The sequence below is a fragment of the Aquabacterium sp. genome (assembly GCF_048860245.1).
Lineage (GTDB): Bacteria > Pseudomonadota > Gammaproteobacteria > Burkholderiales > Burkholderiaceae_C > Aquabacterium.
This window is the reverse complement of the sequence record NZ_JBLIZW010000094.1, coordinates 1-53,813: the sequence shown is the minus strand read 5'-3', so window position 1 is coordinate 53,813 and position 53,813 is coordinate 1. Positions and strand designations below refer to the sequence as shown.

Below are 53,813 nucleotides of genomic sequence, written 5' to 3'. Positions count from 1 at the left end.
ACGGCGCCAGCGCCCTGGCTGACGCTGAACTGCTGGCCCTGCTGCTGCGCACCGGCATGAAAGGGCTGGGCGTGCTGCAATTGGCCGAAAAGGTGCTCACCGACTTGGGCGGCATCGGGGGGCTGTTGTCTGCCCAGCCCGCGCAACTGCGACGGATGAAAGGTCTGGGCCCCGCCAAGCAGGCCGAGTTGCTGGCCGTGATGGAAATGGCGCGCCGCAGCCTATCGGGCGGGCTGCGCACCGAGCCCGTGTTTTCATCCCCCCAACTGGTCAAAGACTATCTGCAGATGCGGCTGGGCGCCTTGCCCCATGAAGTGTTCGCCGTGCTGTTTCTGGACGCCCAACACCGCCTGATCGCCTGCGAAGAGCTGTTTCGGGGCACCTTGACGCAAACCAGCGTCTACCCCCGTGAGGTCCTCAAGCGGGCGCTGGAACTCAATGCCGCCAGCCTCATCCTCGCCCACAACCACCCCTCCGGCTTGCTGGAACCCTCCCGGGCCGATGAGCTGCTGACGCAGACCCTCAAGAGCAGTCTGGCATTGGTAGATATACGGGTGCTGGACCACATGGTCGTAGGGAGATGCGGTGCCCTGTCGTTTGCAGAGCGCGGGCTGCTCTGAAACAAGGCATTTTGTGTTGTAGGCTTGCCGCCGTGAGCCGAGCCAACAAGTCACCCGCCAACACCCCCCTGCGCGACTTCGCCGACCTCAAGCGCGCATTGACCAAAGCTGCCAAGGAAGCGGCTGAACGTGCTGCGCAAGAACGCGCCGAGAAGGCACGCAAGGAAGCCGCCCAAGTCGATGGTGCGCTGTTCAAGCGCATGGTCGGCCAGGTGCATGCGATCCCCGATACCGACCGCATCCACCACACGCCCAACCGCCCGCGCCCCGTGCCAGCACGCCGACAAGCCGATGAGCAGGCCGTACTGCGCGAATCCCTCTCCGACGAGTTCGACGTCGAAAGCCTGCTGGAAACCGACGAATCACTGTCATGGCGACGCCCTGAGCTCGGCATTGACGTGGTGCGCAAGCTGCGGCGCGGTGTCTGGGCGCTGCAAGGTGAGCTCGACCTGCATGGCCTGCGCACCGACGAGGCCCGCGATGCCTTGAGCCAGTTTTTGCGAGACGCGCAAGTGCGCGGGTGGCGCTGCGTGCGCGTCGTGCACGGCAAAGGTCTGGGCTCACCGGGGCGTCAGCCCGTGCTCAAAGACAAAACCAAGCGCTGGCTGGTTCAAAGCGACCGCGTGCTGGCCTTTGTTCAGGCACGCGCGGACGAAGGCGGTGTCGGCGCTTTGGTCGTGTTGCTGAAGCCGGGGAAAACCGGGGGCTAGCCCTCCGTTTGAGGGCTAGCCAAAGGCTGCGGCCGCCTCTACAGTTGGATACACCTTGCATCCAACGCCAGCCATGTTACCCCCCTCCTTCTTCCAACGCCTGACCTGTGCCGCCCTGCTGATGGCAGTGCTGCCTGTGGCGCAGGCGGCCAATGGCATCGTGACCGATGCCTCCGGCACCTATGAGGAAGTTCGGTTTTATACCCCTGGCACCGCCGACATTCCCACCCAGACCGGCACCGTGCTGTACTCCAGCGACCTGTGCTCGGGCACCAATGTCTGCGCCAGCGGTTTGCAGTTCACCTCGCAATACGCGGGCACCTTTGCAGCCTACGGTTTTGATGCAGCCGCCGCCAATAGCCTGACCTCGCAATCGCTGATCACCGCACGCCAGGGTCTGGGCGTATTGGGGCAGTCCAGCACCGGCACTCTCGGCACAGACACGGCTGTGGACGCGCAGGAGTACCTCACCTTTGCGTTTTCATCCAAGGCCACGGTGATCGGATTCCAGTTGTTTGACGTGAATGGCCAGGCCTTGGCCAGCACGCAAGCCGTGCACGTGATCGTGGACGAGATGGATTACACGCTGCCTGGCGGCAGCCTGACCCAAGCCCTGACGGGCAAGTCGTTTACCTTTGTCGGCAGCGATGCGTCTTACTACGTGGGCGCCGTGCGCCTGGCCACAGCCGTCCCGGAAAACAGCACCGCAGCGCTGATGGGCTTGGGGCTGGTCGGCCTGGGTGCAGCGGCACGCCGCCGCCGTGCGCCGCACTGAGGCGGCGTCAGATGTCGTTGCGGTTGCGCATCCAGTCGGCCGTCTGCATGAAGGCCTGATCCAGGCGCACCTTCAGGGTGGCAGGCACGTTCACCTCGATCATGGCCTGCGACATGCAGTTCACCCACTGATCTCGCTCTTTGATACCAATCGAAAACGGCAAATGGCGCGCCCGCAGACGCGGGTGCCCAAACCGTTCGATGTACAGATTGGGACCACCCAGCCAGCCGCTCAGGAACCAGAACAGCTTGTCGCGGGCCTCGTCCAGCGTGGTGCCATGGGCCGCACGCAACTCGGTGTACTCGGGCTCCAGATCCATCAGATCGTAAAAGCGGTCCACCAGTTCGCGCACGCGCGCTTCACCACCCAGCAAAGCATAGGCGGTGACGGCTTGATCGGTTGTGTCTTCGGTCGCTTCGGTCATGGTGCGGCACTGTAGCGCACCCGACAAGACCTTGTCAGCGCACGCTCATCACGCTCTGGAGAGCAGACGGGTGGCAATTTGAACCACGCCTTGTGCTGCGGGACTGCCCGGGTGCAACTCCAGCAGGAGTTGACGCTTGCGAACGGCCTCACGCACGCTGGTGTCCAGAGGGATGTCACCCAGGAAGTTCAAACGTGGTGCCGAGCCGTTGGCCCCCACCACAAAACGCTCCACCACCTGCTGCAGTTGCTGGCAAATGGTACGGCCATCGCCCTGGCGAGCCACTTGATTGACCACCAGATTGAGGCTTTCGCGCGCTTGCTGAGCAGACAGCACCTTGATGGTGGCGTAGGCATCGGTCATCGACGTGGGCTCAGGGGTGGCCACCACGACCACCTCATGGGCCATCGACACGGCGTACAGCACCACATCAGAGATACCGGCCCCGGTGTCGATCAGCACCACGTCAAAACGCGGCTTGACCTGTTCAAAAATCGTGAACAGTTGATCGCGCACTTCCGGCGTCAGACGGGAATACTCCACCAGGCCAGAACCGGCCAGCAGCACAGAAAACCCACCCGGCGCAGGAAGAATGGCTTCTTCCAACTGCGCCTTGCCGGTGAACACATCGTGCAGCGTGATCTTGGGATACAGGTTCAGCACCACATCCAGATTGGCCAGACCCAAATCGGCATCCAGCACCAACACCTTCAGGCCTTGACGACTCAAGGCTGCCGCCAGGTTGGCACTGAAAAACGTCTTGCCCACGCCGCCCTTGCCGCTGGTGATGGCCACCGTGCGCGCAAGACGGGCAGATGCTGGAGAGGTTGTGGAGTCGGAAACAGACATAGGCGCCATCATGGGGTGTTATTCGGCACAAACTCGCCAAAACCTGAGTCCGAATTCTCATCGGATGGACCAACACCCGCGAAAAGCAGGCTTTTTTCTTCCGCGCTCACGACCGTCAGCGGCGGCATGTCCAGACAGGCGCGATTTCGCCCTTCGGACTTGGCACGATACAACTGCTGATCCGCACGCTCGGACCACAAAGCCGGCGACGAGCGCACCCATTGCGGGGCAAAAGCGCCGCCAATGCTGACCGTGACGGTGATTTGCTGCCCACCGATCACGGCCACAGGCGTGGCCGCCACGCGCTGGCGAATCCGCTCCGCCACCGTTTGTCCGAAAACATGGGGGCAGTTGGGTAGGATGATGGCGAATTCCTCGCCACCAACGCGTGCCACCAGATCCATGGGCCGCACGCATTCTTGAAGCACGGACGCCACTGAGCGAATGACCACATCACCGGCGGCATGGCCAAACGAGTCGTTGATGCGCTTGAAGTGATCGATGTCGGCCACCAGCAGCAGCGCCGGCTCGCCGATCCGGGCCACACGGTCCAGTTCGCGGGCAATCGCCGCCTCAAACTGACGTCGATTGGCCAGGCCCGTCAACGCATCGCGGCTGGACAGGTCGCACAACCCGTCCACGATCCATTGCAGCCAGGGCGCGCTGTCCGGCACCAGATCCGTGGGCACCACCCATCCGGCCTGCTCCAACAGACTGAGCGCTTTTTCGAGGCGCAGGCCACAAGGTCCGACCAGGTCGGACGCGTCGCCAGAGAGGGTCAAAGTGGTGGACGAGATGGCAATGCTCCAGGCAAAAGAAGCGAGTTGGTTACAAGTCTAGCAGTGCAATACCAGCCCATCCGTCGATATGCCGGACTTTCCCTAGGCAAATCGCAACATTGGGTTATTACGGTCACAGGCAGGCTCAAGGTCTTCAGACTAACGACCGATAAGCTGAATGTGCCACCCGGTTTTGGGCGGTATCGCTACGGGTTTCCCGCACAGATTGCACCTCGTCATGAATACAGCTGTGGCCGATCGCGAATTTGAATTCCACGCCCGAGACTTTGCTCGTGTGCGTGCGCTCATCTATGAGCGCGCGGGCATCAGTCTTCACGAAGGCAAACAGGCGATGGTCTACAGTCGCCTGTCTCGACGCCTGCGCGAGACCTCGCACCTGTCGTTTGAGAGTTATCTGAAATGGCTGGAAAACGGCTCCGGCCCTCAGGCGCAACAGGAGTGGCAGGAGTTCGTCAACTGCCTGACCACCAACCTGACGTCTTTCTTCCGCGAAGAACACCACTTTCACGCCTTGGCGGATTGGCTCAAGGCGCGCGGGTCGCAGCCCACCCGGATCTGGTGCTGTGCGGCCTCCACCGGCGAAGAGCCCTACTCGTTGGCCATGACCGTGGTCGAGAGTCTGGGCTCGCACGCGCCCGTCAAGATTCTGGCCAGCGACATCGACACCAATGTGCTGGCCACGGCATCCCGTGCGGTCTATGACGCCAGCTCTCGCGGGCTGACGCCCCAGCGCTTGCATCGTTTCTTCCTGCGCGGCAAGGGCGCCAACGAAGGCAGCATCCGCGTGAAGCCGGAACTCACCAAGATGATCGAGTTCCGCCCCTTCAACCTGATGCAGCCCAGTTGGCAGCTCGGCGAACCCTTCGATGTGGTCTTCTGCCGCAATGTGATGATTTATTTCGATGCACCAACACAGCGCAAGGTGCTAGAACATATCCATGCAGTGATGAAGCCCAAGGGTCTGCTGTTTGTAGGCCACTCTGAAAACTTCACCGAGTCACGTGACCTGTTCTTGCTCAAGGGCAAGACGGTCTATGACCGAGTTTGATCGCGGCGCCGCACAAGGATCTACTGATGATAAGCAGCACGTCCCCCATGGGTGCCAAGCCTGGTTCGCCGAACCTGGCGTCGGCCACCGCCGCACTGGCAAGCAGCCCTTCGCCCAAGACAGATCGGTTGATGCGCCTGAAATCGCGCATCGCCAAGCCCGGTGAAGCATCCTTCTTCTTTTACGACGCCCATTTCAAGTCCGAGGCCGTCAAGATCTTGCCGGGCGAGTACTTCGTCTACAACGAAGACCTGCTGATCATGACCACCCTGGGCTCGTGCATTGCCGTGTGCCTGTGGGACCGTCAGGCCAAGGTGGGGGGCATGAATCACTTCATGTTGCCCGACAACGGTGGCGGCAGCAGCGATTCGGGTCGCTACGGCTCGTACGCCATGGAACTGCTGATCAACGAAATGATGAAGATGGGCGCCTCTCGCATGACCATGGAGGCCAAGGTCTTCGGCGGGGGCGCGGTGATCAGCGGCATGAACAGCATCAACGTGGGCGAACGCAACACGGCCTTCGTGATGGACTATCTGAAAACAGAACGCATCCCGGTGGTTTCCAAGGACGTCCTGGAAATCTACCCGCGCAAAGTGTGTTTCCTGCCTTTCAGTGGCAAAGCCATGGTCAAGCGCCTGGCTCCAACCAATCCGGACGCCATCGTTCAGCAGGAACGCATGGCTGCACAAAAAGTGGTCCCCGCAGCAACTGGCGGTGGCTCGATCGACCTGTTCTAACAGGCGGAGAACAATATGCCCAAGATTCGCGTGGTGGTGGTGGACGATTCGGCGCTGGTGCGCAGCATGCTGACCGAAATCATCAATCATCAACCCGACATGGAGTGCATCGGCGCCGCCAGCGACCCGCTCGTGGCGCGGGAGATGATTCGCAACCTCAATCCAGATGTCATCACGCTGGATGTGGAAATGCCCAAGATGGACGGCATCGACTTCTTGTCGAAGCTGATGCGACTGCGCCCCATGCCGGTGGTGGTGGTGTCGACGCTGACCGAGCGCGGCGCCGAGGTCACCCTCAAGGCGCTGGAATTGGGGGCCATTGATTTCGTGGCCAAACCCAAAATTGGCGTGGCGGATGGCTTGCGCCAGTTGTCGGACGACATCACGGACAAGATTCGCGTGGCCTCGAAGGCGCGCATTCATCGCCTGCACGTGCCCGGTGCCCCTGCACCTGCCGCCAGCACGGTCAGCAGCACCCGCACCACAGCCAGTTCGGCAACGTCGGGTACATCCGCTGCGGCAGCCCCCTCCCGCCCCTTGCAGACCGGGGCCTACAGCTTGGGTCGCCTGTCCACCGAAAAGATCATTTTCATTGGCGCGTCCACCGGTGGCACCGAGGCCACCAAGGAAGTGCTGATGACCCTGCCCGCTGACGCCCCGGCCGTGGTCATCACCCAGCATATGCCGCCGGGCTTCACCCGCAATTACGCAGCACGCCTCAACGGCCTGTGCAAGATCAGCGTCAACGAAGCGAGTGACGGTGAGCGGATTCTGCCGGGTCACGCCTACATCGCGCCGGGTGGCATGCACCTGAGCGTGGAGCGCTCAGGTGCCAACTACATTGCCCGGGTGCAGGATGGGGACCCCGTCAACCGTCACAAGCCCAGCGTGGAAGTGCTGTTCAAGTCAGCCGCACGGGTGGTGGGCCCGAACGCCATCGGCATCATGCTGACGGGCATGGGTGCGGACGGTGCCCGGGCCATGCGCGAAATGCACGACGCCGGCGCCTACTGCGTGGCACAAGACGAGGCCACCTGCGTGGTGTTCGGCATGCCGCGTGAGGCCATCGCCGCCGGGGCGGTGGATGAAGTGCTGCCACTGGGCAAGATCAGCCAGCACGTTCTGGATCACCTGCGCGCCACGGTCGGCCAGGCGCTCAGCCGCGTCTGACGCAGGCCACGGGCGGGCTGCCCTTTCAAGGCCGCCCGACAAACAGCATCACCGTCGAGCCGACCTGCGGGCTGTTGACCACAGCCAAGTAAACCGGCCCCAAGGCGGTGTCCGCGCCCAGGTACAAGCTCATCCCGGTCTTCTTGCCACCGTGCATGAGGTCACGGGCACGCTCCCAGGCATTGCCCACTTCACCGCTGGCACCGAGGTACAGGCCACGGGTCAAGGGCATGTCAGCCAGACGAACACGGTAGTCGAGTCGCAGCAGGCCCACTTGCGGCCCACTGATCTGGTACGGCGAATAGCCCGACAATTGCTGGAAGCCGCCCAGGCCAAAGCGTGGCACGCTGGGCTGCGCCCCTTCGGACAAGCCCACACGGCCATACACCTCCAGGGTATGCCGCCCCCACGAGCGCACCCCCTGGGCCTGCATTTCAAAGGTTTTGATGAACCCGAAGGGCGTGTCAGTGCCGCCTCTGGGCTTGCTGTGCCCCACGAAATACTGACCATCCACCCGCCACCCGGAGGTCGGGAAGTAGGCATGGTCCATCTGGTCAAACACGGCGTTGAGGCGCCATCCTCGCTCGTGCCATTTCTCGGTCAGGTTCTCAGCCCCCCGGTACAGCCGATAGTCAGGGGTGGCCAAGGACGGCGCATCACTGCGGCTTTGCTCCTGATAACCCAGGCGCAACTCACCCAGCTCCCGCCAATTGAAGCCCGCATCCAGCATCAAGCCCATTTCGCTGCGCTGGACCCGGGCATCCTCAACCGAGGATGAGTTGCGGTAGTAGTCGAAGGTCTGCACTTTGCTCACAGCCGAGGCGGCCACGAACCCGCTCAAGCCATCCGGCAATTGCCAACTCATCGGTCGGTACAACTCCGTTCCAAACAACGGCGATGAGCCCAAGCGGACGATGTTGCGCCACTCGCTGCCCGCCGCATCCAGCCAATGGCGGTTGTGCACCAATTTCAGGTTGAACGCACTGCGCCCCCGGTTGTCGGCACTGAAGTCCAACCCCATCTGCAGGTAGTTGGGGCCCCAGGGCTTGTCTTCCAGATCAAAAACCAACCCTTGCCCGCCGCCCGGCGTACGGACCAGGCGATAGTCGGTGCGCATGTAGTCACCCGACGCGGCCAACAGATTGATGTCGCGCTCGGCATCGGTCACGCTGAACACCTTGCCCGGCTGGCTTTGCAACATGTCAGCGCGCATTTCAGGGTGCGTGCCGTCCGAGCCCTCAAAGCGCACAAATTCCAAGTTGGGCGGCTCAGGTTGTCGCTGCTGGCGGCGCTTTTTCCAAGCTGCGTACGCGTCAGGACTCAACTTCAGATCCTGCATCCGCAGCACCATGGCTTCGGCCTGCAATTCCCCCAGTGCCATGAACTCGCGGGCGCGGTTGAAATCGGCCGAACTCAAGCCCTCCAGCGTCGGGGCGATCAGCACGTCCTCCGGCTTCAGCGTCTTCAGGCTTTGCTGAACGTTTTGCTCCGTCAGGATGTTGATCATTTGCGCGGTGACGCCGATGAGCGTGGTCAGGGTGTCCCGCTTGCTCAAGGGCGTGCCGATGTTGACCACGATGAGCCGCTCGGCGCCCATGGCACGCGCCACATCGACAGGCGTGTTGTTGACCAAGCCCCCATCACCCAGGATGCGTCCATCGACCTCAATGGGCGCAAAAATGCCCGGCACCGACATGCTGGAACGCAATGCGGTGGCGAGATCCCCATCTTTCAGAATGACAGCCTGCCCACTTTCCATGTCGGTGGCCACGGCTCTGAACGGCGTGGGCAACTGGTCAAAGCTCTGCACCTGATTGGCAGACAGGGTCAGCCGGCGCAAATGCGACTCCAGAATGCGGCTGGACAAAGAGCCCAGCGGCGCCTTGACACCGTCTGCGCCAATCCCCACCTCGATCAGCGGCGAGACCTCGAAATCCTGCTCCTTGCGGCGCTGGGACAGTTCGCGCCGCTCGACCCGGCTGGCAAACACATTGTCCCAATCCAGCTTTTCAACCTCGCGTTCGACCTCTTTGGCCGACAGACCGCTGGCATACAAGCCGCCGACGATGGCGCCCATGGAGGTGCCCGCAATGACGTCCACCGGGATGCGCTCGCGCTCCAACACCTTGAGCACCCCGACGTGGGCCAAGCCGCGGGCGCCGCCGCCCGACAACACCAGCCCGATACGAGGGCGTGGCAAGTCCTGGCCCTGCGCCGGCAGCATGCAGGCAGCCCACAGCACCAGGCCAGCCCACCAACGACAGGTCCAACGGGTGCTGAGACGGCAGCCGCAGCGAGAAAACGGGGCAAGGTCAAGAGGTGACATGGTCAAACATTGTGCCGCGTCAAACTTTCACTCGGGGGCAAATGTGCCCTCGCGCGAATTTGATTCAAATCAGAACCCCAGGGGGTAATCAGGAGTTTCATAGCAGCAGAACGCACTATGGAGATGCAAACATGCACGCACTGATGGATTTCCTGACGACTGACTATGGCCTGATGAGCTTGGGCGTGATCGCCTTCATGTTTGTCATGCTGGCTTACATCTATCGCTTTGTGGCCAAGCACGTGGCCGAAGATACCGCCGCACACGACAAGCTCGTGCGCGAAGGCCGCGCATAAGCACTGCGCACCTTGCGCTAAAGAGGCTGCCATCAGGCAGCCTTTTTTATTGCTTAGCCAGCACGTGCGCATAAAAAAAGGACCGCATCGCTGCGGTCCTTTTTGTTGGGCTTGAGAGGTTCTCAAGCAGCAGGCATTACATGCCCATGCCGCCCATACCACCCATGCCGCCCATGTCAGGCATGCCACCCACGGGGGCGTCATCCTTGGGAGCTTCTGCAACCATGCACTCGGTGGTCAGCATCAGCGAAGCCACGGAAGCGGCGTTTTGCAGCGCTGTACGGGTCACCTTCGTGGGATCCAGGATACCCATTTCGATCATGTCGCCATAGGTGTCGTTGGCAGCGTTGAAGCCGTAGTTGCCCGAACCGTTCAGCACGGCGTTGACGACCACGGAAGGCTCGCCACCGGCGTTGGCCACGATTTCGCGCAGAGGCGCCTCGATGGCCTTCAACACCAGCTTGATGCCGGCGTCTTGGTCAGCGTTGTCGCCCTTGATTTCGCCAGCAGCTTGCTGGGCGCGTAGAAGCGCCACGCCACCACCCGCCACGATGCCTTCTTCCACGGCAGCGCGGGTCGCGTGCAGCGCGTCTTCCACGCGAGCCTTCTTTTCCTTCATTTCGACTTCGGTGGCAGCGCCAACCTTGATCACGGCAACACCGCCGGCCAGCTTGGCCACGCGCTCTTGCATCTTCTCGCGATCGTAGTCGCTGGTCGCTTCTTCGATCTGCACGCGGATTTGCTTGACGCGTGCTTCGATGTCAGCAGCAGCACCGACGCCGTCGATGATGGTGGTGTTTTCCTTGGCCACTTCGACGCGCTTGGCTTGACCCAGGTCTGCCAGCGTGACCTTGTCCAAAGACATGCCCACTTCTTCAGCGATGACCTTGCCACCGGTCAGGATGGCGATGTCTTCCAGCATGGCCTTGCGACGGTCGCCGAAGCCAGGTGCCTTCACAGCCACAACCTTCAGGATGCCGCGGATGGTGTTGACCACCAGGGTCGCCAGCGCTTCGCCATCGACGTCTTCAGCGATGATCAGCAGCGGACGGCCAGCCTTGGCAACTTGCTCCAGGGTAGGCAGCAGGTCGCGGATGTTGCTGATCTTCTTGTCGAACAGCAGCACGAAGGGGTTGTCCAGAATCGCGGCTTGCTTTTCGGGGTTGTTGATGAAGTAGGGCGACAGGTAGCCGCGGTCGAACTGCATGCCTTCGACGACGTCCAGCTCGTTGTTCAGGCTCTTGCCGTCTTCAACGGTGATCACGCCTTCCTTGCCGACCTTGTCCATGGCTTCAGCGATGATGCCGCCGACGTCAGCGTCAGAGTTGGCAGAGATGGTGCCGACCTGAGCGATTTCCTTGGAGGTGGTGGTGGCCTTCGAAGCCTTCTTCAGCTCGATCACCAGGGCTGCAACAGCCTTGTCGATGCCGCGCTTCAGGTCCATCGGGTTCATGCCGGCGGCCACGTACTTCATGCCTTCGCGCACGATGGCTTGTGCCAGCACGGTCGCGGTGGTGGTGCCGTCACCAGCGTTGTCAGAGGTCTTGGAAGCGACTTCCTTGACCATCTGAGCGCCCATGTTCATGAGCTTGTCTTTGAGTTCGATTTCCTTGGCCACGGACACACCGTCCTTGGTCACGGTGGGGGCGCCGAACGAGCGCTCCAGAACCACGTTACGACCCTTGGGGCCCAGGGTGGTCTTGACGGCGTTAGCCAGGATGTTCACGCCTTCAACCATGCGTGCGCGGGCTTCGCCGCCGAACACGACGTCTTTTGCTGCCATGTGTATTCTCCGAAATCAGTAGAAAGGGGTAGTGCCTGAGCGCGGCTCGATTACTTGGTGACCACAGCGAAGAGGTCCTCTTCGCGCATGACCAACAGCTCTTCGCCGTCAACCTTCACGGTTTGGCCGGAGTACTTGCCGAACAGCACACGGTCACCCACAGCCACGTTCAGGGCGACGAATTCACCCTTGTCATTGCGCTTGCCAGGACCGACAGCCAGCACTTCGCCTTGGTCAGGCTTCTCGGTGGCGTTGTCAGGGATGATGATGCCCAGGGCGGTCTTGGTTTCGTTTTCCAGGCGCTTGACGATCACGCGATCGTGCAGAGGACGCAGTTTCATGACTTCTCCTGTCTCTTGAGACATCGGTTGGAACAATGGACTCAACGAGAGTGACAACTCACGTTGAAATAGCTGAATATGGGGCGGATCGAGTCATCGACCCAACCGTTAGCACTCACACTCAGCGAGTGCTAACAGATTATATGGACGGTCCGCGACATTTCAAGAGGGCCCTGCAATGGCCTTTTTCACAAACCTCACCCACATTTCAGGACATGACACAGGTTTGCTACGTCACCACCCCTTGTGATCTGGGTACGGTGCTGGTCGCCAGTCAGGGCGACGCCGTGTGTGCGATCTGGTTGGGCGACGATGCCGAAAGCCTGATCGCCGAACTGGTCACCGCATGGCCAGAGGCCACGCCTGCCTGTGCACAGCACGAAGTGCAGCGCCATCTGACCGTGGTGGCGCAACACCTGGCGCAACCAGCAGGGACGCCACTGCCGAATTTGAAACTGCGCGCACACGGCACGGCCTTTCAGCAGCAGGTCTGGGCGGCCTTGCAGCAGATCCCAGCAGGTCAGGTCATCAGTTATTCGGAGTTGGCGCGCCGGGTCCATCGTCCGCGCGCAGTCCGGGCAGTGGCCGGCGCCTGCGCGGCCAACACCTGCGCCATCCTCATTCCCTGCCACCGCGTGGTTCGGCAGGACGGCAGCCTGTCAGGCTACCGGTGGGGGGAAGCGCGCAAGCGCGCGCTGCTCCACCGAGAAGGTCACGACATCAGAACTTGTAGCTGACGCCCAAGCTGATTTGGGGCAAAACTGTCACCTTGCCCACGCTGTCGCGCAATTCACTGACTTCCTTGTCAACGTCAGCTTGGGTGATCGTCCCGCCCGACTTGGCAATCAGGTTGGTCTGATAGTCCAGGGTGGCCTTGCCAACCGAAACACCCAGATCCGCCACAAAGCCCCAGCCCTTCTCGCTGGCCTGATGCCCCCAACCAATGCCGATGTAGGGCATCACGGCAGGCATCTTCACCTGAACGTTCAGGTATTCGGAGCCATCCGGGGTGTAGGACTGGTCGCCGATGGTCACATTGCGACCATTGACCAAGTTGGAGTTCAACTTCAACTCAGCCTTGTTCAGGGTCACGCCACCGGTCAGTCGGAAACCGCCGCTGAATGGGAAGTAGTCGGCAAACAAACCCACACGGTGCAAATTCAGATCACCCTTGTAGTCGATCCCCTCTTCCATGCCATCCTTGCTGAAGGTGCCACTGGTCCCGAAGTCGGCGCGCAAGCCCAGCTGTTGGTTGACGCTGTGTGCGTAACCCACTTGCACGATGGGAAAGCCCAAGGCCAGATAAGCCTCGCCCGCTTGGGCCAGTGGCGCCCCCATCAACAGCGCAACAGAAGCAGCCAGAACAGAGTGTTTGATCATAGGAATCCTCAAAACATGGAGGCGCCCACTGTATCAATCTCCATTCTCAGGTCAAGCTGACTAACGCGCCCCTCTGATGGGGCGCCTCACGTTTCGGCTTCATTGGCCAAATTGACAGCCTGTTCGACCACCTCGCGTGTCAGCGGCGGCGCAAACGTTTCGATGAAGCCGTAGGCATAGCCTCGCAAGAAGGCCCCTCGTCGGAACGCCAGCCGCGTCATATTGACTGCAAACAGATGCCCCGCATCGATCGCACGCAGATTTCGATCCCGATCGGGATCAAACGCGATCGACGCCACGATCCCCACCCCCATCCCCAACTCCACATAGGTTTTGATCACGTCGGCGTCCATCGCGGACAGCACGATGCTGGGTTTGATGCCCTCTTTGGCAAAGGCCTCGTCGATGTGCGAGCGCCCTGTGAAGCCCCCTTCATACGTGACCATGGGGTAACGCGCCAGTCGTGCCAAAGTCAGCGGCTCACTATCCAGCAAAGGATGATCGGGGGGCACCACGACGCAGTGGGTCCAGCTGTAGCAAGGCAGCGTGACCAGTTGCTCATACTGATCCAGGGCTTCGGTCGCGATGCCGATGTCCGCCTCACCGTTGATGAGCATTTGCGCCACCTGACGCGGTGAGCCTTGATGCAGGCTCAAGGTCACCTGCGGGTAGAGCTGCCGGAAATCCTTCACCGCCCCCGGCAGGGCATAGCGCGCCTGAGATTGGGTGGCAGCCAAAGACAGTGGGCCGACATCGTGTGAAGAACAGTCGCGCGCCGCCTGGCGCAGGTTTTCAGCCTCGCCCAACAGCCGTTCAATGACGGGCAACAACTGCTGCCCGGGTGGCGTCATGCCCGTCAGGCGCTTGCCCACCCGCTGAAACAACTCCACGCCCAGTTCGTCTTCCAGCTCTCGAATCTGGCGACTGACCCCAGGCTGCGAGGTGTGCAAGGCATTGGCCACCTCCGTGAGGTTGAACCCGCGCCGAACGGCCTCACGGACCGATCGCAATTGTTGAAAGTTCATACCGCCCCCTGCTGGGTCACGGGCGCTTCAAAGTGCCGCACTCGACGCGGCTTGAGATGCGCCACCTCTCCAGCACGCAACACACCGCTGTCACGCAATGCGGCGAATTCATCACGCGTCAACTCCACCTCGATCTCGCCCTGCCCATCCCCGCGCTGGAAGGCCAGGCGCGTGTTCGGGCCCACGGTCAGGGTGTCGATCAAGGTCGCCGACAAACTGCCCTCTTCCGCGCGGGCCAGCACCTGAATTTCATGGGGGCGCACATAGCTCACGGCGGGCGTCTCGCCCACCCCACCGGGAGCGTGATCCCGACCATGAAACAGGTTCACATCGCCCAGGAACTGCAACACAAACGGCGTGGCAGGGTGGTCGTACACCTCGTCCGGCGCCCCAACCTGTTCGATGCGACCTTGGTTCATCACCACGATGCGATCGGCCACCTCCATGGCCTCTTCCTGATCGTGTGTCACGAACACGCTGGTGATGTGCATCTCGTCATGCAGACGACGCAACCAGCGACGCAACTCCTTGCGAACCTTGGCATCCAGCGCACCAAAGGGTTCGTCCAGCAACAGCACTTTGGGCTCCACCGCCAAGGCACGTGCCAACGCAATGCGCTGACGCTGGCCACCCGAAAGCTGATGCGGATAGCGATCCGCGATCCAGTCCAGCTGCACCAGCTTGAGCAACTCCGTCACCTTGGTTCGGATGGTTTCCTCGGAGGGACGAGTGGCTTTCGGCCGCACGCGCAGACCAAATGCCACGTTCTCGAAAATGGTCATGTGGCCGAACAGCGCGTAGTGCTGAAACACAAAACCCACATTGCGCTCACGCACCGCCACATGGGTGGTGTCTTCCCCGTTGAACAGCACCACGCCGCTGTCGGGCGTTTCCAGGCCCGCGATGATGCGCAACAAGGAAGTCTTCCCGGAGCCGGAAGGCCCCAGCAAGGCCACCAACTCGCCCGACGGAATGTGCAGATTCAGGTTGTCGCACACCACAGTTTGGCCGAAACGCTTGGCCAGATTCGTGACTTCAATGCTCATGCTGCCGCTCCAGCTGATTTGGCCTGGGTGATTTGTTGATGCACCCGGCGTTCAACGATGTATTTGAGAACCAATGTGACCAGCGCCAGACTCGCCAACAGCGAGGCCACGGCAAACGCCGCCGCAAACTGGTACTCGTTGTAGAGAATTTCAATGTGCAAGGGCAAGGTATTGGTCTGGCCTCGAATGTGCCCCGACACCACGGACACCGCCCCGAACTCGCCCATTGCACGGGCGTTACACAGGATCACGCCGTACAGCAGCCCCCACTTGACGTTGGGCAGCGTCACCTTCCAGAAGGTCTGCCAGCCTGACGCGCCCAACACACGTGCAGCCTCTTCCTGCTCCTGGCCCTGGGCCTGCATCAGCGGGATCAGTTCACGCGCCACAAACGGGAAAGTCACGAAGAGGGTGGCCAACACGATGCCCGGCACGGCAAAGATCACTTTGAGGTCATGCGCCTGCAACCACTCACCGAACCACCCCTGCAAGCCAAACACCAGCACATAGATCAGACCGGCCACCACCGGCGACACCGAAAACGGCAAGTCAATCAAGGTGAGCAGCACGCTCTTGCCACGGAAATCGAATTTCGCGATGGCCCATGCGGCCGACACCCCGAAAACCAGATTCATGGGGACCGCAATCAGTGCTGCGATCAAGGTCAACTTCATGGCATCAATCGCATCAGGTTCGGTCACGGCCGCGACATAGACCTCCCACCCCTTTTTGAAGGCTTCAAAGAAGACCGAGATCAGCGGCACGAACAAAAAGAGCGACAAAAACAGCAAGGCCACTGCAATCAGCACACGCCGCACCCACGCGGGTTCGGTCGTTGCTCCGGCCACAGACACTGCACTCACGGCAACTCCTTCTTACTTGCCCTGGCGCTTGCGCGTCCAGGCCTGCAAGCCATTGATGGCCAGCAGCAAAATGAATGACATCACCAGCATCACCACGGCAATGGCAGTCGCCCCGGCATAGTCGTACTGCTCCAGCTTCGTGATGATCAGCAAAGGTGTGATCTCGGAAATCATCGGCATGTTGCCGGCAATGAAAATGATGGAACCGTATTCACCCAGTGCTCGCGCAAATGCCAGCGCAAACCCGGTCAGCAGCGCGGGCGTCACGATGGGCAACACCACTTTGGTGAAACTTTGCCAACGCGAAGCGCCCAAGGTGGCCGCCGCCTCTTCCAGTTCGGCAGACAAGTCTTCCAAGATGGGCTGCACCGTGCGCACCACAAACGGCAAGCCGATGAAGGTCATGGCCACAAACACCCCGGCAGGCGTGAATGCCACCTTCACCCCCACGGCCTCCAACCACTGGCCGATCCAGCCATTGCTGGCATACAGCCCCGTCAGGGTGATGCCGGCCACCGCAGTCGGCAGGGCAAAGGGCAGATCGACCAAAGCATCCACGAGTCGGCGACCGACAAACTGATACCGAACCAGCACCCACGCCACCAACAGCCCAAAAAAGGCGTTGATCGCGGCAGCCAGCAAGGACGAGCCGAAGGTCAACTTGTAAGACGCGACCACCCGTGGCGAGGTCACCACCTCCACGAACTCCGGCCAGGTCAACGACGTGCTGCGCAAGAACGTCGCACTCAAGGGAATCAACACGATCAAGCACAGGTAGAGCAAGGTCAGCCCCAGCGCCAGATCAAAGCCGGGCAACACCGTGTGCCGCCGCAGCAGGGTTTTCGAAAAAATCATCTCAACTCACTCTTGCATCAAGGGGAGATCACTGACGGCGACCGCTCGCCGTGATCTGGTCGTAAATGCCGCCGTCTTTGAAGTGATCGTTTTGCGCCTTCTTCCAGCCGCCAAACACTTCATCCACCGTGAACGTCGGGACATTGATGAAGGCCGACTTGAACTGCGCCAGCACTTGTGGCGAACGGGGACGCAGGTGGCTCTTGGCCGCGATCAACTGCCCTTCATCCGACCAGAGGTACTTCAAGTAGGCTTCGGCCTGCTTGCGTGAGCCCTTCTTGTCGACCACCTTGTCCACCACACTGACGGGGTTCTCCGCCAGGATGGTCACCTTAGGGTAGACCACCTGATAGTCACCGTTGAACTCGTTTTGGATGAGTGGCACTTCGCTTTCGAAGGTCACCAGGGCATCACCGATGTTGCGCTGAGCAAAGGTGGTGGTGGCTGCACGCCCACCGCCATCAAAAACGGGTACGTTGGCAAACAGCTTTTCAACCAAGCCACGCGCCTGCACGGCATTGCCGCCCGACTTGATGACCGAACCCCAGGCTGCCAGGTAGGTGTAGCGACCGTTGCCAGATGTCTTGGGGTTGGGGATCACAACCGACACACCCGGCTTGGCCAGATCGGTCCAGTCCTTGAGGCCCTTGGGATTGCCCTTGCGCACCAGGATCACGGTGACCGAGGTGGTGGGCGCGCTGTTGTTGGGCAAGCGCTTGGCCCAATCTGCGGGCACCAAACCACCGCGTTCGGCCAGGATGTCGATGTCATTGGCCTGGTTCATGGTGATCACGTCTGCAGCCAGACCGGCGACCACACTGCCCGCTTGCTTGCTGGATCCACCATGAGACTGGTTGATGGTGACCGTCTCGCCGGTTGTCTGCTTCCAGTACTTGGCAAACGCGACGTTGTAGGCTTTGTAGAACTCACGGGTCACGTCATAGCTGACATTGAGCAGGGTGGTATCGGCGTGTGCCAACGAACTCAGGCCCGAGGCCATGACCGCGGCAACGCTCAAGTGACGCAGGGTGTTCTTCCAAGAAATGAGCATGACGGACCTCTTCTCTAATGCAATGAACGCATGTTAGAGAGCGCCCCTCATCTGAAGAACAACTTATTTGTCACTTGTATATGCAGAAAACAAAAAAGGGCGACGCCTCATCGGCCATCGCCCTACTGCACAGCCGCTCACGCGGCCACGGCACACTGCAACTCAGATGTGATCGGTCACAGCGCGCTCATCACCTTGGTCAACTGCCCCTGCGTCTGGACCATGCCGCTGCCAGGAACCACTTCGCCAGCACGGTCTTGAATGGCATCCCACTGCGCAACCACTTGTTCGGCGGCATCAGCCCCCGGCTTGATCACCACGCCATCGGTCAAGGTGACATGGGCGGCACCAAACGCGCCCGCGCCCGCGCACAGGATGGCGCGCGTCGGCGCATCTTCCGCCACAAGTGCCAGCAAACCTGGGGTGACGCTCTCAGGCGTCAGCAGCTTGAGCAAATCGGCTGGCAGGAGGTCTTCGGTCATGCGTGTGGCCGCCGTCGGCGCCAAGCAATTCACGCGGATGTTGTTCTTCTCGCCTTCCAGAGACAGGGTCTGCATCAGCCCCACCACGGCCATCTTCGCGGCACCGTAGTTCGATTGACCAAAGTTGCCATACAGGCCCGATGACGAGGTCGTGAACACAATACGGCCGTAGCCTTGCTCACGCATGATGTCCCACACGGCCTTGGTGGTGTAGACACTGCCCATCAGGTGCACGTCCACCACCAGGCGGAAGTCATCGAGCGACATCTTCGAGAAACTCTTGTCGCGCAAGATCCCGGCGTTGTTGACCAGGATGTCGATGCGCCCCCACTCGGCCATCACCTGCTCGACCATGGCCTGCACGCCAGCCGGATCCGTGACGGAGCAACCATTGGCCATGGCCACGCCACCCGCCGCACGGATTTCCGCCACCACCGCATCTGCGGCCGCACTGCTGCCACCACTGCCGTCACGGCTGCCGCCCAGATCGTTGACCACCACCTTGGCACCACGCGCCGCCAAAGCCAAGGCATGGCTGCGGCCCAAGCCGCCCCCTGCGCCCGTCACGATGGCCACGCGGCCGTCAAATCGCAAGTCACCGTGAGAAGAAGTCGATGCAGTCATGGAATGAATCTCGATACAGCAATTGAAACGAAGGCCACATCATCGCTCATCCACATGGCACCAACGACAGACTCCGTGTGAATCATCACAAGTGCGTCGGGTTAGCCCACTTGCCTACAACTCGGAACGCAGTTCAAGATCTCCAGCAGCAGGAGTCGCATCATGGCCACTTCCGTCTTCGATCTGTTCAAGGTTGGCATTGGCCCTTCGAGTTCGCACACGGTGGGCCCCATGCGGGCCGCCAAGCTCTTTGCCCAGCAACTGCAGGCCAATGGTCAGCTGACGTCATGCGCGCATGTGCAATGTGATCTGCTGGGATCCCTGGGCGCGACCGGACTCGGGCATGGCAGTGGCCGGGCGGTGGTGCTGGGGCTGATGGGGCATGCCCCCGATACGGTCCCGCTGGACCTCATCCCGGGATGGATGGAAGCCGTGGCACGCCGGGGGCGTTTGTCCCTGATGGGGCTGCACGACATCCGGTTTGATCTCCCCCGAGACCTCCGCTTTCGTCCTGCAGAGCGCTTACCCTTTCACCCCAATGCCCTGCGCCTGACGGCTTGTGATGCCCAGGGGCACGACTTGCTACAGCGTACCTATTACTCGGTAGGCGGCGGTTTTGTGATCAGCGATGACGCCGCTTCAGATGTGGGCGCACTGCACAAAATTGCCACGCGCGCCGACGAGTTGCCGTTGAGCTTCCACAGCGCCAAGTCCTTGCTCGCCCTGACAGGTGAACATCAATTGAGCATTGCGGATCTGATGCGTCACAACGAAGCGCACTGGCGAAGCGATGCGGAGGTGCGCGCGGGTCTGCTGGGTATCTGGTCGGCCATGCAGGCCTGCGTCGAACGTGGCCTGCATGCAGAAGGCACCCTGCCAGGCGGGTTGCAGGTCCGGCGGCGCGCCCCCATGCTGTATCAAACGCTGAGCCAGCGTTCACTCCATGACGACCCCTTGCTCGTGATGGACTGGGTCAATCTGTACGCCTTGGCGGTCAATGAAGAAAACGCCGCCGGCAACCGGGTGGTCACTGCGCCCACCAACGGGGCCGCCGGCATCATTCCAGCGGTCTTGCATTACTACCGCCGCTTTGTGCCCGGCGCCTCAGACACCGGCGTGGAAGACTTTTTGTTGACCGCTGCGGCCATCGGCCTGCTCTACAAAGAAAACGCGTCCATTTCTGGCGCCGAAGTGGGTTGCCAGGGCGAGGTGGGCGTGGCCTGCTCCATGGCTGCGGCCGGCTTGTGCGCCGTACTGGGCGGCACCCCAGAGCAGATCGAAAACGCCGCAGAGATTGGCATGGAACACCACCTCGGCCTGACCTGCGACCCCGTGGCAGGACTGGTGCAAATCCCCTGCATTGAGCGCAATGCCCTGGCGGCCGTCAAAGCCATCAATGCGGCACGCCTGGCGCTGCATGGCGATGGCCGCCATCGCGTGAGCCTGGATCAAGTCATTCTGACCATGAAACAAACGGGGGCGGACATGCAGTCACGCTACAAAGAAACCGCGCAAGGCGGCCTGGCATTGACGGTGAACATCGTGGCCTGCTGAGCGGCCGCCGCGCCCCTCAGCGACGCACGATGGCAGCGAGGGTGCGAGCAATCAGCTGAATGTCGAGCCACACCGAGGCGCGGTCCACATAGGCTGCAGCCAGCGCCAGCTTGTGCGGCAGCACTTCGTGGATGTAGGCGTGCTCCGGGTCGGCGGCGCGTCCCAGTACAGTGCTCTCGTCACGGTATTCAATCGACGCGATGTCGGTGATCCCCGGACGAACCGACAAAATCTTGTCGCGCAACGCTGCTGGATAGTGCGCCACATACCGTGGCACCTCCGGGCGTGGTCCGACCAGGCTCATCGTGCCCTGCCAGACATCCAGCAGTTGAGGCAACTCGTCGAGCTTGGAAGCCCGCAAAAAATGCCCCACACGGGTGATGCGACGGTCTGCACCCACCGTGATCTGCAAGCCCTTGTCTGCGGGCTCATGCCGCATGGTGCGGAACTTGTGGATGCGGAACGGTTGACCAAAACGCCCCACGCGTTCTTGTCTGAAAAACACCGGACCGGGGGAGTCGAGCTTCACGGCCAGCGCAATGAGCACCAGGATGGGCCCCAGCGCCAGCAGGCCCAGCGACGACATCACCCAGTCAAACAACCGCTTGCTCATCGACCCAACGCCTTGCGGACCGAGGTGATGACACGCTCGACGTCCTCGTCGGTCATGCGGGTGTACAGCGGCAGTGTGACCATGCGCTCGTAGGCCTTCTGGCTGTGCGGGAACGCCTCGGGTTTCAAGTCGTAGCGTTCTTTCCAGTACGGGTGCAGATGCAGCGGGATGTAGTGCACGCTGACCCCGATGCCATCGGCAAACAGGCTTTCGATGAGCTGATCGCGTTGAATGGGCGCATCGTCGGTCAGACGCACCACATACAGGTGCCACGAGTGCAGATCGCCCGCATGCACGGGACGGGGTGGCACGATCAGCGGCAAGTCGGCCAGGGCCTCGTCGTAGCGTGCGGCGATCTGCTCACGGCGCACCTGGAAGCCGGGCAGACGCTTGAGCTGATGCAGCCCCATGGCGGCGGCAATGTCCGTCAGGTTGTACTTGAAGCCCGGGGCCACGATTTCGTAGTACCAGCTGGGCACCTTGGCGGTAAATCGGTCGAAGGCATCGCGGTTGATGCCGTGCAGGCGCATCACCTTGGCGCGAGCAGCCAGCTGGGCGTCGCGCGTCACCAGCATGCCGCCCTCACCGGTGGTCATGGTCTTGTTGGCATAGAAGCTGAACACCACGGCATCGCTTTGCAGTGTGCCGATGCGCGCGCCACGCCAAGTGGTGGGCAAAGCGTGCGCGGCGTCTTCCACCACCTTCAGGCCATGCTTGCGGGCAATCGCCATGATGGCGTCCATGTCGACCGACAAGCCGGCGTAGTGCACGGGCATCAGCGCCTTGGTGCGCGGGGTTATGGCCGCTTCAATGGCGGCGGGATCGATGTTGAGGGTGGCGGGATCAATGTCGACCAGCTTGACGTCGGCACCGAGGTAGCGCACCACTTCGGCCGTGGCCGTGAAGGTGTGCGTAGTCGTGATGACCTCATCGCCCGGGCCAATGCCCAAGGCTTCCAGCGCCAGATGCAAACCCGCGGTGGCCGAATTGACGGCGATCGCCTGCAAGCTTGCATCACCCAGGTAGTCCACAAACGCCTGCTCGAACTGACGCGCCTTGGGACCGGTGGTCACCCAGCCAGAGCGCAGGGTGTCGACGACTTCGGCGATTTCTTCCTCGCCAATTTCGGGCAAGGCAAACGGCAGGAAGGGTTGAGAAGAAGAACTCATGACAAACTCGATCAGGTTGAGGCTCAGCGTGTGAGCCGACCAAATGCAGGATCAGGGCGACGGCGAACCAGGGCATCCCACCAGCCACGCAAGGAGCCCAGGCCGTAGCCGAAGTGATAAGCCGCGATGACATCGGGCAGGTGCTTGAGCAACTCGCGCCCTTGCGCCTGGGCGATCTGCCAGCTGATGGCATAGACCGCCACACCATAGGCCACCGACAGCAAGACGGCGCCCAGGGCTGTGGCCGTGGTCAGCCAGATCAGGCCCATCAGCCACACCTCATTCAAAGGTGCGCACTTCACCAGCAACGCCCCCGCAAAAGTGGCCATCACCAAGGTGATGAGCGTTGCCACAAACAGTCCCGGAATCAGATGCCGCACCGCGGCCGCCTGACCATGCTTGGTCATGACAAAGGGCTTCCAGTAACCGTACTGACGGTACTGACGGAACACGTCGGCCTTGCTGGCGCGCGGGAAATAGGTCGAACGGATGCTGGACGACTGCCAGATGCGCCCGCCACCTTTGTGGATGCGCAGGTTGTGCTCGTCGTCCTGATTGCGCACCAACTGCTCGTCGAAACCACCGAAACGCTCAAAGGTGGCACGCGGCCAAGCCCCCAGGTACACGGTGTCCACTTCGCCGTTGTGGTTCAGGTCGCGCGACAAAGCCCCCCCGGCCACCAGTCGGGACTGAAAGGCTGCGGCAATCGCTCGTTGCACCACGCCACGCGCGCCTTCGGTGCCTTGCGCACGCCAGGGACCACCCACGTTGTCGGCCCCCGTGGCCTGCCAGGTCGCCAGGCACTGCGCCACGTAATCTTCGGCATAGACCGTGTGCACATCCAGGCGCACGATGAACTCGCCTTGCGACTGCTCGATACACCGGTTCAACCCACAGGACACGATGCGCCCCGGGTTGTCGATCATGTGAAACCGCGCATCCTGCGCGCACCAGTCGGCCAAACGCTCGCGGGTGCCATCGTCGCTCATGCCATCGGCGATCCACACCTCCAGCGTCCAGCCGTCCGGAATGGATTGGGCTGCAACACTGGCACAGAAGTCGGTGATGTAGTCGCGCTCGTTGCGGCACGGCACGATCACAGACACGACGCGGGAAACGGCTTGATCGCTCACGAACGCTCCTGAGGACGGGGACGCGTCAGGCGATATGTGGTCGGATGCAGCAAACGCTGATACAGGCGCCACATGGCATCCATCTGCCCGCGACGCGAGGCATCACGTTCGATGCGTGCGCGGTTGTACTGCCCCATTTGCGTGGTTTGCTGCGGATGGTCATGGGCCTGCAACAGGGCGTCGGCCAACGCATCGACATCCCGAATCGGCACGATCCAGCCCCCCTGCTCGTCAATCCACTGCCGATTGGCGGGCAAGTCCGAACCAATGATGGGCAAGGCACACGACATGGACTCCAGCACCGACACCGAGGTCGCATCGCTGGTGGGCACAGACACCGACACGCGACTGCGCTGGATGGCAGCCACCATCTCGGCATCACCGACGCGTCCGTGAAACTGCACCAGATCCTGCAAGCCCAGCGATTTGACGCGCTGACTCAACTCGTCCTGCAACAAACCGCCACCCAGCAGATGCAAGCGCATCGGGCTGTCGGGGCGCTGCGCCACCACCCGCGCAAACGCTTCGATGATGACGTCGATGTTGTAGTTAGCTTCCCAGGAGCGCAGGCTGATGACCTCGAAGCCTTCGGCCGGCGTGCCCGGCACGAACTTGTCGGTGTCGGCGCCCCACAAAATCTGATGACAAGGGCCGGAGGGATGAAAACGAGCGATCTCCTCGATCATGTCCATCGAGTCGGCCGTCACCAGATCGGCATGGTGCATGGACCACGCCACCACCATGCGCATGAAGCGGCTTTCACGCGGGGTCACGAGCACATCGCTGCCCCAGGCGGTCAGCACACGCGGCACCTTCAAGCCGCACGCCGCTGCCCACAAACCATAGGACGTCACATAGTGGCCATGCACCAGGGTGGGCTGGAAGCGAGCGGCCACTTCCTTGACCACCTTGCGCACACGGGGCAAGGCCGTGAACCAGCTCATCTTGTCACTGCCCGGCGCGATGGCAATCACCTCATCGGCGCCCGGCACCTCGGCAGCCTGGCGCGTGATGACCACAGCCCGCGCCCCACGCTCCACCATCGCTGCCACCCAGCGGCGGGTGTGCACGCTGGCCGCATCGGCAAAAAACAGGATGCGTACACCCTCGGCATCTGGACGATTCATGCTCGTTCCTGTCCTTCCTTTAAACATCTGCAGGCGATGCAGGCGTTCCCTGCAAGGCCCGGCGCAAGTTGTCTTGCCCGGCCCAGTGGGCATACAGGCTGTGCAGTTCTGGGTGACGCTGAAGCAAGGCCCGGTCCACCGAGCGGCTGTCCCCCAGCACCACGGCAGGTTTGCCCGGCGCCTGGGGCCCGACGATGGCGAAGTCAGGCACCTCGCCGGACACAAAGCTGTAGCCCTGCACGATCACCCCCTTGCCGATCTGCGCACCCGGCGCGATCACGCTATGGGGCCCAATGAAGCTGTAAGCGCCGATGCGCGTGGCGCGGCGCACATAACCCACCGGGTCAGCCTCATTCACGTAGCGACGCCCCATCACGCGCACGGCTTTGTGGCTGGAATGGCTGAGCACGGACACAAAATTGGTCACCTGCACGCCCTCTTCGATCAGCAAACCATTCGATCCGTCAATGCGGTTGAAGTGCCCGATGAACACATGGTCCTGCAAGACCAGCTTGCCGTGCCCCTCGATGCTCGCGTGGGTGCTCACACGCGAATGCGGACACCAACTGCCGTCAGCGTTACGCCAGCCGTAAACCACACGCGGGCCGGTGAACACGGCCAGCAAGCGCACGATGGGATGCTTGAGTCGCTGGATCAGGGCCGACATGGGGCAACAATGGGTGAAAGGGCATGCAAAAGGGTGCGCCTATTGTCCCCCATCCGCTGCCCGTCGAGGACCATCAAGGCAGACGGGTCAAGGAAGGCTGCCACAAGGCACGCACCGGGAGCCCCGCATGCTTCAGGAACACACCATAGGCCGCCACGATGGCCACGATGTACCCCAGGCTGGACGACAGCCCGGCCCCCACCGCACCGTAGGCCGGCACCAGGAACCAGCCCAGACCAAAGCTCACCGTGAGAGACAAGCCGGCAATGCTGCCCGACAACTGCGGGCGCCCCAGGTGATTGGTATAGAACGCTGACAAGCTGGACGCCGCCGCATACGCCGCCACCCCTGGCAACAAGGCCGCCAAGGGCAGCAAAGAGGCGGCATAGGCCTCCCCCATCACCCAGGGCAGGCCCCACCAGGCCAGCCCCAGCAACACGGGCGCCGCCGCCAGGGTTGCCAGCACGTTGATGCGAACCGCCTGCACCGTCATGGCGCCCGCCACCCGCACATCCGGGTGACCAATGCGGGCATACGCCGACACCGTCACCGACGACGACAGCAGCCACAACAACTCGGCCACCGTCACAGCCACCGAATACGTGCCCACCACGCTCAAACCGTGGAACCGCTCGACGAGGAACAGTGACGCCCGGTAATTCAACAAGCTCACCACGTTGGTGACACCAATCGTGACCACAAACGGCCACTGCTGCCACCACACTGCCTGCGGCGCCATGAACGAGGTCAGACGTGAACTTTGCAAGGCATCGGCCTGGGCGCCATCACGCTGATCGGCATCCCGCATGGCACGAATGGCCGTGACCACCGCCACCAGCGACTTGCCACTCACCCAGGCAATCAGCACCAGCACCACGGCCGGGGTGCTGCGTGTGCCCCCGTGCATCAACCAGGACGCTCCCATCAAGCCCAGCAGCACCGAAGCCGGGGCCGCCACCTGCGCCACATTGATGGGCCACATGCGGCCTTCCCCCAACCACAGGCCCGTGGCCGTGGGGACCAGGAGCAAGAAGGGCGCCGCCAGCGCCAGCAGCCACAACTGCGAATACGGCATGGCGTCCGCCCACCACGACACGGCCAGCAACACCACCGAGGCCAGCAGCCCCAAGAACACCGCCGCACGCAGCACCCCTTGCAGCATGGGCAAGGTGCGAAGCGCCGAATCGGGCGCCTGCTGTGACACCTGACGCGCCAGCCACAAGCCCAAACCCGAAAACAAAGTCAGCAAGGCCGACTCCACGGCCACAAACAAGGCGAACGCGCCCTGAACCTTGGGCCCCTGACGCGCCACCAGCACCGTGATGGCCAAACCCAGCCCCACGATCAACAGTTTGGCGACCAGATTCCCGAGCGCCGCGCGCGGAATCGCCTGCCAGATCCGCTGCCAAACAGGCACGGAAGCCGACATTTGCGCCGACGACGAAGCAGAAGAAGCGGAATCTTGAGCAGACATGGTGTCATTGTCGCGCACGGTTTCATACAATCGAGGGTTTGGCCGACTTCACTTTTGCCGCCACCATGACCACGCCTCACATTCACCCCACGCACGACACGGCTCCTGAACTCCAGTTCGACACCAACAAACTGGTGGCAGAACGTCGCGAGAAACTGGCCGCCATCCGTGCCCAAGGCGTGGCATTCCCCAACGATTTCAAGCCCGCTGACCGCGCCGGCGCCCTGCACGCGGCCCATGACGGCACGGAAGCCGCCGAACTGGAAGCCCAAGGCATCCAGGTCAGCGTGGGTGGCCGCCTGATGCTCAAGCGCGTCATGGGCAAGGCCTGCTTCGGCACGCTGCAAGACGCCACAGGCCGCATCCAGGTCTATGTGACCCTGGACGCCGTGGGCGCCGACACCCTGGCCGCATTCAAGCACTGGGACTTGGGCGACATCCTGGGCGCCGAAGGCACCCTGTTCAAGACCAAGACGGGCGAGCTGTCGATCAAGGTCAGCATGATCCGCCTGCTGACCAAGGCCCTGCGCCCGCTGCCCGACAAGTTCCACGGCATGACCGATCAGGAACAGAAGTACCGCCAGCGCTACGTCGACCTGATCGTGGACGAAGAGTCGCGCGCACGCTTCATTGCCCGCTCCAAGGCCATCGCCTCCATCCGCGCCTTCATGGTCGACAACCAGTTCCTGGAAGTCGAAACGCCCATGATGCACCCCATCCCCGGTGGTGCCAACGCCAAGCCCTTCATCACCCACCACAATGCGCTGGACCAGGAAATGTTCCTGCGCATCGCCCCTGAGCTCTACCTCAAGCGCCTGGTGGTGGGCGGCTTCGAGCGCGTGTTCGAGATCAACCGCAACTTCCGCAACGAAGGCGTGTCGGTCCGTCACAACCCCGAATTCACGATGATGGAGTTCTACGCTGCATGGTGGAACCACCATGACCTGATGGACTTCACCGAAGCCATCCTGCGTCACGCTGCCATCGCCGCCGTCGGTACCGCCAAGGTCACCTACGGCGAGAAGGAAGTGGACCTGGAGTCGCCTTTTGCACGCATGACCGTGCGCGAATCGCTGATCAAGATGGCCGGCCTGACCGAAGCCGAAGCCGACAGCGCCGAATTCCTGCACAGCAAGCTCAAGCAACTTGGCGAAGAGCCCCCTGCCCGCTGGAACCTGGCCGAACTGCAATTCGGCATGTTCGAAGCCGCCGTGGAAGAAAAGCTGTGGCAGCCCACGTTCATCATCGACTACCCCGTCGAGGTGTCGCCGCTGGCCCGTGCTTCGGACACCAACCCCAGCATCACCGAACGTTTCGAGCTGTTCATCACCGGTCGCGAATACGGCAACGGCTTCTCCGAGCTGAATGACCCTGAAGAGCAAGCCGCTCGTTTCGCTGCTCAGGCTTCGGCCAAGGACGCGGGCGACGAAGAAGCCATGTATTTCGACGCCGACTACATCCGTGCCCTGGAATACGGCCTGCCCCCCACCGGCGGCTGCGGCATCGGCATTGACCGCCTGATGATGCTGTTGACCGACGCGCCCAACATCCGCGACGTGATCCTGTTCCCAGCCCTGCGCCGCGAAGTCTGATCTCGCAACATCTGCAGCAAAACCTTGCAAGGGACCTTCGGGTCCCTTTTCTTTTAGGATGACGCCTCACGATTGACACCCTCCGTCACGCATGAGCCACCCATCCTCTTCATCCGCCCCGACCGGCCCGATCGAAACACGTCATGGCGCGTGCAACCTGTGCGAAGCCATTTGCGGGCTGACGTTTCAGGTGCAGAACGAGCGCATCATTTCCGTCAAGGGCAACGAGGCCGATCCGCTGTCCAGAGGGCACATTTGCCCCAAGGCCGTGGCGCTCAAGGATCTCCATGAAGACCCGGATCGGTTGCGACAGCCCGTGCGGCGTGTCGGCGATCGTTGGGAGCCCATCTCTTGGGACCAGGCGTTTGACCTGGTGGTGGACGGACTGGTCAAAGTGCGCGAGCAGCACGGCGCCCACGCCGTGGCGGTGTACCAAGGCAACCCCAGCATCCACAACTGGGGCAATGTGACCCATGGCCACCTGTTTTTCAGCCAACTGAGAACGCGCGCACGCTTCTCGGCAACCTCGGTCGACCAGCTGCCGCACCACTTGGCGGCCTACTGGTTGTATGGGCATCAATTCATGCTGCCCATCCCGGACATTGACCACACCCAGTACATGATCATGCTAGGGGCCAACCCCATGGCATCCAATGGCAGCCTGATGACCGCGCCCGACATGCGCGGGCGCCTCAAATCCCTGAGAGAGCGGGGCGGCAAACTGGTGGTCCTGGACCCCCGTGAGACGGAAACCGCCACGCAGGCCGACGAGCATCTGGCCATCGTGCCCGGCAGCGATGCGGCCTGGCTGCTGTCCGTGATTCACACACTGTTTGACGAGGCGCTGATCAAACCCGATGCGTGGTCCGAACTGATCCAGGGACTGGATGCACTCCAAGCAGCCGTACACCCCTTCAGCCCCGAGGCAACGGCCGCCCACACCGGAGTGGACGCCGCCATCACACGCCGTCTGACCCGCGAGTTTGCACACACGTCTGCTGCCGTGATGTATGGCCGCATGGGGGTCTCGACACAAGCGCATGGCGCCATCTGTCAATGGGCCATCCAGGTGATCAACCTGTTGACCGGCAATGTCGACCGCGTTGGCGGCGCCCTCCTCACCACCCCAGCCCTCAACCTGATTGCAGCGGGACTGATGGGCAAGGGGCACTACGACGTCTGGCGCAGTCGCGTTCGGGGCGCGCCCGAATTTGCTGGTGAACTGCCTGTGTCCGTGATGGCCGAAGAAATGTTGACACCCGGCAAAGGCCAGATCCGCGCGCTGGTGACGTCCTGCGGCAATCCTGTCCTGTCCACCCCGAACGGCACGCAACTCGACCGCGCCCTGGAAGGGCTGGACTTCATGGTGTCGATGGATTTCTACATCAACGAAACCTCGCGCCACGCCGACGTGATCTTGCCGCCCACCTGCTTTGTGGAGCACGATCATTACGATCTGGTGTTCCTGCATCTGGCGGTTCGCAATACCGCCCGCTATTCCGATGCCATCGTGCCCGCAGCCCCCGGCGCGCGCCACGATTGGCAAATCTACAGCGAGCTGGCGCAGCGCTACGCACGCCGAGCGTGGTCATTGGAGCGCAGCTCCGCCTGGCAGCGCGTACAAGGACTGGCCACGCGCGCACTGATGGCCAAACTGTCTCCTCGGCGCGTTCTGGCACTGGGTTTGCGCCGCCTTCAAGCACCGGTGCGGATGGCCGATTTGCTCGCGCATCCGGAGGGCATCGATCTCGGCCCACTCCAGCCTTCGCTGGTGGCCAACCTTCGCCGCAAACGCAAAACCGTGCCGCTGTTACCCGACGCCGTCGCCCGCGAGCTTCCCTTGGTCACGTCCGAATTCCTGTCCGCTGCATCCGGCGACACCCTGCGCCTGATCGGCCGACGTGATGTGCGAACCAACAATTCGTGGATGCACAACAGCGAACGACTGGTGTCGGGCAAGAACCGATGCGTGCTGTGGATGCACCCGTACGACGCCCAAGCCCGCCAATTGCAAGACGGCCAGAGCGTGGCCGTGAGCTCACGCGTGGGACGTATCATCGTGCCCTTGCACGTGACGACCAAGATTCGCACCGGTGTCGTCAGCCTGCCGCACGGGTGGGGCCACAACCGAGCGGGCGTGCAACTGAAAGTTGCACAAGCGCATGCGGGTGTCAGCATCAATGACCTGACCGATGACCGCGCCATCGATCGCCTCAGTGGCAACGCCACCTTCAGCGCCGTGCCTGTCGAAGTTTCCCCCGCCTGACGATGTCCACTCACATCACCCTCGAAATCGCCGCCTCAGCCGCACGCCTCGTCGTGGAAGAGGGGCTGGAATACGGCCCCGCCAAGCGGCGAGCCGTCAAACAGCTGGGACTCAACGGTCGCGCCGAACTGCCCGATAACCAGCAGGTCGAAGATGCGGTCGTCGAGTACCTGGCCGTGTTTTGCGCCGACACGCAGCCTCAGGAATTGGCCGCCTTGCGCGAAACAGCGGCACTCTGGATGGGCCGACTGGCCGAATTCCGCCCGCATCTCACAGGTGCCGTCTGGCGCGGCACCGCCACCCGCCTGAACGACATCCATCTGCAACTCTATTGCGATGACAGCAAGTCCGCCGAGATCGCCTTGCTGGATAAGGGCGTGGACTACGACGTGGGCAGTGTTCCGGGCCCGCGTGGCCACAGCGTCGACCGCTTGAGCATGACGGTTCAATGCCCCGGCCTGCAAGAGGCGGTGGGCCTGCACCTGACCATTCTGGATGCAGACGACCTCCGCGGCGCCCTCAAACCCGACGCCAAAGGCAAGACGGAGCGCGGCGACTTGCCCGCGCTGCAGCGCATGATGGCCGAACCCAACCCCACCTGACCATGTCACCAACTCCCGAGCAAACCATGCCATCCCCCACCCGACGCAGACTGATCGGCGCGGCTGCCGCCAGCGTGGCAGTCACAGCAGGGGCCTTGGTCTGGCTGAATCGCCCTCGCCCCAGCACACCCATCGCGCCCAGCAAGCCCGCCGGCGAACCCGCCCCCGCCGACCTGTGGTCGCAGCAATTTGATACGCCAACAGGTGGCACGCTCAAATTGGCAGACTACCGTGGGCACCCCCTGGTCCTGAATTTCTGGGCAACATGGTGTCCGCCCTGCGTCAAAGAGTTGCCAGAGCTGAACCACTTTCACGAAGCGTTCCACGCCAAAGGCTGGCGTGTCGTGGGGCTGGCCATCGACGGCCCGACACCCGTGCGTGAATTTTTGGCCAAAGTCGGGGTAGGATTCGACATCGGCTTGGCCGGCTTTGGTGGCACGGAACTGTCCCAGAAACTCGGCAACGCCGCTGGTGGGCTGCCTTTTTCCGTCATCCTGGATGCACAAGGTCAGATTCGCCACCGCATCACCGGCGCCACCAGTTATGACGCCTTGAGCGCACAAGCAGCGCTCATCGACGCGCCAGCGCCCCGCTGAAGCAAGCACCGCCTCCACAACCACGCCAAAGTCAAGAATTGCTGGATTTTCGCCATTTGCGGCTAAAATCCGGCTACTTTGATTTTCTTGGCCGAAAACCCAGGATCGTTGCAGACGTAATGCAAGGGTTTACGCCAAAGACACATGAAGATTCTTGTCCTCCATGGCCCCAATTTGAACCTGCTGGGCACACGTGAACCGCAGGTCTACGGCGCCACCACCCTGGAGCAGATCAATGCTGGGCTGGTTGACGCAGCCGCCGCTCGCGGCGTCAGTCTGTCTGCCTTTCAAAGCAACCATGAAGGGGTGCTGATCGATCGTGTGCACGAAGCGCGCACCGACGGCACGGCCTTCATCATCATCAATCCGGGCGCTTTCACGCACACCAGCGTGGCCCTGCGTGATGCACTGGCCGGCGTGGCCATTCCCTTCATCGAAGTGCATCTTTCAAACGTTCACCGACGCGAGCCGTTCCGTCACCACTCCTATTTCTCCGATCTCGCTGAAGGCGTGATCGTGGGTTTGGGTGCCGCCGGCTACCGTCATGCCCTGGATGCCGCCCTGGACCGACTGGGCGCACCTGTTCGCGGCTGAGCCGCCCCACCCGGACGCCATCAACCGCGATATCCACGAGCGTCACCCGCTCGCTAGTTTTTGCTGGAGTTAGTACACCATGGACCTGCGTAAACTGAAGACCCTGATCGACCTCGTCTCCGAGTCCAACGTCTCTGAACTGGAGATCACCGAGGCCGACGGCAAAGTCCGCATCGTCAAGGCTGGCGCCGCCCCCGTGGTCATGACCATGCCAGTCGCCCAGCACGCTGCCGCCCCCGTGGCCGCCGCCCCCGCACCCGTGGCTGCAGCAGCCCCCGCCGCAGAAGCCGCTCCTGCCGCCGAACTGGCTGGTCACGTGGTCAAGTCGCCCATGGTGGGCACCTTCTATCGTGCGTCGAGCCCCGGCGCCAAGGCCTTCGCTGATGTGGGCGACACCGTCAAGGCGGGTCAGCCTGTCTGCATCATCGAAGCCATGAAGATCATGAACGAGATCGAAGCCGACAAGGATGGCACCATCACCAAGATCCTGGTCGATAACGGTCAGCCCGTCGAATACGGTCAGCCCCTGTTCATCATTGAATAAGGCGGGGACTTCGCCATGTTCAAGAAAATTCTGATCGCCAACCGCGGCGAGATCGCGCTGCGCATTCAGCGCGCCTGCCGCGAAATGGGCATCCAGTCCGTCGTCGTCTACTCCGAAGCTGACCGCGACGCCAAGTACGTCAAGCTGGCCGACGAAGCCGTCTGCATTGGCCCCGCGCCGTCTGCGCAGAGCTATCTGCACATGCCGGCCATCATCTCGGCAGCCGAAGTAACCGACGCCGAAGCCATTCACCCTGGTTACGGCTTCCTGTCGGAAAACGCCGACTTTGCCGAGCGCGTCGAGCAATCCGGCTTCACCTTCATTGGCCCGACCCCAGAGTCCATCCGCATCATGGGCGACAAGGTCTCGGCCAAGCAGGCCATGATCAAGTCGGGCGTGCCGTGCGTGCCTGGTTCGGAAGGCGCCCTGCCTGACGACCCCAAGGAAATCATCAAGATTGCCCGCCAGGTCGGCTACCCCGTGATCATCAAGGCTGCCGGTGGTGGTGGTGGTCGCGGCATGCGCGTGGTGCACACCGAAGCCGCCCTGCTGCACGCCGTGCAGACCACGCAGAACGAAGCGGGTGCTGCCTTCGGCAACCCGCAGGTGTACATGGAGAAATTCCTGGAGCACCCCCGTCACATCGAAATTCAGGTGCTGGCCGACCAGCACAAGAACGCCGTGTGGCTGGGCGAGCGTGACTGCTCCCTGCAACGCCGCCACCAGAAGATCATTGAAGAAGCACCGGCACCCGGCATCAACCGCCGCCTGATCGAAAAGGTGGGCGACCGCTGTGCTGCGGCCTGCAAGAAGATCGGCTACCGTGGCGCCGGCACCTTCGAATTCCTGTACGAAAACGGTGAGTTCTACTTCATTGAAATGAACACCCGCGTGCAGGTGGAACACCCTGTGACCGAGATGGTCAGCGGCGTGGACATCGTGCAGATGCAGATCCGCGTGGCGGCCGGCGAAAAGCTGCCCTTCACACAGCGTCAGATCGAGATGCGTGGCCACGCCATCGAGTGCCGCATCAACGCAGAAGACCCCGTGAAGTTCATCCCCTCGCCCGGCCGCATCACGACCTGGCACGCACCCGGTGGCCCCGGCGTGCGCGTGGACTCGCACGTGTACACCAACTACTTCGTGCCTCCCAACTACGACTCCATGATCGGCAAGCTGATCGTGCATGGCGACACGCGTGACCAGGCTCTGGCCCGCATGCGCACCGCCCTGTCGGAGACCGTGGTGGAAGGCATCCAGACCAACATCCCGCTGCACCGCGAGCTGATGGTCGACGCCAAGTTTGTGGAAGGCGGCACCGACATCCACTATCTCGAAAACTGGATGGCTGCGCGCAAGCGCTGAGGTCAGATCGCACATGGCATTGTTTGAACTGACCTTGCTGGCCAAAGAGGCCGAAGTCGAAGTCCTGAGCGACGCGCTCATGGAAATTGACGCCCTGTCGGTATCGGTGGAAGACGCCGACGCCGACACCGAGCACGAGGAAGCCTTGTGGGGCGAGCCGGGCATGCCCGTCGCCCGCGAGGCCTGGCAGCGCTCGACCATCAAGAGCCTCTTCCCCAGCGAAGCCGAGGCCCTGGAAGCTGCCACCCTCATCCTGGCCCAGGACTGGGCCGGCGACATCCACGTCCAGGGCATTCAGCCTGTGGATGAGCAGGATTGGGTTCGCTTGACGCAATCGCAGTTCCAGCCGGTCCCCATCACCGACAGCTTCTACATCGTGCCCACCTGGCACGATGTGCCGGCTGCCGCCAAGACGGTGATGCGACTGGACCCGGGTCTGGCCTTCGGTACGGGCACGCACCCCACCACCCGCATGTGCCTGAAGTGGATCGCGCAAAACAGCGCGGCCTACCAGGGACAGCGCGTGCTGGACTACGGCTGTGGCTCGGGCATCCTGGCCATTGGCGCCGCCCTGCACGGTTCGGGTGAAGTGGACGCGGTGGACATCGACCCCGCTGCGGTCGACGCCACCCACGCCAATGCCGAAGCCAACCTGGCCCACCTGCGCAACGCGCAAGGCAAGCTGCCCATCAACGCAGGCCTGCCCGATCTGGTGGGTGAGGCGCAAGCTGCTTACCCGGTGGTGCTGGCCAACATCCTGGCCACCCCGCTGAAAATGCTGGCCCCGCTGTTGGCCGGTCACGTGGCAGCCGGTGGTCATCTGGTGCTGGCCGGCATCCTGGCGCGCCAGGAGCAGGAACTGAAGGACGCCTACGCTGAAGTGGGCCTGCAGTTGCAGGTCGCCAACGCAGAAGAGGGCTGGATCCTGATGACCGCCCAAAAATCGGCCAAAACAGTGGCATAAACAGGCTTATGAGCCTGGCGACCCGATGCACCCACTGCGGCACGATCTTCAAGATCGTGCAGGACCAATTGAAGGTGTCCGAAGGCTGGGTGCGTTGCGGCCGCTGTAATGAGGTCTTCAACGCCCTGCCGACGCTGTTTGACTTGGAGACCGAGGCGCCGCCGCCTCGGCCCGCTGCGGCGCGTCCGCCCGAACCCGCTGCTCCGTCCATCGAGCCACCGCAGTCGGTCGCACCGCCACCCGAGGTCGAGCCCCCGCAAACCACCGAAGACGACCTGCCGGTCGACACCTCACCTGTGGTCGCGGCAACGGACTTTGATCTGGACACGTCGGTGGGCTTTTCATCGCCCATCGCACCGCCAGCCGATGTGCCCCCTCCCCCGGCGTGGCAGCCGCCAGCCGAAGACCTGCCCGCCACCGACGAAGCGGACGCACTCGACTCCCGCTATCTGATGCCCTCGGATCGGGAGCGTCTGGTGCCGCCACGACGCCCACGCGCTCGCGCGCCAGAAGGGCCAGAGTTTGCCGATGCGGTCTTCCCCGAAGACGCCATGTCGGAAGCCGAGCAGGAATGGGCCTCCGACTTTGGTCACTCCCAGCCTGCCGAGCCACAGCCGCCAGTGGCACCTGTGGCACGCTCGCCATTGGCGCCCCCCGAGTTGCCGCCAACACCGACACCTGTCGCCGCGCCTGCTGCAGCAGAGCCCATCGCGGTGCCGCTGATGTCGTCCCGCGAGAAGGCGAAAGCCGCTGACAAGGCGGCTGGCACCTTTGAGCCCGAGCAAGCGCTCCCGCCCCCTAGCCAGCGCAAGGGCAAATCGGGCACACGTGGACGCGTGCCGCCGCAAGAGACCCCCGAATTCCTGCGCCGAGCCCAGCGTCAGGCGTTCTGGCGCAACCCATCCACACGCGGCGTGTTGTTCGGCATGGCCATTGCGCTGGTGCTTGCACTGGTCATGCAGGTGGCCCATCAGTTCCGCGACTTGTTGGCGGCCTACTACCCAGACAGCCGCCCCGCCTTTGCGTGGTGGTGCGAAACCATGGGTTGCAAGATGGCCCCGCCCCTGCGGCTGGAGGATCTGCAAGTCGACAACGTGACCTTGGTGCGCGCCAATTCGGAAGGCCCTGACCGCTATCGCCTGGCGGTGGTCGTTCACAACCGCGCCCCGATTGACATCGCCTGGCCGCATGTGGACCTGAGCCTGACCGACGCCAACGGCATCCTGATTGCCCGACGCGTGTTTTCCCCTGTTGATGCGCAATGGCTGGACACGGCCGATGCCGCGGCCAACGATGACAAAGCAGCCAGTGCGGCCACCGCTGCCAGCCGCCCCGCCGCGGCACCTGGCGACAAGAGCACCACGCTGGTCTGGAACCTGCGCACCCGCAATTTGCAGCCCGCGGGCTACACCGCCGAGCTGTTCTATCCCTGACCCCTCACCCTTTCACCAAGGCACACCATGTCTGTCCTGATCTGCGGCTCCCTGGCCTTTGACACGATCACCAACTTCCCCGGCCGCTTTGCTCAGCAGATCCTGCCCGATCAGGTGCACATCCTGAACGTCGCCTTCCTGGTGCCCACGCTGCGCAAGGAGTTCGGTGGCTGCGCTGGCAACATCGCCTACAGCCTCAAGCAACTGGGTGGCGATCCGCTGATCATGGCCACACTGGGCAAAGACGGTGCCATCTACCGCAACCGTCTGGAGCATGTCGGGCTGAGCCAGGAGTTCGTGCGCACCATCGAGAGCGATTACACCGCGCAAGCGATGATCATCACCGACCAGGACAACAACCAGATCACCGCCTTCCACCCCGGCGCCATGCAGCAAGCCCACGTGCAGCGCATTGAAGCCGACCCACGCATCAAGCTGGCCATCGTGGCCCCGGATGGCCGCGACGCCATGATTCAGCACGCCGAGCAACTGCAAGCCGCCGGCATCCCCTTCGTGTTCGATCCGGGTCAAGGCTTGCCCATGTTCGATGGCGACGATCTCAAGCGTTTTGTGTCGCAAGCCACCTGGGTGGCCGTCAACGACTACGAAGGCAAGATGCTGGCCGAGCGCACCGGCCAAAGCCTGGCCGAGCTGTCGAAGTCTCACCTCCAAGGCTTGATCGAGACCCTGGGCGGCGAAGGTTGCAACGTCTGGATTCAAGGTGAAAAGACCCACGTGCCCGGCGTGAAGGCCGAGGCCCTGGTTGATCCGACCGGTTGCGGTGACGCCTTCCGCGGCGGCCTGCTCTACGGTCTGTCGCAAGGCTGGGATCTGGTGAAGTCGGTGGCACTGGCCAATCGCCTTGGCGCCATCAAGATCGCCGTGGCCGGCCCGCAAAACTACACGCTGGACCGCGCTGAACTGGGCCTGTAAGACGCATCACACCCCACAGAGGGAGTGCGTCACCGGTCTGCTTCGCGGAACATCTCGCCTGATCACCACAGGGGCCATCCATGGCCCCGTTTTTGTTTCTGGACGATGACCACTGACCCTTCGCGCCCCCGCTTTCGCCGCCCCCTCCTGATGCTGAGTGCCGGCTTGTTGCTGGCCTGGGCGGCGCACGCCGGATGGTTTGAGCGACAAAACTCAGCCGGTGCCACGCACGTGACCCTGGCGACGTGGAACCTGGAATGGCTCATGAGTCCCGGGACACAAGCCGAACTGCAGGCCCGTTGCACCCGCCAACAACCGGCCAGTGATGAGCGGGCGCTGCCCTGTACGCCAGGTCGCACGCCGCCCCCCACCCGCCATGAGCAGGACTTTCAAGCCCTGAGCCGCACCGCCCAAGCGCTGCGCGACCACTGGGCGCCTGACGTCGTGGCATTGCAAGAGGTGGATGGCCCAGAGGCCGCACGGCTGGTGTTCGCCTCTGGCTGGCGACTGGACTGCTTCAGCCGACGCGCTCACCCGCAAAAAACAGGCTTTGCCATCCGTGAACGCCTACCCTACCAATGCAACCCCGACCTCGTGGCGCTGGATGTGGACGGCACCTCACGCGCCGGCACCGACATCACGCTGTACCCCGGTACGTCCCACGCGATTCGCCTGCTCAACGTGCACCTGAAAAGCGGCTGCTTTGATGGCAAGCTGGATCGCAGCTTTGCACCCTGCCAGCGCTTGCGCCAGCAAGTCCCGGTGGTCGAGGCATGGATCGACCAACGCGTAAAGGAAGGCGTGGCCTTTGCCGTGCTCGGTGACTTCAACCGGCACCTCGACCGCGACGCCCGTTTTGACGCGGGTGAGGATGAAGCTGCTCCGCTCAATGTGTTCGCGGCCTGGAGCGATGACCAGCCGAAAGGGGCCATCCTGCACCGCGCCACCGCCGATCAGGCGTATGTGCCATGCGACGCCCAGGACCGGCACAGCCGCTACATCGACGACATCCTGATCAGCGACCGTTTGCGCCAACGCTTTGGCAACGCGCGTTTTGGCCGACAAGCGTATGACCCCGCCGACGCAGTCCGGCAGTTGTCCGATCACTGTCCACTGGTCTGGTCGCTGCAACGCTGACGCGTCGCCTCCCTGATCCATCTGATACAAAAAAACCGCCCACAAGGGGCGGTTGTCACGGGCGCAAAACCAGCGAGACCGATCAGGCCTTGCCTTGCTTGGCCACGGCGGCAGCCGCAGCGGCAGCGGCCTCGGCGTCACCCAGGTAGTAGTGCTTGATGGGCTTCAGATCAGCGTCCAGCTCATACACCAGCGGGATGCCGTTGGGGATGTTCAGGCCGACGATGTCGCTGTCGCTGATCCCGTCCAGGTACTTGATCAGGGCGCGGATGGAGTTGCCGTGCGCAGCGATCACGATACGCTGACCCGACTTGATGGCGGGTGCCAGCACGTCGGTCCAGTAAGGCACCACGCGGGCCACGGTGTCCTTCAGGCACTCGGTCAGCGGCACTTGCTCGGCATTGAGCTTGGCGTAACGCAGGTCCTGGCGTTGACCGCGTGGGTCTTGCGGGTCCAGCGCCGGTGGCGGTGTGTCGTAGCTGCGGCGCCAGATCAGCACTTGCTCGTCACCGTACTGCTTGGCCATATCGGCCTTGTTCAGGCCCTGCAGGCCGCCGTAGTGGCGCTCGTTCAGACGCCAGTCCTTGACCACGGGCAGCCAGGTGCGGTCCATCTCGTCCAGCACGTAGTTCAGCGTGTGGATGGCGCGCTTGAGCACCGAGGTATAGGCCACATCAAACTCGTAGCCCTCGGCCTTGAGCAGCTTGCCGGCCGACATGGCTTGCGACACGCCGGTGGGGGTCAGCTCCACATCGGTCCAGCCGGTGAAGCGGTTTTCGAGGTTCCAGGTCGATTCGCCGTGGCGAATCAGCACGAGCTTGTACATGACGTGTCGATCCCAATCGAGGTGAAGGTGGGCAAGCTGACGCCTGCCGGTCAACCTGCGATTTTATAATCCTCCACTCGATTGCGGCGATACTGGATCGCAGTCGTCTTCAACGAGCCCTCTCATGACATCTACAAGCTTCATCGCTGACAACTGGTACTGGATCCTCGCCGCAGGCGCTTCGGGCGGCATGCTGCTGTGGCAACAAGTCAAGGAAGGCTCGGGCGCCGGCCTGACGCCAGCCGCCGCCGTGCAGCTCATGAACAAGGACAAGGCACAGGTCATCGACGTGTGCGAGCCTGCCGAGTTCGCCGCAGGCCATGTGAGTGGCGCCAAGAACATCCCCCTGAGCCAGATTGGTGCAGCCAAGGGCCTGCCCAGCAACAAGGCCACCCCGCTGATCGTGGTGTGTGCTGCAGGCGTGCGTTCGGCCAAGGCGGCCGCGCAACTCAAGCAAATGGGCTACGAGAACGTGCAGTCGCTGGCGGGCGGCCTGAAGGCTTGGCGTGAAGCCGGCCTGCCCGTGAACAAGGGCTGAGATTCCCCCTGATTCAACAGGGACGAAGGGCAGACGCCACAATGGCGCCTGTCCTTTTTTCTTTTTCCCGACTTCATGCGCCATTCGGCGCACATCGAGCGCCCGATCATGCAAGCCGTCAAGATGTACACCACCCAGGTCTGCCCATACTGTGTTCGTGCCAAGAACCTGCTGAAGCAGCGCGGCGTGGAGTCGATCGAAGAGATCCGCGTGGACCTCGACCCGTCCCAGCGCGAGCACATGATGGCCATCACCGGCCGCCGCACCGTGCCCCAAATCTTCATTGGCGACACCCATGTGGGCGGCTGCGATGACCTGATGGCTCTGGATCAGGCCGGGGGCTTGCTGCCACTACTGAACGCCTGACGCGTCCCCAGGCCGGGCTGCGGCCATGATGGCCGACAGCCCCGACAGCCCCCGCTGCAACAACTCGGCCTCGGCCTCGCCAGCGCGCGCGCGCAACGCCAAGGAATGCAGCAACGCGGACACCATCACGGCCAAACTTTGGGCTGACACAGCAGGCGAGGCATCGCCCTGTGCAATGGCGTGCTCAAAGCGGGCACACAGCACTCGATCCTGTGCGGCCATGGCTGCGGCCATGCTGTGACGCACCATGTCATCGTCCCACGCCACAGCGGGTGCCGTCGTGAGCATGAAACAGCCCCGACCATCCCGGTACAGCGCAACGGCCTGACGGAGCAACGACTCCAAGGCATCGTGCAGGCGCGTCTGACTCAACGCCAGCGCCATGCCTTCGCCCACCTGCTTCACATACACCTGCAGGGCTTGGCGGTACCACTGCTGCTTGTCACCCCACGCTGCATACAGGCTGGGCTTGTTCAAGCCCGTGGCGAAGCACAAGTCGTCCACCGATGTGGCCGCATAGCCCTTGCGCCAAAACGTCTCCAACCCCTGTCGCAGCACCACCTCGGGGTCGTAACGCCGAGGACGCCCACGTGGTTTGACATCCATTTTTGTACTCATCAGTCAAATATTCATTGACGCCATCAATTTATTTACTATACAGTACAAAACAAACTGGAGACCGATCACCATGTACACCGCCCTCGTCGCCACCGCCCTCGTCGCCTTGCTGCATCTGGGGTTCCTGGTGCTGGAAATGTTCTTGTGGACCCAACCTGCAGGTCGCCGCGTCTTCGGCTTGAAGCCAGACTTCGCCCAGGCCACCCGCGCCCTCGCTGCCAATCAGGGGCTGTACAACGGCTTTCTGGTAGCCGGCTTGCTGTGGGGCATTCTGCAAGGTGCGGCGGGTCATGACACCCGCGTATTCTTCCTGAGCTGTGTCATCGTGGCCGGTGTGTTCGGGGCGGCCACTGTCAGCAAGCGAATCATGCTGGTTCAGGGTGTGCCTGCCATCGTGGCCTTGGGACTCACCCTGCTGTGAGGGGCCGTGTGTGAGTTGCGTCACACCCGTAGGCCATAATCGTGGTCAACATTCATTCTGACGCTGTCATACAAGGATTGACCATGAGCGAACAAGCCCAGCCCACTTTCAGCATCCAGCGTATCTACCTGAAGGACATGTCGCTGGAGATGCCCAATGCCCCTCAAATTCTGCTGGAGCAAGGTCAACCTCAAGTCGACGTGCAACTGAACCTGCACGCTGAGCCTGTGCAAGAAGGCCTGTACGAAGTATCCGTCACCGCCACCGTGACCACCAAGGTCAACGACAAGGCTCTGTTCCTGGTTGAAGCCAAGCAAGCGGGTCTGTTCGAGATCCGCAACGTGCCCGAAGATCAACTGCAGCCGATCATCGCCATCGCCTGCCCGCAAATCGTGTACCCCTACCTGCGTGCCACCGTGGCCGACATCATCAACCGCACAGGCTTCCCGCCCGTGCACCTGACTGAAGTCAACTTCCAGGCCATGTACGAATCGCAACTGGCTCAGGCCTCTGCGGCACAAATGGGCGCTGCCAACTGATTCGCCCATGACCACGAACCTCGCGATTTTGGGCGCGGGGGCGTGGGGCACAGCGCTGGCCATCAGTGCTGCTCGGCACAATCCACGGGTCCTTTTGTGGGCCCGGGACGCAGCCCAGGTCGCCGACATGCAGGCGGCCCGCTGCAACACCCGTTATCTCCCCGACGCCCCCTTCCCCGATGCCCTGCGTGTCACCGCTGACCTGCAGGAAGCGGTTGCGCACGGCCAAGGCGGTTTGATCATCATCGGCACGCCCATGGCGGCGCTGGGCAGCACGCTGCAAAGCCTGCCTGACGATGCAGCCACCTTCTGGCTGTGCAAAGGCTTTGAAAAAGGCACCGGTCGACTCGGGCACGAGATCGCCGCTGCTTTGCGCCCGCATGCGCGCAGCGGTGTGCTGTCTGGCCCCAGCTTTGCCAATGAAGTCGCCTTGGGTCAGCCCACGGCCTTGGTGGCTGCCAGCGCCGATCAGGCCTTGGCCGAGCAAGCCGTAGCCGCTTTTCACTCTGACAGCCTGCGCGTCTACACCTCGACCGATCCGGTTGGCGTGGAAGTGGGCGGCGCCGTGAAGAACGTGCTGGCGATTGCCACCGGCATCGTCGACGGCATGAACCTGGGCCTGAACGCTCGTGCGGCCCTGATCACCCGTGGTCTGGCCGAAATGACCCGCCTGGGTGTGGCCTTGGGCGCCCGCCCCGACACCTTCATGGGCTTGTCAGGCTTGGGCGACTTGGTGCTGACCGCCACCGGCAACCTGTCTCGCAACCGCACCGTTGGTTTGCAACTGGCCACCGGCAAGAAGCTGAGCCAGATCCTGCATGACCTGGGGCATGTGGCCGAAGGCGTTTACAGCGCCGCCACCGTGTGGCAACGCGCACAAAGCCTGGGCGTATCCATGCCCATCACCGAAGCAGTGGTGGCCGTGCTGGATGACCGGCTCACGCCCGCCGAAGCAGTGGGTGCACTGATGCGCCGGGAAGCCAAGGCCGAAGCCTGAACGGCGAACGCAGGCCGCCTCAGGCGCCGCCTGCGTAGCCGTTCTGGCGCCACGCCTCAAACACCGTCACAGCCACGGCATTGCTCAGGTTCAAGCTGCGCTGCTCAGGGCGCATGGGCAACCTGACGCGTTGCGACGTGGGAAACGTCTCCCGCAAAACCTCCGGCAGTCCGCTGGTTTCGCAACCAAACACGAACCAGTCGCCCGGCTGCAAAGGCACCGACGCCAAGGGTTGGCTGCCACGCGTGGTGAAGGCGAACATGCGCTGGCGGTCTGGTTGCGTGGCCGCCATAAATGCGTCCCAGCTGGCATGCCGACGCACGGGTGCGTACTCGTGATAATCCAGCCCGGCGCGGCGCAGCAGCTTGTCATCCATCGAAAAGCCCAACGGCTCGATCAAATGCAGCTCACACCCGGTGTTGGCAGCCAGGCGAATGACATTCCCGGTGTTAGGCGGGATCTCTGGGTGGACGAGTACGATGCGGAACATGGGGGCGCATTATCCGCCGGAGTGATCACGCCCGCAGGCTGTCTTCAAACGTGGCAGAGGGCACCGGGCGACCAAACAGGTAGCCTTGGAAGTGCTGGCAGCCCTGTGCCAGCAAAAAGTCCCGCTGCTCCAGGGTCTCCACCCCTTCCGCGATCACCGTCAAGCCCAGCGTATCGGCCAAGGCGACGATGGTTCGCACAATGGCAGCATCGTTGCCGTCACTCATGACGTTGCGCACGAAGGACTGATCGATCTTCAATTGATCCAGTGGCAAACGCTTGAGGTAGTGCAGCGAGGAGTAGCCTGTCCCGAAGTCGTCCAGCGAGAACACCACCCCGATCACCTTGAGCGCAGCCATTTTGTCGATGACCAATTCCATGTCATCCACCAGCATGCTCTCGGTCAGCTCCAGCTTGAGCAGGTCGGGGCGTGCGCCGGTGCGCTCCAGGGCATCACTGACCAGGGCCACGAAGTCCGCCTGTCTGAACTGACGGGCGCTCACGTTCACCGCCACGCTCAGGTGCGCCATTTCCGGAATCTGAGCCCAGCGCACCAACTGGCGGCAGGCCGATTCCAGCACCCACTGCCCCAACGGCAGAATCAAGCCACTCTGCTCCGCCAGGGGGATGAACTCGCCCGGCGACACCATGCCACGCTGCGGCTGATGCCAGCGAAGCAGCGCTTCAGCACCGTGCACGGTGCCGTCCGCGTTGACCTGCGGCTGGTAGAACAGCTCGAACTCGTGGCGGGTCAGGGCCTTGCGCATGTCGGCTTCCAGTTCGACACGGCGCGCTACTTCCGCCTGTGCCGCCGGATCAAAGAAGCGCAAGGCATTGCGTCCCGCAGCCTTGGCGGCATACATCGCGAGATCGGCCTGTTTGAGCAACTCATCCAGATTGATGTCGTATTGCCCGCCAAACAGGCTGACACCGATGCTGCAACCACCGTGATACTCAATGGCGGCCAGGTCAAACACCTGACTCATCATTTGCAGCAGTTTGTTGCCCACCGCTTGCGCCTGACTGACGGCCAGCACGGGATCGACATGGAGGTTCTCCAGAACCACCACAAACTCATCCCCACCCAATCGACCGACCGTGTCACTGTCACGCACAGCCAGTTGCAGGCGCGAGGCCACGAGCTTGAGCAACTCGTCACCACGGTCGTGGCCGAGACTGTCGTTGAGCGTCTTGAAATGATCCAGGTCGATCAACAGCAGCGCGCCCATGTGCCCGCTGCGTCGCGCACTGACCAAGGCGTGCGTGACGCGGTCCATGAGCAGGCGACGGTTGGGCAGGCTGGTCAGAGGGTCGTAAAACGCCAGGCGCTCGATTTGCGCTTCGGCTTCCTTGCGTGCCGTGATGTCAGAGAACGCGCCGACGCAGTAGGTGGCATGCTGGCTGCCCGTGCTGACCAGCGTCAGACACAAGCGCAAAAAGTACAAGCCACCGTCCTGATGGCGACTCCACAACTCACCCTGCCAACGCCCGGTCTCATTCAGCGTGTCCATGATGTGCTGGTAGAACGCACGATCATGCTTGTCCAGCGCCCACAGGCGTCGCGTGCCTTTGCCCAGCACTTCGTCAGGCTGGTAGCCTGAAATTTCGGTGAATGCGTGATTGACCTGCTGGATGTTGCCTTGCACGTCGAGCACCATCATGCCTTCCTGCCCCTCAAACGCGGCGGCAGCCAAGCGCATGGTGGAGTCTGCGCGCTCCATGCGTCGACCGGCTTCGTTGATGCGCACCAGCAGCACGAACAGCAGCAACAACACGGCCATGCCCGACACCACGCCCGCGACACGCATCTCTCGGTCACTGGCCAACTGTTCTTTGGTGACATCGCGCAGCACAATCAGCTTGGCCACGCTGCGCCCTTCACTGTCGGTCAGATCGCGCACAGCCCCCGACCAGCGCTTGGCGCGCCCTTCGACGGTCAACTCGGTCGTCCCGGATTGAGCACCCAAGTCACTCACCCGATGCAGCAAATCTCCCGGGACTTCTCGCAAGGTATTGCGTAACACGACGAGACCGGGATCGTGGCCCCACTGCCCCGTCAAGCCCAGTTGAGATTTCCCCTGGCTGAAGGCATCGGCGCTGATGTACTGCTTCTGCAAGGCCAGGACCACATCCAGCCCGGTTTGACGTTTGACCTGCAAAGCGAACCAGTCCACGTCCGACCCCATCTCGATGTAGCCGATGAGTCGATCCCCCACACGCCAAGGCGCCACGTGCCGCAGCGTGAAGGTGCCCATGGCACCGACCTCCAGGCCGGAGACCGCCGCGCCGCCAACGGCCGCATCCCGCATGGTCTTGCGCTCAATGAGGTCACCACGTCGACTGGGCGCATGCACGCGCAACAACACCCGCCGGTCGGGCGTCATGAAATACCAATGGGTGATGCCGAAGGCTTTGGCCAAGTCGTGCAATTGCGACTGGGTCAACGTGAGCAGATTGTCCGTATCCCCTCGCTCCATGGCCTGGCGCAGCAAGGGATCGTTCTGCGCACGCGCCACAAACCAGCTGAGCCGCTCGGCTTGCTGATTGATCTGCTCGTGCCACACATTGACGGCAATGTCTGCGGCAGATTGGGTGTGGCCGCGCTCGACCTCTCCCAAGTACCGATCGGCACCATAGAGGAACAAGGCCATGACCAGCAGCAAGGTCACGGCAACCGGGATCAGGATGTGCCGCCGCAAATGGACTCGCGTCGGCAGACTGAGCGGCGCGCGCCCCGATGCGGCAGCCCCCATCAGGGGCAGTTGAGACGTGGTCATGCCACCGCCTCGACTGGGCAATGGCCGCTTGTGAACACACGTCGATTCATAACTACCACCGACAAAGACTGGGGCGCTGCGCCAAGGTACGCAGCAAAGCATTGTCGCCGCAGTTCATCTCCGCCACGATGCCAACACACAACACCACATTATGAAATTTATGCGCCCGTGGCCTGCCGGAAGGCCATGACGGCCTGATTGCGCAGGGTGCGCAGCAACGAGAGCTCCCGCTCATCGATGGCCATGCTGCCCGCTTGACCCTTGTCGGCATAGATCAACCCCAGCACCACATCGGGTTGATTGACTCGTTTCAATACCAGAGGAAGCAGCAGAAAAGTGGGGGCCTGCACACGGTCCCGAAACCAGGCAGGCAAACGATTGGCAATGGCCGAGGCACTGGCATCCGCGATCAAGGTATCTGCGTGCTTGAGACATATCGCAGAAAACAGATCCGGCACCACACCAGGTTGCAACGCCAGTGGCACCCTGAACAGATCCTTGATCTCATCGCCACCTTCGCCGAGCGCCAGACGCCCCAGAAGCTGCCCCGTGCGAGGGTCACGCAGACAGAACACGACACGCCGGCAGTCCAGCGCGCGAAGCATGGTCTCCAGAATCATCTGAAGAACGTCATTGAGCCGGAAGGATTCCACCAGGGTGTTGGTGATGTCCTGGATGCCATTGGTCAGGATGCTGGCCGTATCCTGTGTCGGCAGTGGCATGCCGGGCTCCAAGGTTGTGTCGCCAAAGGCAGAATCGTCCAGCCCCAGTTCGGCAGCGGTCGGCCCGTCAGCTTGCCCCTGGTTGGGGGCATCCACATAGTACGTTTCCAGCAAACGCTCACCCGGTGACTCGGCGGGCACGTGCATGTTGAGCGCCTGCGTCAACTCGGTCAGGCGCTTGCGCGCACGGCCTGCGGCGTCCGACAACTCATTGGGATGCAAATCGAGGGCCGCACCAAAACGGGAGGTCAGATTTTTGAGTTCATCCCCCAATGCGCCAGGCTCGTGATCGAGCATCGCCTGCGCGGTCTGGTCAGACAGGCTCGCCAGCCACCACATGCGCTCAGGCCGTGCGGCCAGGGATCGACCGGGAACGTCGCCGGTGGGCGTTCTCATGCAGGCCAGCAAGTTGTCAGGCAAGCCCCATTGCTTGCCCACGTAGGCACCCAATTCGTCGTGCCCAACGCCCAGCACCTTGGTCGAGGCTTCCTGAATGCTCAGGGGACGAGGGTTGTCGGGGCGCTTGATCGTCAACAGACGAATCTGCTCGGCATCTTCTGGCAAATAGAACGCGACCAGCAAGCGGCCCAAGTTGCGGAACAACGACCCCAGAAAAGCCTCTTCCGCCATGCGCGGTGGATGCGCCATCTCGCTGGCCAGCGTCCCTGCCATCACGGTTCGCAAGAATTCCACCTTCAACTGCGCCGCATGGACCTTGTCTTCCATGTGATCCAACAGCATCAGCGACAGCGCCAAGTTGCGCACCGTGGCCACACCGATCAGGCTGACCGCGCGTGACACAGTGCTGATGGGGTCTGTGCCGGCACGGCGGTAATGGGCCGTATTGACCACGCGCAGGAGCTTTTGCGTGAGCGCGACGTCTTTCAGAATCTCGTCGCACAGGGTGTGCAGGCTGCCCGTTTCGGAGTCAGACAGCGACTGCACGCGCATGATCGATGTCGACAGCGCTGGAAAGTCGCTCTTGGAGCGCATCCGACGCAAGAGGTATTCCAGCGTCAAATCCGCTTCGGAAGTCGCAGTGTCTGGTGAAGGGGGCAGATCAGCCGGCATGGTGTGAGGATCCTATCTCACCATTTGAACCGATCTTGTGCCCACACTACCGGACAAACAGGGGGTGGTTCGTCCTTATTTCTGATGGATGCGCAGCTCGCCGCGGCGTGAGATTTCTCACCGCACCTCCGCACAAACCCTGTAGCCAGCCCAACGGACAAAGCAGATGATATGCCACATACCCATACGGGTATACGTATAGGAGATGAGCATGGCACACATCGTGATCCTGGGCGCTGGCATTGGTGGCCTGCCCATGGCTTTCGAAATGAAGGAGCAGGCGGGCCCGGATGACAAAGTCACCGTCATCTCCAATACAGCGACCTTCCACTTTGTTCCGTCCAATCCTTGGGTGGCCGTGGACTGGCGCGACCGTGATGAGATTGAGCTGCCGATTGCACCGATTCTGGAGAAAAAAGGCGTCGATTTCATCCCCGTCGGGGCCAAACGCGTGCACCCCGAACAAAACCAAGTGGAGTTGGTGGATGGCAGACAGATTGCGTACGACTACCTGATCATCGCCACAGGCCCCAAACTGGCCTTTGACGAGATTGAGGGTCTGGGCCCACAAGGCTACACGCAGTCGGTCTGCCATGTGGACCATGCGGTTCACGCCAAAGAGGCATGGATGCAATTTGTGCAAGACCCCGGTCCAATCATCGTGGGCGCTGTGCAAGGTGCATCCTGCTTTGGCCCTGCTTACGAGTACGCCATGATCATGGAAACGGACCTGCGCAAGCGCAAGATCCGAGACCGCGTGCCCATGACCTTCGTCACCTCAGAGCCCTACATCGGGCATCTGGGCCTCAACGGTGTGGGTGACTCGAAGAGCATGATGGAGTCCATCTTCCGCGACAAATCCATCCGCTGGATTTGCAATGCCAAGGTGACACGGGTGGAGAACGGCACCATGCATGTCATGGAGCACGACGACGATGGCAAGCCCAAGAAGGAGCATGCCCTGCCCTTCAAATACTCGATGATGCTGCCCGCCTTCAAGGGCGTCGACGCCATCATGGGCATTGAAGGCCTGGTGAACCCAAGAGGCTTCGTGCTGATTGACGACCACCAACGCAACCCGCGCTATCCCAACATTTTTGCTGTGGGCGTGTGCGTGGCCATCACACCCCCTGAGCCCACGCCAATCCCCACCGGCATCCCGAAGACGGGCTACATGATCGAATCGATGGTCACGGCCACTGCGCACAACATCCGTTCTGTGCTGGATGGCCAGCCTCCGACCGAGAAGGCCACCTGGAATGCTGTGTGTCTGGCGGACTTCGGAGATCGCGGTGCGGCGTTCGTCGCGCTGCCTCAAATCCCGCCACGCAACGTGAGCTGGTTCAGTGAAGGCTACTGGGTTCACCTGGCCAAAATTGCGTTTGAAAAGTACTTCATGCGCAAGATGAAAAAGGGGACGTCTGAGCCCATCTACGAGCGCATGATGATGAAGGCCATGGGCATCATGAAGCTGAAGGACCGCTGACCTTCAGTCCATATCAGGCTTGAGCAGATGGCGCAGATGAAAGCCATCTGCATCCGGCCTCAAGCCCTCTTGCGCACGCCGATCCTGCACTTGCTGCACGATGTCTTGCGTGACGGCCAACCCCAACTCACCGATGGTCGCGGTCATCAAATCACAGCGCAGGGCCAGCAAACCTTGTAATTCTTGCAGGGCACGATCGTGGCACTTGTCCGCCCCCGAACGTGACGCAACGGATTGCTGGTGCTGATGCAGCACGCCAAAGTCCGGATGGGTCCCTTGAAGCACGGACTGCATCACAGCCGCCTCAGCCAGATCAATGTGCAGCAAAGCCGACAAGGTAGCGATGCGGGCGTTCAGTTCCGCCAGCGAGCTTTGAACCTGTTGTGCACGCCGAAAGGCACCCTCTGCAACCTGTGATGCCCCTTGTGAATCATTGACAGCCATCACCACCTCCCAAAGGGTCAATCGACCAACAAGGCATTGAGTTGCTGAACGTCCTCATCGGACAGTGTCCCCACCGCTGCCTTCAATTGCAACTGGGCCATCAGCGTGTCATAGCGAGCCTTGGACAACTTCTGCATCGTGTCGGCCAACTGGGCCTGCGCGTTCAACACATCGATGTTGATGCGCACACCCACCTGATAGCCCAGCTTGTTGGAGTCCAGGGCCGTTTGCGATGACTTCTGGGACGCCTCCAAGGCCTTGACCTGCGCCAAGCCACTGGTCAAATTGAGCCACGCCTGCTGCGCCGAGAGTCGCGCGCCTTGGCGCGCATCGTCCAACTCGGCCTCGGCCTTCAGGCGCAACATCGCTGCCTCCCGTTGCTGCGAACTAATGTAGCCGCCTGCAAACAGGGGCAAGGTGAACTGAACGCCCACGGTACTGGCCTCAATGCGATCGGCGCCCATCGTGGTTCGGTTCTGAACGCCTCGGCTGGCCACCAGATCCAGCGTCGGCAGATGCCCCGCTGCCGCGCGGCGAGACACCAGTTCACTCATGTCTTGCGCCATCCGGCGCAGATGAACGCCGAGATTGTTGAGTCCAGCAGCCATCAACCAGTCATCGGCCGTTGCAGGTCGGGGAGACGCGAGGGTCACCGCCGCCGGCAACTTCGCCACCGCTACCACCGACGTCCCGGTCAACCTCGCCAAATTGGCCCGTGCCAACCCCAACTGCTGCTGTGCGGTCAACTCTTGCGCCAATGCCAGATCAAGACGGGCTTGCGCTTCGTGCACATCGGTCACGGTCACCACCCCCTTTTCGAACGACGCCTTGGCGGCCTTGTTCTGCTCTTCCGAAGCACGGCGCAAAAAGGTCACAGCGTCCAGCGCATCTTGTGCGTACAAGACCTGGAAATAGGCCTGCGCCACACGCAAGGTCAGATCCTGCCGAGCCAGTTTCAATTGGACATCGGCCATTTCAGCGGCCAGATCCCCCTGCTCGTATTGAACCCAGTTTTGCCAGCGAAACAATGGCTGCGTCAACTGAACACCATAGGTGTTGCTGTTGTAGTCACGCGCCATCGCCGACGATGCCCCGGTCATCGTGACATCGGCCTGATTCCAATTGCTGCTGGCCTGCAAGCCAATCTGCGGCAACAAGCCGGCCCGCGCCTGGGTTCGCTTTTCCTGGTCGGCATCACGCTGAGCGCGAGCAGCCGCGTACGATGGGTCACGCGCCAAAGCCTCCTGGTAAGCAGTCAGGAGATCTGCGGCATGCGACGCAGAGCAAACAGCCATCAAGGCAACAGCCAATGCAGACACTTTCATGGGGGCACCTCGCTCAAGAGGGCCCAACATTAACATACCCCACAGGGTATGTGAAGTCATCCATGTGTCGTCACGCAGGGCGACACGCCAGTATGCTGTGTCAGCAACCTGACGAGGGGAGACGGGCCTGTCGGTGACTCGCTTTCAGGACACGCTTTGCAGCACCCATTGCACGCCATCATGTACACCACACTCATCACCGCAGAACAACTCCAGGCTTTGACGGGCGACAGCGCCGCCTCCGTCCTCATCGTCGATTGCACAGCCGACCTCATGCAAGCCGAGGCGGGCAGGCAGCAGTTTGAAGCCGCGCACATTGCCGGCGCCCTCTACGCCGATCTGAACACGGATCTCAGTGCGCACGCGCCAGCAGAGACCGCGTCAGGTGGCCGTCACCCTCTGCCCACACGCGAGCACTTCGCGCAATGGCTGAGACAGATTGGCCTGACGCCCCACACACAAGTGGTGGCTTACGACCGCAACGGAATGAACTTCTGCGGTCGGCTGTGGTGGATGCTGAAATGGCTGGGCCATGACGCAGTGGCCGTTCTGGACGGAGGCTGGGGCGCCTGGCAAGCCATGGGAGGGGCGGTGGCGCAGGGCTCGGGCCACGCGCCGACACCGTCGAACTGGGAAGCAGGCCACGCACTGATGAGCCCCGTGAGTGCCGAGACCGTCATGGCGCACCTGGGCACCCCTGGTCAGACCATCATGGATGCGCGCGCCACGCCTCGCTATCGCGGGGACGTCGAACCACTGGATCCCGTTGCCGGGCACATTCCGGGTGCACTGAACCGGCCCTTTGCACTCAACCTGGATGACAAGGGGTGCTTCAAGCCCGCCGAACAGTTGCGAGCAGAGTTCCTGGCCTTACTGGATGGGCGAGCACCGGCGTCGGTCGTGCATCAATGCGGCAGCGGCGTCAGCGCGTTACCGAACATGCTGGCCATGTCCGTGGCAGGGTTGCACGGCAGCCAACTGTTTGCGGGAAGCTGGAGTGAGTGGTGTCAGGATCCACGTGTGAAGTAAGCCAATTGCTAGCTGCAAGTAAAGCATTACTTGGCGAAACTTCACATTCCTACAGGCTGCGTTGGGGTGTCGATAAAGCATTACTTGGCAGAACTTGCATCTCGACAACCAATTTCTGACAGAACTCACAGATCAATCTAAGCCACTGATTTTTATGATTTTTTTCTGCAAGTTTGTAGATCAAAATCTCGCCACAGGCACAGACTAGGCCATCTATTGACAAGTTCTGCCATGAAATGACTTACAGACCTTGCGTACATGAGCTAACTGACGGAGATCTGCTTGCTCAGGCCGTGGAGCGATCCACATACGCTAGTGCCACACACATTCCTGACGACAGAGATTCAGCTTCAGAAGACCGTGCCATAGTTCGGACTGCCATGAACGCCCAAGAGAGTCCACTGCCAACATCAAATCTGCTGATCCTCGGTAACGGTGACCGCAAAATCGAGGCCCTCAACTCACCCGCTTTGACGTTCACGTTCAACGGTCGCTGCGACACACTTCAACCCCAAGGCCAAGTTGATGTGCAGATGACGCGTGACACGCTCGGCACATACAGGTTGACGCTCAAATCACCGGACCAATCGATTGACACCTCGGCTTTGGAGGAGGAACTCAACCGAGCGCTCGAGGCACAGACCCGAACTCTCGGATGCCTTCCATCAACTGGCTACGCGTTGATTCACGGACGCAACGGCTTCTTCATTGAGTGCGGTGACCACCGAGCCATCCGTCGATTCCGGGGCGCCGGGTTCGGGCACGTTGACGCGGTGCCTGAGCAGCGCCAGCGTGGCACCCATCTTGTTGCTGGCCAGTTCATCGGGATTGCCGATCCGGATGCGCAACTGTGGATTTGCCTGCACTAGCTCCACGAACCAACGGTCCAGTGCGGACATGGCGCTGCCCGACACCTCGGTTGGCACCCAGGCCGGCATCGGCAGATGAGGGCTCGCTGGATGGCGTCGGGCCATGGGGTGCTCGCTTTCGCGCGAGCGCTGGCTCTGGCCGTGATTCGCCAGGACGGTGAACGCGTTTGCCAGTTCGCTCTCAGGCACGAACAGCGCCGCAGCCCCTGCGTTGAAGGCCTCGCGTGCCTGCGCATCCTCGCGCGGATTGCCGTTCAGCGGCAGGTTGTGGGCGGCATTGGTCGCCGCGCCCGGGAAGCCAAAACCTTTCTCCGTCTCGGCGATC

Annotated in this window: 53 protein-coding genes and 1 pseudogene; 27 read left to right on the top strand and 27 right to left on the bottom strand. The window is 62.1% G+C overall.

Annotated elements, in window-relative coordinates; genetic code table 11:
• From radC to ACMV18_RS10985, 3 genes are all read left to right on the top strand, one after another.
• Positions 1-620: RadC family protein (gene radC / locus ACMV18_RS10995; protein WP_420817876.1), on the top strand; the 620-nt coding region annotated here is incomplete at its 5' end.
• A 32-nt stretch (positions 621-652) separates the two neighbouring features.
• Positions 653-1,330, top strand: a complete 678-nt coding sequence (locus ACMV18_RS10990; RefSeq protein WP_420817875.1) for a Smr/MutS family protein — start codon at positions 653-655, stop codon at positions 1,328-1,330.
• A gap of 73 nt (positions 1,331-1,403) precedes the next feature.
• Positions 1,404-2,105, top strand: a complete 702-nt coding sequence (locus tag ACMV18_RS10985; protein WP_374256882.1) for a PEP-CTERM sorting domain-containing protein — start codon at positions 1,404-1,406, stop codon at positions 2,103-2,105.
• A 7-nt stretch (positions 2,106-2,112) separates the two neighbouring features.
• Here the strand turns inward: ACMV18_RS10985 and ACMV18_RS10980 are convergent, their stop codons facing one another.
• Genes ACMV18_RS10980 through ACMV18_RS10970 form a run of 3 tightly spaced genes read right to left on the bottom strand, consistent with a single transcriptional unit; the run spans position 2,113 to position 4,160 of the window.
• Complete coding sequence (locus tag ACMV18_RS10980) at positions 2,113-2,529, bottom strand: group II truncated hemoglobin (RefSeq protein ID WP_374256883.1); 417 nt, start codon at positions 2,527-2,529, stop codon at positions 2,113-2,115.
• Between the two features lie 48 nt (positions 2,530-2,577).
• Positions 2,578-3,378, bottom strand: a complete 801-nt coding sequence (locus ACMV18_RS10975) for a MinD/ParA family protein (RefSeq protein ID WP_374256884.1) — start codon at positions 3,376-3,378, stop codon at positions 2,578-2,580.
• A gap of 8 nt (positions 3,379-3,386) precedes the next feature.
• Entirely contained in the window at positions 3,387-4,160 is a 774-nt protein-coding gene (locus ACMV18_RS10970) for a GGDEF domain-containing protein (protein ID WP_420817874.1), read from the bottom strand.
• 235 nt (positions 4,161-4,395) lie between these two features.
• Between ACMV18_RS10970 and ACMV18_RS10965 the strand changes: the two genes are divergently transcribed.
• From ACMV18_RS10965 to ACMV18_RS10955, 3 genes are read left to right on the top strand one after another with little or no spacing between them, the layout of a single operon-like run.
• Entirely contained in the window at positions 4,396-5,226 is an 831-nt protein-coding gene (locus tag ACMV18_RS10965) for a CheR family methyltransferase (RefSeq protein ID WP_374256887.1), read from the top strand.
• 26 nt (positions 5,227-5,252) lie between these two features.
• Positions 5,253-5,966 (top strand): chemoreceptor glutamine deamidase CheD, encoded by a 714-nt coding sequence (gene cheD / locus ACMV18_RS10960; protein ID WP_420817873.1) that lies wholly within the window; start codon positions 5,253-5,255, stop codon positions 5,964-5,966.
• A gap of 15 nt (positions 5,967-5,981) precedes the next feature.
• A complete protein-coding gene (locus ACMV18_RS10955) occupies positions 5,982-7,136 on the top strand; it encodes a protein-glutamate methylesterase/protein-glutamine glutaminase (RefSeq protein ID WP_420817872.1) in 1,155 nt (384 codons plus the stop codon).
• Positions 7,137-7,161: 25 nt separating this feature from the next.
• Here the strand turns inward: ACMV18_RS10955 and ACMV18_RS10950 are convergent, their stop codons facing one another.
• On the bottom strand, positions 7,162-9,462 hold the full coding sequence (locus tag ACMV18_RS10950) for a patatin-like phospholipase family protein (protein WP_420817871.1): 2,301 nt from the start codon (positions 9,460-9,462) through the stop codon (positions 7,162-7,164).
• A 131-nt stretch (positions 9,463-9,593) separates the two neighbouring features.
• Between ACMV18_RS10950 and ACMV18_RS10945 the strand changes: the two genes are divergently transcribed.
• Positions 9,594-9,758, top strand: coding sequence for a DUF3149 domain-containing protein (locus tag ACMV18_RS10945; protein ID WP_374256892.1), 165 nt, complete (start codon positions 9,594-9,596; stop codon positions 9,756-9,758).
• A 136-nt stretch (positions 9,759-9,894) separates the two neighbouring features.
• Here the strand turns inward: ACMV18_RS10945 and groL are convergent, their stop codons facing one another.
• A complete protein-coding gene (gene groL / locus ACMV18_RS10940; RefSeq protein WP_420817870.1) occupies positions 9,895-11,541 on the bottom strand; it encodes a chaperonin GroEL in 1,647 nt (548 codons plus the stop codon).
• A 50-nt stretch (positions 11,542-11,591) separates the two neighbouring features.
• Positions 11,592-11,882, bottom strand: coding sequence for a co-chaperone GroES (locus ACMV18_RS10935; protein ID WP_374256895.1), 291 nt, complete (start codon positions 11,880-11,882; stop codon positions 11,592-11,594).
• Between the two features lie 215 nt (positions 11,883-12,097).
• Here ACMV18_RS10935 and ACMV18_RS10930 point away from each other — a divergent pair, with 215 nt between their 5' ends.
• Complete coding sequence (locus ACMV18_RS10930; RefSeq protein ID WP_420817869.1) at positions 12,098-12,619, top strand: methylated-DNA--[protein]-cysteine S-methyltransferase; 522 nt, start codon at positions 12,098-12,100, stop codon at positions 12,617-12,619.
• On the opposite strand, the gene ACMV18_RS10925 is transcribed toward ACMV18_RS10930, so the two are convergent.
• The 7 genes from ACMV18_RS10925 to ACMV18_RS10895 form a co-directional block, all read right to left on the bottom strand.
• On the bottom strand, positions 12,603-13,262 hold the full coding sequence (locus ACMV18_RS10925; RefSeq protein WP_420817868.1) for a hypothetical protein: 660 nt from the start codon (positions 13,260-13,262) through the stop codon (positions 12,603-12,605). The two genes, ACMV18_RS10930 and ACMV18_RS10925, sit on opposite strands and share 17 nt — an antisense overlap.
• 86 nt (positions 13,263-13,348) lie before the next feature.
• Positions 13,349-14,287 (bottom strand): CysB family HTH-type transcriptional regulator, encoded by a 939-nt coding sequence (locus ACMV18_RS10920; protein ID WP_420817867.1) that lies wholly within the window; start codon positions 14,285-14,287, stop codon positions 13,349-13,351.
• On the bottom strand, positions 14,284-15,333 hold the full coding sequence (locus ACMV18_RS10915) for a sulfate/molybdate ABC transporter ATP-binding protein (RefSeq protein WP_420817866.1): 1,050 nt from the start codon (positions 15,331-15,333) through the stop codon (positions 14,284-14,286). Before ACMV18_RS10915 ends, ACMV18_RS10920 begins: the two co-directional genes overlap by 4 nt.
• Positions 15,330-16,196 carry a sulfate ABC transporter permease subunit CysW gene (gene cysW, locus ACMV18_RS10910; protein ID WP_420817865.1) on the bottom strand — a complete coding sequence of 289 codons (867 nt, stop codon included), beginning with the start codon at positions 16,194-16,196 and terminating at the stop codon, positions 15,330-15,332. Before cysW ends, ACMV18_RS10915 begins: the two co-directional genes overlap by 4 nt.
• Positions 16,197-16,208: 12 nt before the next feature.
• Entirely contained in the window at positions 16,209-17,051 is an 843-nt protein-coding gene (cysT, locus tag ACMV18_RS10905; RefSeq protein ID WP_420817864.1) for a sulfate ABC transporter permease subunit CysT, read from the bottom strand.
• Positions 17,052-17,079: 28 nt separating this feature from the next.
• A complete protein-coding gene (locus tag ACMV18_RS10900) occupies positions 17,080-18,102 on the bottom strand; it encodes a sulfate ABC transporter substrate-binding protein (RefSeq protein ID WP_420817863.1) in 1,023 nt (340 codons plus the stop codon).
• Between the two features lie 176 nt (positions 18,103-18,278).
• Entirely contained in the window at positions 18,279-19,208 is a 930-nt protein-coding gene (locus tag ACMV18_RS10895; RefSeq protein ID WP_374256904.1) for an SDR family NAD(P)-dependent oxidoreductase, read from the bottom strand.
• Positions 19,209-19,370: 162 nt separating this feature from the next.
• Here ACMV18_RS10895 and ACMV18_RS10890 point away from each other — a divergent pair, with 162 nt between their 5' ends.
• Entirely contained in the window at positions 19,371-20,762 is a 1,392-nt protein-coding gene (locus ACMV18_RS10890; protein ID WP_420817862.1) for an L-serine ammonia-lyase, read from the top strand.
• A gap of 16 nt (positions 20,763-20,778) precedes the next feature.
• On the opposite strand, the gene ACMV18_RS10885 is transcribed toward ACMV18_RS10890, so the two are convergent.
• The 6 genes from ACMV18_RS10885 to ACMV18_RS10860 all read right to left on the bottom strand — a co-directional run bounded on the left by ACMV18_RS10885 (position 20,779) and on the right by ACMV18_RS10860 (position 26,945).
• Positions 20,779-21,375, bottom strand: a complete 597-nt coding sequence (locus ACMV18_RS10885) for a sugar transferase (protein WP_420817861.1) — start codon at positions 21,373-21,375, stop codon at positions 20,779-20,781.
• Positions 21,372-22,544 (bottom strand): DegT/DnrJ/EryC1/StrS family aminotransferase, encoded by a 1,173-nt coding sequence (locus ACMV18_RS10880; RefSeq protein ID WP_420817860.1) that lies wholly within the window; start codon positions 22,542-22,544, stop codon positions 21,372-21,374. Before ACMV18_RS10880 ends, ACMV18_RS10885 begins: the two co-directional genes overlap by 4 nt.
• Positions 22,545-22,567: 23 nt before the next feature.
• Entirely contained in the window at positions 22,568-23,677 is a 1,110-nt protein-coding gene (locus tag ACMV18_RS10875; RefSeq protein ID WP_420817859.1) for a glycosyltransferase family 2 protein, read from the bottom strand.
• Complete coding sequence (locus ACMV18_RS10870; protein WP_420817858.1) at positions 23,674-24,804, bottom strand: glycosyltransferase; 1,131 nt, start codon at positions 24,802-24,804, stop codon at positions 23,674-23,676. The genes ACMV18_RS10875 and ACMV18_RS10870 overlap by 4 nt, the downstream gene beginning before the upstream one ends.
• 19 nt (positions 24,805-24,823) lie before the next feature.
• Positions 24,824-25,471 carry an acyltransferase gene (locus tag ACMV18_RS10865; protein WP_374258176.1) on the bottom strand — a complete coding sequence of 216 codons (648 nt, stop codon included), beginning with the start codon at positions 25,469-25,471 and terminating at the stop codon, positions 24,824-24,826.
• A 73-nt stretch (positions 25,472-25,544) separates the two neighbouring features.
• A complete protein-coding gene (locus tag ACMV18_RS10860; protein ID WP_420817857.1) occupies positions 25,545-26,945 on the bottom strand; it encodes a lipopolysaccharide biosynthesis protein in 1,401 nt (466 codons plus the stop codon).
• A gap of 65 nt (positions 26,946-27,010) precedes the next feature.
• On the opposite strand from ACMV18_RS10860, the gene lysS reads away from it, so the two are divergent.
• The 11 genes from lysS to ACMV18_RS10805 all read left to right on the top strand — a co-directional run bounded on the left by lysS (position 27,011) and on the right by ACMV18_RS10805 (position 38,971).
• Entirely contained in the window at positions 27,011-28,537 is a 1,527-nt protein-coding gene (gene lysS / locus ACMV18_RS10855) for a lysine--tRNA ligase (RefSeq protein WP_420817856.1), read from the top strand.
• Between the two features lie 91 nt (positions 28,538-28,628).
• The gene (locus ACMV18_RS10850) at positions 28,629-30,803 is read left to right on the top strand and encodes a molybdopterin-dependent oxidoreductase (protein WP_420817855.1); all 2,175 of its coding nucleotides are present in this window, start codon (positions 28,629-28,631) and stop codon (positions 30,801-30,803) included.
• A 2-nt stretch (positions 30,804-30,805) separates the two neighbouring features.
• A complete protein-coding gene (locus ACMV18_RS10845) occupies positions 30,806-31,405 on the top strand; it encodes a hypothetical protein (RefSeq protein WP_420817854.1) in 600 nt (199 codons plus the stop codon).
• A 2-nt stretch (positions 31,406-31,407) separates the two neighbouring features.
• A complete protein-coding gene (locus tag ACMV18_RS10840) occupies positions 31,408-32,001 on the top strand; it encodes a TlpA family protein disulfide reductase (RefSeq protein ID WP_420817853.1) in 594 nt (197 codons plus the stop codon).
• 144 nt (positions 32,002-32,145) lie between these two features.
• A complete protein-coding gene (gene aroQ, locus ACMV18_RS10835) occupies positions 32,146-32,595 on the top strand; it encodes a type II 3-dehydroquinate dehydratase (protein ID WP_420817852.1) in 450 nt (149 codons plus the stop codon).
• A gap of 79 nt (positions 32,596-32,674) precedes the next feature.
• Positions 32,675-33,139: an acetyl-CoA carboxylase biotin carboxyl carrier protein gene (gene accB, locus ACMV18_RS10830; RefSeq protein WP_420817851.1), complete on the top strand. Its 465-nt coding sequence runs from the start codon at positions 32,675-32,677 to the stop codon at positions 33,137-33,139.
• Positions 33,140-33,154: 15 nt separating this feature from the next.
• The gene (gene accC, locus ACMV18_RS10825; protein ID WP_420817850.1) at positions 33,155-34,504 is read left to right on the top strand and encodes an acetyl-CoA carboxylase biotin carboxylase subunit; all 1,350 of its coding nucleotides are present in this window, start codon (positions 33,155-33,157) and stop codon (positions 34,502-34,504) included.
• Positions 34,505-34,523: 19 nt separating this feature from the next.
• Positions 34,524-35,468, top strand: a complete 945-nt coding sequence (gene prmA, locus ACMV18_RS10820) for a 50S ribosomal protein L11 methyltransferase (protein ID WP_420817877.1) — start codon at positions 34,524-34,526, stop codon at positions 35,466-35,468.
• 8 nt (positions 35,469-35,476) lie between these two features.
• Entirely contained in the window at positions 35,477-36,901 is a 1,425-nt protein-coding gene (locus ACMV18_RS10815; RefSeq protein ID WP_420817849.1) for a zinc-ribbon and DUF3426 domain-containing protein, read from the top strand.
• 27 nt (positions 36,902-36,928) lie between these two features.
• The gene (locus ACMV18_RS10810) at positions 36,929-37,834 is read left to right on the top strand and encodes a carbohydrate kinase family protein (RefSeq protein WP_374258160.1); all 906 of its coding nucleotides are present in this window, start codon (positions 36,929-36,931) and stop codon (positions 37,832-37,834) included.
• 105 nt (positions 37,835-37,939) lie between these two features.
• Entirely contained in the window at positions 37,940-38,971 is a 1,032-nt protein-coding gene (locus ACMV18_RS10805; protein WP_420817848.1) for an endonuclease/exonuclease/phosphatase family protein, read from the top strand.
• Between the two features lie 82 nt (positions 38,972-39,053).
• Here the strand turns inward: ACMV18_RS10805 and gpmA are convergent, their stop codons facing one another.
• Positions 39,054-39,797, bottom strand: coding sequence for a 2,3-diphosphoglycerate-dependent phosphoglycerate mutase (gpmA, locus tag ACMV18_RS10800; RefSeq protein WP_374258156.1), 744 nt, complete (start codon positions 39,795-39,797; stop codon positions 39,054-39,056).
• A 124-nt stretch (positions 39,798-39,921) separates the two neighbouring features.
• Between gpmA and ACMV18_RS10795 the strand changes: the two genes are divergently transcribed.
• Both ACMV18_RS10795 and grxC read left to right on the top strand, forming a co-directional pair.
• Entirely contained in the window at positions 39,922-40,335 is a 414-nt protein-coding gene (locus tag ACMV18_RS10795; RefSeq protein ID WP_374258154.1) for a rhodanese-like domain-containing protein, read from the top strand.
• Between the two features lie 108 nt (positions 40,336-40,443).
• Entirely contained in the window at positions 40,444-40,701 is a 258-nt protein-coding gene (gene grxC / locus ACMV18_RS10790) for a glutaredoxin 3 (protein ID WP_374258185.1), read from the top strand.
• Here grxC and ACMV18_RS10785 read toward each other — a convergent pair.
• Entirely contained in the window at positions 40,687-41,307 is a 621-nt protein-coding gene (locus ACMV18_RS10785) for a TetR/AcrR family transcriptional regulator (RefSeq protein WP_420817847.1), read from the bottom strand. The genes grxC and ACMV18_RS10785 overlap by 15 nt on opposite strands.
• An 82-nt stretch (positions 41,308-41,389) precedes the next feature.
• Between ACMV18_RS10785 and ACMV18_RS10780 the strand changes: the two genes are divergently transcribed.
• The 3 genes from ACMV18_RS10780 to ACMV18_RS10770 all read left to right on the top strand — a co-directional run bounded on the left by ACMV18_RS10780 (position 41,390) and on the right by ACMV18_RS10770 (position 43,276).
• On the top strand, positions 41,390-41,740 hold the full coding sequence (locus ACMV18_RS10780; protein ID WP_420817846.1) for a DUF1304 domain-containing protein: 351 nt from the start codon (positions 41,390-41,392) through the stop codon (positions 41,738-41,740).
• An 83-nt stretch (positions 41,741-41,823) separates the two neighbouring features.
• Positions 41,824-42,279 carry a protein-export chaperone SecB gene (gene secB, locus ACMV18_RS10775; RefSeq protein ID WP_374258148.1) on the top strand — a complete coding sequence of 152 codons (456 nt, stop codon included), beginning with the start codon at positions 41,824-41,826 and terminating at the stop codon, positions 42,277-42,279.
• Positions 42,280-42,286: 7 nt separating this feature from the next.
• Entirely contained in the window at positions 42,287-43,276 is a 990-nt protein-coding gene (locus ACMV18_RS10770) for an NAD(P)H-dependent glycerol-3-phosphate dehydrogenase (protein WP_374258146.1), read from the top strand.
• 19 nt (positions 43,277-43,295) lie between these two features.
• On the opposite strand, the gene trmL is transcribed toward ACMV18_RS10770, so the two are convergent.
• The 3 genes from trmL to ACMV18_RS10755 all read right to left on the bottom strand — a co-directional run bounded on the left by trmL (position 43,296) and on the right by ACMV18_RS10755 (position 48,335).
• Entirely contained in the window at positions 43,296-43,766 is a 471-nt protein-coding gene (trmL, locus tag ACMV18_RS10765; RefSeq protein WP_420817845.1) for a tRNA (uridine(34)/cytosine(34)/5-carboxymethylaminomethyluridine(34)-2'-O)-methyltransferase TrmL, read from the bottom strand.
• A 25-nt stretch (positions 43,767-43,791) separates the two neighbouring features.
• Positions 43,792-46,542: an EAL domain-containing protein gene (locus ACMV18_RS10760; RefSeq protein WP_420817844.1), complete on the bottom strand. Its 2,751-nt coding sequence runs from the start codon at positions 46,540-46,542 to the stop codon at positions 43,792-43,794.
• Positions 46,543-46,700: 158 nt separating this feature from the next.
• Positions 46,701-48,335 (bottom strand): HDOD domain-containing protein, encoded by a 1,635-nt coding sequence (locus tag ACMV18_RS10755; protein WP_420817843.1) that lies wholly within the window; start codon positions 48,333-48,335, stop codon positions 46,701-46,703.
• A gap of 211 nt (positions 48,336-48,546) precedes the next feature.
• On the opposite strand from ACMV18_RS10755, the gene ACMV18_RS10750 reads away from it, so the two are divergent.
• Positions 48,547-49,821, top strand: a complete 1,275-nt coding sequence (locus tag ACMV18_RS10750; protein ID WP_420817841.1) for an NAD(P)/FAD-dependent oxidoreductase — start codon at positions 48,547-48,549, stop codon at positions 49,819-49,821.
• A gap of 3 nt (positions 49,822-49,824) precedes the next feature.
• Here ACMV18_RS10750 and ACMV18_RS10745 read toward each other — a convergent pair whose 3' ends face one another.
• Together ACMV18_RS10745 and ACMV18_RS10740 are read right to left on the bottom strand one after the other, a co-directional pair.
• A complete protein-coding gene (locus ACMV18_RS10745) occupies positions 49,825-50,265 on the bottom strand; it encodes a hypothetical protein (protein WP_420817840.1) in 441 nt (146 codons plus the stop codon).
• 17 nt (positions 50,266-50,282) lie between these two features.
• Positions 50,283-51,590, bottom strand: coding sequence for a TolC family outer membrane protein (locus tag ACMV18_RS10740; protein WP_420817839.1), 1,308 nt, complete (start codon positions 51,588-51,590; stop codon positions 50,283-50,285).
• A gap of 180 nt (positions 51,591-51,770) precedes the next feature.
• Between ACMV18_RS10740 and ACMV18_RS10735 the strand changes: the two genes are divergently transcribed.
• The gene (locus ACMV18_RS10735) at positions 51,771-52,619 is read left to right on the top strand and encodes a sulfurtransferase (protein WP_420817838.1); all 849 of its coding nucleotides are present in this window, start codon (positions 51,771-51,773) and stop codon (positions 52,617-52,619) included.
• A gap of 689 nt (positions 52,620-53,308) precedes the next feature.
• Here the strand turns inward: ACMV18_RS10735 and ACMV18_RS10730 are convergent.
• A pseudogene (locus tag ACMV18_RS10730) lies at positions 53,309-53,813 on the bottom strand (xylulose 5-phosphate 3-epimerase); the annotation flags it as partial.

Bases quoted from the DNA above. Each gene is read 5' to 3' on its own strand.
- ACMV18_RS10985 (WP_374256882.1), top strand. From the start codon at position 1,404: ATGTTACCCCCCTCCTTCTTCCAACGCCTGACCTGTGCCGCCCTGCTG.
- ACMV18_RS10980 (WP_374256883.1), bottom strand. From the start codon at position 2,529: ATGACCGAAGCGACCGAAGACACAACCGATCAAGCCGTCACCGCCTAT.
- ACMV18_RS10975 (WP_374256884.1), bottom strand. From the start codon at position 3,378: ATGTCTGTTTCCGACTCCACAACCTCTCCAGCATCTGCCCGTCTTGCG.
- ACMV18_RS10965 (WP_374256887.1), top strand. From the start codon at position 4,396: ATGAATACAGCTGTGGCCGATCGCGAATTTGAATTCCACGCCCGAGAC.
- cheD (WP_420817873.1), top strand. From the start codon at position 5,253: ATGATAAGCAGCACGTCCCCCATGGGTGCCAAGCCTGGTTCGCCGAAC.
- ACMV18_RS10955 (WP_420817872.1), top strand. From the start codon at position 5,982: ATGCCCAAGATTCGCGTGGTGGTGGTGGACGATTCGGCGCTGGTGCGC.
- ACMV18_RS10950 (WP_420817871.1), bottom strand. From the start codon at position 9,462: ATGTCACCTCTTGACCTTGCCCCGTTTTCTCGCTGCGGCTGCCGTCTC.
- ACMV18_RS10945 (WP_374256892.1), top strand. From the start codon at position 9,594: ATGCACGCACTGATGGATTTCCTGACGACTGACTATGGCCTGATGAGC.
- groL (WP_420817870.1), bottom strand. From the start codon at position 11,541: ATGGCAGCAAAAGACGTCGTGTTCGGCGGCGAAGCCCGCGCACGCATG.
- ACMV18_RS10935 (WP_374256895.1), bottom strand. From the start codon at position 11,882: ATGAAACTGCGTCCTCTGCACGATCGCGTGATCGTCAAGCGCCTGGAA.
- ACMV18_RS10930 (WP_420817869.1), top strand. From the start codon at position 12,098: ATGACACAGGTTTGCTACGTCACCACCCCTTGTGATCTGGGTACGGTG.
- ACMV18_RS10925 (WP_420817868.1), bottom strand. From the start codon at position 13,262: ATGATCAAACACTCTGTTCTGGCTGCTTCTGTTGCGCTGTTGATGGGG.
- ACMV18_RS10920 (WP_420817867.1), bottom strand. From the start codon at position 14,287: ATGAACTTTCAACAATTGCGATCGGTCCGTGAGGCCGTTCGGCGCGGG.
- ACMV18_RS10915 (WP_420817866.1), bottom strand. From the start codon at position 15,333: ATGAGCATTGAAGTCACGAATCTGGCCAAGCGTTTCGGCCAAACTGTG.
- cysT (WP_420817864.1), bottom strand. From the start codon at position 17,051: ATGATTTTTTCGAAAACCCTGCTGCGGCGGCACACGGTGTTGCCCGGC.
- ACMV18_RS10900 (WP_420817863.1), bottom strand. From the start codon at position 18,102: ATGCTCATTTCTTGGAAGAACACCCTGCGTCACTTGAGCGTTGCCGCG.
- ACMV18_RS10895 (WP_374256904.1), bottom strand. From the start codon at position 19,208: ATGACTGCATCGACTTCTTCTCACGGTGACTTGCGATTTGACGGCCGC.
- ACMV18_RS10890 (WP_420817862.1), top strand. From the start codon at position 19,371: ATGGCCACTTCCGTCTTCGATCTGTTCAAGGTTGGCATTGGCCCTTCG.
- ACMV18_RS10885 (WP_420817861.1), bottom strand. From the start codon at position 21,375: ATGAGCAAGCGGTTGTTTGACTGGGTGATGTCGTCGCTGGGCCTGCTG.
- ACMV18_RS10880 (WP_420817860.1), bottom strand. From the start codon at position 22,544: ATGAGTTCTTCTTCTCAACCCTTCCTGCCGTTTGCCTTGCCCGAAATT.
- ACMV18_RS10870 (WP_420817858.1), bottom strand. From the start codon at position 24,804: ATGAATCGTCCAGATGCCGAGGGTGTACGCATCCTGTTTTTTGCCGAT.
- ACMV18_RS10865 (WP_374258176.1), bottom strand. From the start codon at position 25,471: ATGTCGGCCCTGATCCAGCGACTCAAGCATCCCATCGTGCGCTTGCTG.
- ACMV18_RS10860 (WP_420817857.1), bottom strand. From the start codon at position 26,945: ATGTCTGCTCAAGATTCCGCTTCTTCTGCTTCGTCGTCGGCGCAAATG.
- lysS (WP_420817856.1), top strand. From the start codon at position 27,011: ATGACCACGCCTCACATTCACCCCACGCACGACACGGCTCCTGAACTC.
- ACMV18_RS10850 (WP_420817855.1), top strand. From the start codon at position 28,629: ATGAGCCACCCATCCTCTTCATCCGCCCCGACCGGCCCGATCGAAACA.
- ACMV18_RS10845 (WP_420817854.1), top strand. From the start codon at position 30,806: ATGTCCACTCACATCACCCTCGAAATCGCCGCCTCAGCCGCACGCCTC.
- ACMV18_RS10840 (WP_420817853.1), top strand. From the start codon at position 31,408: ATGTCACCAACTCCCGAGCAAACCATGCCATCCCCCACCCGACGCAGA.
- aroQ (WP_420817852.1), top strand. From the start codon at position 32,146: ATGAAGATTCTTGTCCTCCATGGCCCCAATTTGAACCTGCTGGGCACA.
- accB (WP_420817851.1), top strand. From the start codon at position 32,675: ATGGACCTGCGTAAACTGAAGACCCTGATCGACCTCGTCTCCGAGTCC.
- accC (WP_420817850.1), top strand. From the start codon at position 33,155: ATGTTCAAGAAAATTCTGATCGCCAACCGCGGCGAGATCGCGCTGCGC.
- ACMV18_RS10815 (WP_420817849.1), top strand. From the start codon at position 35,477: ATGAGCCTGGCGACCCGATGCACCCACTGCGGCACGATCTTCAAGATC.
- ACMV18_RS10810 (WP_374258160.1), top strand. From the start codon at position 36,929: ATGTCTGTCCTGATCTGCGGCTCCCTGGCCTTTGACACGATCACCAAC.
- ACMV18_RS10805 (WP_420817848.1), top strand. From the start codon at position 37,940: ATGACCACTGACCCTTCGCGCCCCCGCTTTCGCCGCCCCCTCCTGATG.
- gpmA (WP_374258156.1), bottom strand. From the start codon at position 39,797: ATGTACAAGCTCGTGCTGATTCGCCACGGCGAATCGACCTGGAACCTC.
- ACMV18_RS10795 (WP_374258154.1), top strand. From the start codon at position 39,922: ATGACATCTACAAGCTTCATCGCTGACAACTGGTACTGGATCCTCGCC.
- grxC (WP_374258185.1), top strand. From the start codon at position 40,444: ATGCAAGCCGTCAAGATGTACACCACCCAGGTCTGCCCATACTGTGTT.
- ACMV18_RS10785 (WP_420817847.1), bottom strand. From the start codon at position 41,307: ATGGATGTCAAACCACGTGGGCGTCCTCGGCGTTACGACCCCGAGGTG.
- ACMV18_RS10780 (WP_420817846.1), top strand. From the start codon at position 41,390: ATGTACACCGCCCTCGTCGCCACCGCCCTCGTCGCCTTGCTGCATCTG.
- secB (WP_374258148.1), top strand. From the start codon at position 41,824: ATGAGCGAACAAGCCCAGCCCACTTTCAGCATCCAGCGTATCTACCTG.
- ACMV18_RS10770 (WP_374258146.1), top strand. From the start codon at position 42,287: ATGACCACGAACCTCGCGATTTTGGGCGCGGGGGCGTGGGGCACAGCG.
- trmL (WP_420817845.1), bottom strand. From the start codon at position 43,766: ATGTTCCGCATCGTACTCGTCCACCCAGAGATCCCGCCTAACACCGGG.
- ACMV18_RS10760 (WP_420817844.1), bottom strand. From the start codon at position 46,542: ATGACCACGTCTCAACTGCCCCTGATGGGGGCTGCCGCATCGGGGCGC.
- ACMV18_RS10755 (WP_420817843.1), bottom strand. From the start codon at position 48,335: ATGCCGGCTGATCTGCCCCCTTCACCAGACACTGCGACTTCCGAAGCG.
- ACMV18_RS10750 (WP_420817841.1), top strand. From the start codon at position 48,547: ATGGCACACATCGTGATCCTGGGCGCTGGCATTGGTGGCCTGCCCATG.
- ACMV18_RS10745 (WP_420817840.1), bottom strand. From the start codon at position 50,265: ATGGCTGTCAATGATTCACAAGGGGCATCACAGGTTGCAGAGGGTGCC.
- ACMV18_RS10740 (WP_420817839.1), bottom strand. From the start codon at position 51,590: ATGAAAGTGTCTGCATTGGCTGTTGCCTTGATGGCTGTTTGCTCTGCG.
- ACMV18_RS10735 (WP_420817838.1), top strand. From the start codon at position 51,771: ATGTACACCACACTCATCACCGCAGAACAACTCCAGGCTTTGACGGGC.